The sequence below is a fragment of the Treponema primitia ZAS-2 genome, from assembly GCF_000214375.1.
Taxonomy (GTDB): Bacteria; Spirochaetota; Spirochaetia; order Treponematales; family Breznakiellaceae; genus Termitinema; species Termitinema primitia.
The window spans coordinates 2,479,231-2,536,901 of record NC_015578.1; the positions used below are offsets into that span (position 1 = coordinate 2,479,231).

Annotated in this window: 53 protein-coding genes (2 of these 53 only partly in view); 15 read left to right on the forward strand and 38 right to left on the reverse strand. The window is 54.7% G+C overall.

What is annotated here, in order from left to right; genetic code table 11:
* Together carA and carB are read left to right on the forward strand one after the other, a co-directional pair.
* On the forward strand, nt 1–778 hold the 3' portion of the coding sequence (carA, locus tag TREPR_RS10830) for a glutamine-hydrolyzing carbamoyl-phosphate synthase small subunit (protein WP_041611147.1). It extends 341 nt beyond the left edge of the window; only the last 778 of its 1,119 coding nucleotides appear in the window; its start codon lies beyond the left edge, outside the window; it ends in the stop codon at nt 776–778.
* On the forward strand, nt 775–4,044 hold the full coding sequence (gene carB / locus TREPR_RS10835; protein WP_015708354.1) for a carbamoyl-phosphate synthase (glutamine-hydrolyzing) large subunit: 3,270 nt from the start codon (nt 775–777) through the stop codon (nt 4,042–4,044). Before carA ends, carB begins: the two co-directional genes overlap by 4 nt.
* A gap of 74 nt (nt 4,045–4,118) precedes the next feature.
* Here carB and TREPR_RS10840 read toward each other — a convergent pair whose 3' ends face one another.
* From TREPR_RS10840 to TREPR_RS10990, 31 genes are all read right to left on the reverse strand, one after another.
* Nucleotides 4,119–4,886 carry a hypothetical protein gene (locus tag TREPR_RS10840; RefSeq protein WP_041611148.1) on the reverse strand — a complete coding sequence of 256 codons (768 nt, stop codon included), beginning with the start codon at nt 4,884–4,886 and terminating at the stop codon, nt 4,119–4,121.
* A gap of 72 nt (nt 4,887–4,958) precedes the next feature.
* On the reverse strand, nt 4,959–7,274 hold the full coding sequence (locus TREPR_RS10845) for a hydratase (RefSeq protein WP_015708355.1): 2,316 nt from the start codon (nt 7,272–7,274) through the stop codon (nt 4,959–4,961).
* Between the two features lie 88 nt (nt 7,275–7,362).
* Nucleotides 7,363–8,622: an ABC transporter permease gene (locus TREPR_RS10850; protein WP_015708356.1), complete on the reverse strand. Its 1,260-nt coding sequence runs from the start codon at nt 8,620–8,622 to the stop codon at nt 7,363–7,365.
* On the reverse strand, nt 8,619–9,362 hold the full coding sequence (locus TREPR_RS10855; RefSeq protein ID WP_015708357.1) for an ABC transporter ATP-binding protein: 744 nt from the start codon (nt 9,360–9,362) through the stop codon (nt 8,619–8,621). The genes TREPR_RS10850 and TREPR_RS10855 overlap by 4 nt, the downstream gene beginning before the upstream one ends.
* Nucleotides 9,355–10,704, reverse strand: a complete 1,350-nt coding sequence (locus tag TREPR_RS10860) for an ABC transporter permease (protein ID WP_015708358.1) — start codon at nt 10,702–10,704, stop codon at nt 9,355–9,357. Before TREPR_RS10860 ends, TREPR_RS10855 begins: the two co-directional genes overlap by 8 nt.
* Nucleotides 10,704–12,170 carry a hypothetical protein gene (locus TREPR_RS10865; RefSeq protein WP_015708359.1) on the reverse strand — a complete coding sequence of 489 codons (1,467 nt, stop codon included), beginning with the start codon at nt 12,168–12,170 and terminating at the stop codon, nt 10,704–10,706. The genes TREPR_RS10860 and TREPR_RS10865 overlap by 1 nt, the downstream gene beginning before the upstream one ends.
* Nucleotides 12,163–13,044 carry a signal recognition particle-docking protein FtsY gene (gene ftsY, locus TREPR_RS10870; RefSeq protein WP_015708360.1) on the reverse strand — a complete coding sequence of 294 codons (882 nt, stop codon included), beginning with the start codon at nt 13,042–13,044 and terminating at the stop codon, nt 12,163–12,165. The genes TREPR_RS10865 and ftsY overlap by 8 nt, the downstream gene beginning before the upstream one ends.
* Before the next feature lie 11 nt (nt 13,045–13,055).
* Nucleotides 13,056–14,522, reverse strand: coding sequence for a PEGA domain-containing protein (locus tag TREPR_RS10875; protein ID WP_041611632.1), 1,467 nt, complete (start codon nt 14,520–14,522; stop codon nt 13,056–13,058).
* 28 nt (nt 14,523–14,550) lie between these two features.
* Nucleotides 14,551–15,673 (reverse strand): peptide chain release factor 2 gene (prfB, locus tag TREPR_RS10880; RefSeq protein WP_425358168.1). Its coding sequence is split into 2 segments (ribosomal slippage): nt 14,551–15,609 and nt 15,611–15,673, totalling 1,122 coding nucleotides; the frame shifts between segments, so codons are not numbered across the junction.
* Nucleotides 15,674–15,754: 81 nt separating this feature from the next.
* Nucleotides 15,755–16,627: a DUF2156 domain-containing protein gene (locus tag TREPR_RS10885; protein ID WP_015708363.1), complete on the reverse strand. Its 873-nt coding sequence runs from the start codon at nt 16,625–16,627 to the stop codon at nt 15,755–15,757.
* Between the two features lie 34 nt (nt 16,628–16,661).
* A complete protein-coding gene (locus tag TREPR_RS10890) occupies nt 16,662–17,726 on the reverse strand; it encodes an LptF/LptG family permease (RefSeq protein WP_015708364.1) in 1,065 nt (354 codons plus the stop codon).
* On the reverse strand, nt 17,723–19,006 hold the full coding sequence (locus tag TREPR_RS10895; RefSeq protein WP_015708365.1) for an LptF/LptG family permease: 1,284 nt from the start codon (nt 19,004–19,006) through the stop codon (nt 17,723–17,725). Before TREPR_RS10895 ends, TREPR_RS10890 begins: the two co-directional genes overlap by 4 nt.
* Nucleotide 19,007: 1 nt before the next feature.
* The gene (gene dut / locus TREPR_RS10900) at nt 19,008–19,457 is read right to left on the reverse strand and encodes a dUTP diphosphatase (RefSeq protein ID WP_015708366.1); all 450 of its coding nucleotides are present in this window, start codon (nt 19,455–19,457) and stop codon (nt 19,008–19,010) included.
* Nucleotides 19,458–19,478: 21 nt separating this feature from the next.
* Complete coding sequence (gene pnp / locus TREPR_RS10905) at nt 19,479–21,668, reverse strand: polyribonucleotide nucleotidyltransferase (RefSeq protein WP_015708367.1); 2,190 nt, start codon at nt 21,666–21,668, stop codon at nt 19,479–19,481.
* 148 nt (nt 21,669–21,816) lie between these two features.
* On the reverse strand, nt 21,817–22,086 hold the full coding sequence (rpsO, locus tag TREPR_RS10910; RefSeq protein ID WP_015708368.1) for a 30S ribosomal protein S15: 270 nt from the start codon (nt 22,084–22,086) through the stop codon (nt 21,817–21,819).
* A gap of 24 nt (nt 22,087–22,110) precedes the next feature.
* Nucleotides 22,111–22,899, reverse strand: a complete 789-nt coding sequence (locus TREPR_RS10915; protein ID WP_015708369.1) for an FAD synthetase family protein — start codon at nt 22,897–22,899, stop codon at nt 22,111–22,113.
* Entirely contained in the window at nt 22,886–23,845 is a 960-nt protein-coding gene (gene truB / locus TREPR_RS10920) for a tRNA pseudouridine(55) synthase TruB (RefSeq protein WP_041611149.1), read from the reverse strand. Before truB ends, TREPR_RS10915 begins: the two co-directional genes overlap by 14 nt.
* The gene (rbfA, locus tag TREPR_RS10925) at nt 23,832–24,206 is read right to left on the reverse strand and encodes a 30S ribosome-binding factor RbfA (protein WP_015708371.1); all 375 of its coding nucleotides are present in this window, start codon (nt 24,204–24,206) and stop codon (nt 23,832–23,834) included. The genes truB and rbfA overlap by 14 nt, the downstream gene beginning before the upstream one ends.
* Before the next feature lie 5 nt (nt 24,207–24,211).
* A complete protein-coding gene (gene infB, locus TREPR_RS10930) occupies nt 24,212–27,031 on the reverse strand; it encodes a translation initiation factor IF-2 (RefSeq protein WP_041611150.1) in 2,820 nt (939 codons plus the stop codon).
* A 61-nt stretch (nt 27,032–27,092) separates the two neighbouring features.
* Nucleotides 27,093–28,640, reverse strand: coding sequence for a transcription termination factor NusA (nusA, locus tag TREPR_RS10935; RefSeq protein WP_015708373.1), 1,548 nt, complete (start codon nt 28,638–28,640; stop codon nt 27,093–27,095).
* Nucleotides 28,641–28,644: 4 nt separating this feature from the next.
* Nucleotides 28,645–29,154: a ribosome assembly cofactor RimP gene (locus TREPR_RS10940; protein WP_015708374.1), complete on the reverse strand. Its 510-nt coding sequence runs from the start codon at nt 29,152–29,154 to the stop codon at nt 28,645–28,647.
* A 230-nt stretch (nt 29,155–29,384) separates the two neighbouring features.
* Complete coding sequence (locus TREPR_RS10945) at nt 29,385–29,891, reverse strand: hypothetical protein (RefSeq protein ID WP_041611151.1); 507 nt, start codon at nt 29,889–29,891, stop codon at nt 29,385–29,387.
* A complete protein-coding gene (locus TREPR_RS10950) occupies nt 29,861–30,361 on the reverse strand; it encodes a hypothetical protein (protein ID WP_041611152.1) in 501 nt (166 codons plus the stop codon). The genes TREPR_RS10945 and TREPR_RS10950 overlap by 31 nt, the downstream gene beginning before the upstream one ends.
* 193 nt (nt 30,362–30,554) lie before the next feature.
* Entirely contained in the window at nt 30,555–32,447 is a 1,893-nt protein-coding gene (locus tag TREPR_RS10955) for an alpha-amylase/4-alpha-glucanotransferase domain-containing protein (protein WP_015708376.1), read from the reverse strand.
* Nucleotides 32,448–32,561: 114 nt separating this feature from the next.
* On the reverse strand, nt 32,562–33,191 hold the full coding sequence (locus TREPR_RS10960; protein WP_015708377.1) for a hypothetical protein: 630 nt from the start codon (nt 33,189–33,191) through the stop codon (nt 32,562–32,564).
* The gene (locus TREPR_RS10965; RefSeq protein WP_015708378.1) at nt 33,188–33,814 is read right to left on the reverse strand and encodes a hypothetical protein; all 627 of its coding nucleotides are present in this window, start codon (nt 33,812–33,814) and stop codon (nt 33,188–33,190) included. The genes TREPR_RS10960 and TREPR_RS10965 overlap by 4 nt, the downstream gene beginning before the upstream one ends.
* On the reverse strand, nt 33,804–34,304 hold the full coding sequence (locus tag TREPR_RS10970) for a hypothetical protein (RefSeq protein WP_015708379.1): 501 nt from the start codon (nt 34,302–34,304) through the stop codon (nt 33,804–33,806). Before TREPR_RS10970 ends, TREPR_RS10965 begins: the two co-directional genes overlap by 11 nt.
* On the reverse strand, nt 34,301–35,452 hold the full coding sequence (locus TREPR_RS10975; RefSeq protein WP_015708380.1) for an RnfABCDGE type electron transport complex subunit D: 1,152 nt from the start codon (nt 35,450–35,452) through the stop codon (nt 34,301–34,303). Before TREPR_RS10975 ends, TREPR_RS10970 begins: the two co-directional genes overlap by 4 nt.
* Nucleotides 35,452–36,948, reverse strand: a complete 1,497-nt coding sequence (locus TREPR_RS10980) for a 4Fe-4S dicluster domain-containing protein (RefSeq protein WP_015708381.1) — start codon at nt 36,946–36,948, stop codon at nt 35,452–35,454. Before TREPR_RS10980 ends, TREPR_RS10975 begins: the two co-directional genes overlap by 1 nt.
* Nucleotides 36,945–38,414, reverse strand: a complete 1,470-nt coding sequence (locus TREPR_RS10985) for a hypothetical protein (protein WP_015708382.1) — start codon at nt 38,412–38,414, stop codon at nt 36,945–36,947. Before TREPR_RS10985 ends, TREPR_RS10980 begins: the two co-directional genes overlap by 4 nt.
* A gap of 132 nt (nt 38,415–38,546) precedes the next feature.
* Complete coding sequence (locus tag TREPR_RS10990; protein ID WP_245534830.1) at nt 38,547–38,924, reverse strand: divergent PAP2 family protein; 378 nt, start codon at nt 38,922–38,924, stop codon at nt 38,547–38,549.
* On the opposite strand from TREPR_RS10990, the gene TREPR_RS18975 reads away from it, so the two are divergent.
* From TREPR_RS18975 to TREPR_RS18645, 6 genes are all read left to right on the forward strand, one after another.
* Nucleotides 38,812–39,045 (forward strand): hypothetical protein, encoded by a 234-nt coding sequence (locus tag TREPR_RS18975; RefSeq protein WP_245534845.1) that lies wholly within the window; start codon nt 38,812–38,814, stop codon nt 39,043–39,045. The two genes, TREPR_RS10990 and TREPR_RS18975, sit on opposite strands and share 113 nt — an antisense overlap.
* 382 nt (nt 39,046–39,427) lie before the next feature.
* A complete protein-coding gene (locus TREPR_RS10995; protein ID WP_148257296.1) occupies nt 39,428–40,426 on the forward strand; it encodes an RluA family pseudouridine synthase in 999 nt (332 codons plus the stop codon).
* Nucleotides 40,427–40,451: 25 nt separating this feature from the next.
* A complete protein-coding gene (locus TREPR_RS11000) occupies nt 40,452–42,422 on the forward strand; it encodes a bifunctional 2',3'-cyclic-nucleotide 2'-phosphodiesterase/3'-nucleotidase (RefSeq protein ID WP_015708385.1) in 1,971 nt (656 codons plus the stop codon).
* Nucleotides 42,423–42,543: 121 nt separating this feature from the next.
* Nucleotides 42,544–43,644: a M24 family metallopeptidase gene (locus tag TREPR_RS11005; RefSeq protein ID WP_015708386.1), complete on the forward strand. Its 1,101-nt coding sequence runs from the start codon at nt 42,544–42,546 to the stop codon at nt 43,642–43,644.
* An 87-nt stretch (nt 43,645–43,731) separates the two neighbouring features.
* Complete coding sequence (locus TREPR_RS11010) at nt 43,732–44,595, forward strand: hypothetical protein (RefSeq protein WP_015708387.1); 864 nt, start codon at nt 43,732–43,734, stop codon at nt 44,593–44,595.
* Between the two features lie 16 nt (nt 44,596–44,611).
* Nucleotides 44,612–46,372: a tetratricopeptide repeat protein gene (locus TREPR_RS18645; RefSeq protein WP_015708388.1), complete on the forward strand. Its 1,761-nt coding sequence runs from the start codon at nt 44,612–44,614 to the stop codon at nt 46,370–46,372.
* Nucleotides 46,373–46,398: 26 nt separating this feature from the next.
* Here TREPR_RS18645 and TREPR_RS11020 read toward each other — a convergent pair whose 3' ends face one another.
* From TREPR_RS11020 to TREPR_RS11030, 3 genes are read right to left on the reverse strand one after another with little or no spacing between them, the layout of a single operon-like run.
* Nucleotides 46,399–46,677 carry a DUF4491 family protein gene (locus tag TREPR_RS11020; protein ID WP_041611154.1) on the reverse strand — a complete coding sequence of 93 codons (279 nt, stop codon included), beginning with the start codon at nt 46,675–46,677 and terminating at the stop codon, nt 46,399–46,401.
* Between the two features lie 24 nt (nt 46,678–46,701).
* On the reverse strand, nt 46,702–47,925 hold the full coding sequence (pcnB, locus tag TREPR_RS11025) for a polynucleotide adenylyltransferase PcnB (protein ID WP_015708390.1): 1,224 nt from the start codon (nt 47,923–47,925) through the stop codon (nt 46,702–46,704).
* Between the two features lie 13 nt (nt 47,926–47,938).
* Nucleotides 47,939–48,904, reverse strand: coding sequence for an alpha/beta hydrolase (locus tag TREPR_RS11030; protein ID WP_015708391.1), 966 nt, complete (start codon nt 48,902–48,904; stop codon nt 47,939–47,941).
* A gap of 58 nt (nt 48,905–48,962) precedes the next feature.
* Between TREPR_RS11030 and TREPR_RS11035 the strand changes: the two genes are divergently transcribed.
* The 3 genes from TREPR_RS11035 (at nt 48,963) to TREPR_RS11045 (ending at nt 52,169) form a co-directional block, all read left to right on the forward strand.
* Nucleotides 48,963–50,216: a class I SAM-dependent RNA methyltransferase gene (locus TREPR_RS11035; protein ID WP_041611155.1), complete on the forward strand. Its 1,254-nt coding sequence runs from the start codon at nt 48,963–48,965 to the stop codon at nt 50,214–50,216.
* Entirely contained in the window at nt 50,213–51,583 is a 1,371-nt protein-coding gene (locus TREPR_RS11040) for a hypothetical protein (protein WP_015708393.1), read from the forward strand. The genes TREPR_RS11035 and TREPR_RS11040 overlap by 4 nt, the downstream gene beginning before the upstream one ends.
* Nucleotides 51,584–51,656: 73 nt before the next feature.
* Nucleotides 51,657–52,169, forward strand: coding sequence for a DinB family protein (locus TREPR_RS11045; RefSeq protein WP_015708394.1), 513 nt, complete (start codon nt 51,657–51,659; stop codon nt 52,167–52,169).
* Between the two features lie 22 nt (nt 52,170–52,191).
* On the opposite strand, the gene TREPR_RS11050 is transcribed toward TREPR_RS11045, so the two are convergent.
* The 4 genes from TREPR_RS11050 to TREPR_RS11065 are packed head-to-tail and all read right to left on the reverse strand — an operon-like array spanning nt 52,192 to nt 55,333.
* Nucleotides 52,192–53,268: an SPOR domain-containing protein gene (locus TREPR_RS11050; protein ID WP_041611636.1), complete on the reverse strand. Its 1,077-nt coding sequence runs from the start codon at nt 53,266–53,268 to the stop codon at nt 52,192–52,194.
* The gene (locus TREPR_RS11055) at nt 53,255–53,587 is read right to left on the reverse strand and encodes a hypothetical protein (RefSeq protein ID WP_015708396.1); all 333 of its coding nucleotides are present in this window, start codon (nt 53,585–53,587) and stop codon (nt 53,255–53,257) included. Before TREPR_RS11055 ends, TREPR_RS11050 begins: the two co-directional genes overlap by 14 nt.
* A 9-nt stretch (nt 53,588–53,596) precedes the next feature.
* Entirely contained in the window at nt 53,597–54,940 is a 1,344-nt protein-coding gene (miaB, locus tag TREPR_RS11060; protein WP_015708397.1) for a tRNA (N6-isopentenyl adenosine(37)-C2)-methylthiotransferase MiaB, read from the reverse strand.
* 21 nt (nt 54,941–54,961) lie between these two features.
* Complete coding sequence (locus tag TREPR_RS11065) at nt 54,962–55,333, reverse strand: hypothetical protein (protein ID WP_015708398.1); 372 nt, start codon at nt 55,331–55,333, stop codon at nt 54,962–54,964.
* A gap of 146 nt (nt 55,334–55,479) precedes the next feature.
* On the opposite strand from TREPR_RS11065, the gene TREPR_RS11070 reads away from it, so the two are divergent.
* From TREPR_RS11070 to TREPR_RS11085, 4 genes are all read left to right on the forward strand, one after another.
* On the forward strand, nt 55,480–55,923 hold the full coding sequence (locus TREPR_RS11070; RefSeq protein ID WP_041611156.1) for a hypothetical protein: 444 nt from the start codon (nt 55,480–55,482) through the stop codon (nt 55,921–55,923).
* Between the two features lie 9 nt (nt 55,924–55,932).
* Nucleotides 55,933–56,463, forward strand: a complete 531-nt coding sequence (locus TREPR_RS11075) for an RsmD family RNA methyltransferase (RefSeq protein ID WP_015708399.1) — start codon at nt 55,933–55,935, stop codon at nt 56,461–56,463.
* 63 nt (nt 56,464–56,526) lie between these two features.
* The gene (locus tag TREPR_RS11080; protein WP_015708400.1) at nt 56,527–56,874 is read left to right on the forward strand and encodes a hypothetical protein; all 348 of its coding nucleotides are present in this window, start codon (nt 56,527–56,529) and stop codon (nt 56,872–56,874) included.
* Nucleotides 56,867–57,671 carry the 5' portion of a tetratricopeptide repeat protein gene (locus tag TREPR_RS11085; protein WP_015708401.1) on the forward strand. It continues 353 nt past the right edge of the window, so only the first 805 of its 1,158 coding nucleotides appear in the window; its start codon is at nt 56,867–56,869; its stop codon lies beyond the right edge, outside the window. Before TREPR_RS11080 ends, TREPR_RS11085 begins: the two co-directional genes overlap by 8 nt.

Consider the following 57,671-nt stretch of genomic DNA (forward strand, 5'->3'; position numbering starts at 1 on the left):
GGTCTGGCTGGAAAAAAACAATGTGCCGGGCATTTACGGCATCGACACCCGCTCCCTCACCGAGCGGCTCCGGGAACACGGAGTCATGCAGGGGAAGATCCTGGTGGAAGGGACCCGGGACGTGACCATGGACTCCGGGATCATTGCCCACCCGGTAGCGGAAGTTTCCCCCCGGGAAATCAGGCGATACCGCCCAGCAGGAATCCCCCAAGGGGAAAAACTCCCCCGGATCGCCCTGGTAGACTGCGGGGCCAAGGCGAATATACTCCGCTGTTTCCTTGCCCGAAAAGTAGAACTTATCTGCCTGCCCTGGGACACAGATCTAAAAGACATCGAATACGACGGCCTCTTCCTCTCCAACGGACCCGGGGACCCCAAGGCGTGCAATAAAACTATCGCCACCCTCCGCCGGGCCTTTGACCAGAGCAAGCCCATCTTCGGCATCTGCCTGGGCAACCAGATCATGGCCCTAGCCGCCGGGGCCGACACCTACAAACTCCCCTACGGCCACCGGGGCCAGAACCAGCCCTGCATCGACACAGAAACTAACCGCTGTTACATCACCAGCCAGAACCACGGCTATGCGGTCCGTGGAGAAACCCTCCCCAAGGGCTGGGAACCCTGGTTCATCAACGCCAATGACAATACCATTGAAGGGATACGATCCACGGGACACCCCTTCTCAGCAGTACAGTTCCACCCCGAAGGCTGCCCTGGGCCCCGGGACACGGAGTACCTCATCGACCGCTTCCTGGAACAGGTGAAGGAAAGAATATGAACAAGTCAATAAAAGACACGATAAAAAAAGTCCTGGTCCTTGGTTCCGGGGGCTTGAAGATAGGCCAAGCCGGGGAGTTTGATTACTCCGGGTCCCAGGCCCTCAAGGCACTGCGGGAAGAGGGCATTAAAACTGTTCTTATCAACCCCAATATCGCTACCATCCAGACCAGCGAGGGCATGGCGGATTCCACCTACTTTCTGCCCGTAACTCCCGAGTATGTCAGGCAGGTGATCGAAAAGGAAAAGCCCAACGGCCTCCTCCTCTCCTTTGGGGGACAGACCGCCCTGAACTGCGGGGTTGAGCTGGACCGGGACGGGACCCTGTATAAGTACGGGGTCAAGGTGCTGGGCACGCCGGTTAAGGCTATCGAAGATACCGAGGACCGGGAGCTGTTCGTAAACCGGCTCAATGAGATCGGGGCGCTGACACCCCGCAGTATCGCTGCTACAAACACTGATGCTGCGGCAGCGGCGGCTGAAAAGATAGGCTACCCCGTGATGGTCCGTATCGCCTATGCCCTGGGAGGGGCCGGTTCGGGGATCTGCCGCAATGAAGGAGACATACGCCGCCGCTGCGACCGGGCCTTTGCCCATACAACCCAGGTGCTGGTGGAGGAATGGCTGGGGGGCTGGAAGGAAATTGAGTACGAAGTGGTGCGGGACAGGTTTGATAACTGTATCACCGTTTGTAATATGGAAAATTTTGACCCCCTGGGCATACATACCGGAGAGAGTATCGTTATTGCCCCTTCACAAACACTCACCGATTCTGAGTACCACAAACTCAGGCGTATTGCCATTGAGGTGATCCGCCACCTGGGCATCGTGGGGGAATGTAATGTCCAGTACGCCCTGGACCCGGAATCGGAAGACTACCGCATCATCGAAGTGAACGCCCGGCTTTCCCGAAGTTCCGCCCTGGCTTCCAAGGCCACAGGCTACCCCTTAGCTTTTGTGGCGGCAAAACTCGCCCTGGGCTATTCCCTGGTGGATATAGAAAACCGCATTACCAGGGTTACCAAATCCTGCTTTGAACCCGCCCTGGACTACTGCGTAGTAAAGGTACCCCGCTGGGACCTGAGCAAGTTTAAAAATGTAGACCTCCGCATCGGTTCTGAGATGAAGTCCGTAGGGGAGGTGATGTCCATAGGCCGCAGTTTTGAAGAAGCCCTGCAAAAGGCCCTGCGTATGACCGGCATCGGGGCGCCCGGGCTTTCCGCCGATGACGCCCTCTGCGGCGGGGGTCTCAGCAATATCCGGGACGCCCTGGTCAAGCCCACGGACCGGCGCATCTTCATCATTTACCGGGCCTTACTGGACGGCTGGACCGTGGAACGGATCCACAGGCTTACTAAAATTGACAAGTGGTTCCTCTACAAAATCGCCAATGCTTTGAATACGGAGAAGGAACTGCGGGAAGCAGGGAAACTGGATAAAGAAGCGGGCAGTAAAGGTGCGTCCCTGAACCGGAACCTCCTTGCCCGGGCCAAAGGCCTCGGGTTTTCAGATTTCAGGATCGGTGAATTTCTCGGGCTATCGGAAATGCAGATCCGGACCATACGGGAAGGATTTAGGATACGGCCCCAGATTAAACAGATCGACACCTTAGCTGCGGAATACCCCGCAAAAACCAACTACCTGTACATGAGCTACGGCAGTTCGGCTCCGGGAAGCGGGGCCAGTGATGATGTGGCGCCTTCAGGGCGGGGGGTGATGGTCCTGGGTTCAGGGGCTTACCGGATCGGGAGCAGCGTTGAATTTGACTGGTGCTGCGTCAACGCCGTGGAGACCGCACGAAAACTGGGGCGCTATTCCATCATGGTGAACTGCAATCCTGAAACTGTGTCCACAGATTACGATATGTGCGACCGGCTCTACTTTGAAGAACTTACCCTAGAACGGGTGCTGGATATCTATGAACGGGAACGGCCCGAGGGAGTAATACTCTCCATGGGCGGCCAGATACCCAACAACCTTGCTACCAAGCTCTACGATTCCGGGGTGCTGATCTACGGCACCACTCCTGCATCAATAGATATGGCGGAGGACCGGAACAAATTTTCCGCCCTCCTGGACAAACTGGGTATTGAGCAGCCCGAATGGAAGGAACTCACCGATCTCCCATCAGCTAAAGCCTTTGCCGCACAGGTAGGCTATCCGGTGCTTATCCGGCCCAGTTATGTGCTCTCCGGCGCCGCCATGAACGTGGCCTGGAGCGACGAAACCTTGGAAGAATTCCTGGGCCTTGCAGCGGATGTGTCGGCGGAACACCCGGTGGTGATCTCCAAGTTTATCGAAAATTCCAAGGAAATCGAAATCGACGCAGTGGCAAAACGGGGAGAGATACTCTACCACGCCATCACGGAACACGTGGAAAATGCAGGGATCCATTCCGGGGACGCCACAGTAGTACTGCCCGCACAACGGCTCTACCTCCAGACGGTCCGGAAGATCCGCAAGATCAGCTCCGAGATTGCCCGGGCCCTGGACATCACCGGGCCCTTCAACATCCAGTTCCTGGCCCAGCGCACCCGGGTACGGGTCATCGAATGCAACCTCCGGGCCAGCCGGAGTTTCCCCTTCTGTTCCAAAGTGAGCCGGGTAAACATGATCGATATGGCGGTCCGGGCCATGCTGGACGAGCCTTCAAACACCGACCCTGCTCGGAATACTCCCTCATCCGCCCTGGACCTGGACTGGGTGGGAGTCAAAGCCGCCCAGTTCAGTTTCTCCCGGCTCCACGGCGCAGACCCGGTGAGCGGGGTGGAGATGGCCTCCACCGGGGAAGTGGGCTGCATAGGCACAGAAATGAACGACGCCTTCCTCAAAGCCCTGCTTTCGGTAGGCTACCGTATCCCTAAAAAGCGGATACTCCTTTCCACGGGCCCCCTGGAGGACAAACTGGACTTCCTGGATTCCGCCAAAGCCCTGGTAGCCATGGGCTACGAACTCTACGCATCCCGGGGCACCGCCAAGTTCCTGGCCTCCAACGGGGTTCCCTCCCAGGCCCTGAACTGGCCCCTGGAATCCAAGGAGCCCAATATTGCGGGCTACATCAAGCGCCGGGAACTGGACATGATCATCAACATCCCCAAGAACAACCGGGAAACGGAACTGAAAAACGACTACATCATCCGCCGCATGGCAGTAGACTTCGACATCCCCCTGTTTGCCAACATAAAAATGGCCCGCCAATTCATCGACGCCATAGCCGACTTCCGCACCAAGGGGCTGGAAATCAAAGCATGGGAAGAGTATCGCTAGGATTTAGGGTATCACTAAAAACACTGAATTCCGTTAGGCATTCAGTGTTTCGCTAGAATTGCTATATTCCAGGCTCACACCTGAAGGGAATCAATATAGCGCTGGAGACTCTCTTTGATAAAATGGTGGATTGCCCGTTTGGTTTCCAGGCTCATATTACTGGTGTCAAAGAGGAATACCCATATTGCGTTATTGTTGGGACGGGAACCCAGGCAGGCCAAATCCGCCGTAACCTGTGCGGGCCCCAGTTTTAGCCGGGCCCCCTTCAGTTTGGTATCTTTGGTTATACCCTGGACGCCGTCAGCCGCCACTTTCAGGGCAAAGCCGTCAGAGCTGATATCCAGGAGTTTTCCCTGAACTTGCCCCGCTTCTCCCCGGTATCCCAGGGCGGCGCTCCCCTCTTCAACAATCGCCCGGAAGCTCTTCCGGCGGCCCTTGGCTTCGTTAACCCGAAGGGTTTCGTCCACTATATGAGTGCTATCCTGGAGGCCATGCTTCAGCTGCACATAGCCGCAGGGCACCCCGATTTCCATGAGGTACTTTTCCATCAGGGCCCGGTCGGTATTATAGGAAAAAATACCCAAAGAGACATTGATATCCTGATTACCTTGAATTTCCCGGATATAGGTATCCCATTCCCGTTCTTCCAACTTCTCATCAATATTGATGAACATGATGGATCCGGGGAACCGTTCTATAAGACGACGCGCCCGCAGGTGGTCTCTGAGGACATAAACCTCATATCCACTGATAACCAGTTCGTCAAGCATTTCTTCCTGCATGACGCTATGCGGGTAGAGAAAAAAGACCTTCCGGCCTTCTAAGGGTGCTTCTGTTTTCATTGCTTACAGTATATACCTTTCCTTAATAAATTCTATTATTTTTCATATAAAAATGCAAAATAATACAAAAAACTATTCAGGGTGTTTATAATAATTGATCAGACACCCATCCGCCAGTATATGCCGTTCCGTGTCCGTAAGTGAACCCAGGGATACCCGGATTTCAGATGCGCCGCCGCGGGCTCTGCCACCCGCGGGGGCAAGGTCTGGCTCGGTAGACAATACATAGGCCTTTATGGCATCCGCCTTACCTAGCAGGGCTTCCCGTATACTGGGCAAAAACACAAAATCTCCGGTTTTCAGGGCTGAAGGGTCCTGAACCAGGAAGGGCAGTATGCCCCAGTTGATCAGGTTGGACCGGTAGCGCTTGGTGGCGTATTCCCGGGCGAAGTTGGCCGAGGCCCCCAGTACCCGCTGGCAGGAGGCGGCCTGTTCCCGGGCTGAACCGTCCCCGGGTTTATTGGCGTAAATGGCACTGCCCAGAGCCGCCTGTTCCGGCTTGGCGTCCTCATACCCTAGAATGGATTTTATTCTTTCATAGATTAATACTAAATCCGGGGTAATGTTAGCCTTTTGACGGCCCTGCTCCAGGGCCTGAACCGCCTTTGCTTTGCCCACATATTCCGGGTCCCGCCTGCTCAGAGTAAATTCCGCCAGCCTCAGGGGGTTTGAGCGGTAAGAAGATGTTTCCCCCGAGGGGATAAGTTCGTCCGTGGTGGTCACCGGATCGTCTATATAGCTGACTATCCTGAGCAGCAGATCCTCTGTCAGTTCCGGCAAAGGGGGCCAGTCCTTGATATTCGGGCCTGTGATCAGGGCCTTCTCGGGCGCCGGTTTCCCGCTTCCATCGTAGACCCGCTTGGCGTAGATGCCCCGGTCAAAGAAGTAGCTGGGCTTGGGGTTGTACCCTTCGCCTTCGCCGGCGGCGGTAAGCCTGCCTCCGTTGGCGGCGGTGGCGGCTATGGAACGGGCGTCCATCAGGGCCACCGAGGCAATTTGCCCGTCGGAAGGCTTGGAGCCCTCACGGTTCGGGAAGTTGCGGGTGGTATGTCGTATGGAGAAGCCCCCGTTGGCCGGGGTGTCCCCGGCGCCGAAACAGGGGCCGCAGAAGGCTGAGCGGACTATGGCCCCGGCGGCGATCAATTTTCCTATGGCACCGTTCTTCACCAGTTCTGCAAAAACCGGCTGGCTGTCCGGGTATACGCTCAGGGAGAATTCCCGGTTGCCCACGGAAGCGCCTTCAAGGATATCCGCAGCGGCCATGATATTGTTGAAGGTGCCCCCGGAACAGCCGGCGATGATACCCTGGTCAACAAATATTTCGCCTCCCCGCAGTTTTTCCCGCAGCTTTACTGAGAGGCCCGGCACGCCGATAGCCTTATTCGCCTCTTCCTCGGTTTTGGCGAGTATATCTGCGGCGTTCTCCTTAAGTTCCCGGATGGTAAACACCTTTGAAGGATGGAAGGGCATGGCAATGGAAGGCTCAATTGTTGAAAGGTCTACCAGGATAACCCCGTCATAATAGGAGCCCTCTGAGGGAGACAGTTCCCGGTAGTCCTCTCCCCTTCCGTGTGTTTCCAGGTACTCCCGCACCTTGCCGTCGGTTTTCCAGATCGACGACCAGCAGGTAGTTTCAGTGCTCATCACGTCAATGCCGTTCCGGAAATCCACCGGCAAGTTTGCAATGCCGTCGCCGATAAATTCCATCACCTTGTTTTTTACGAAGCCCTTTTCAAATACTGCGGCAATAATTGCCAGGGAAACATCATGGGGCCCCACGCCGTTCCGGGGACTCCCGGTAAGGTATACCGCCACCACTTCCGGGCGGGCCATGTCGTAGGTCCTGCCCACCAGCTGCTTGGCAAGCTCGCCGCCCCCTTCGCCCACCGCCATGGTTCCCAGGGCGCCGTAGCGGGTGTGGCTGTCTGAGCCAAGGATCATCTTTCCGCAGCCTGCCATCATTTCCCGGTTATAGGAATGGATCACCGCCAGGTGGGGGGGCACATAGATACCGCCGTATTTTTCCGCTGCCGAAAGGGCAAACACATGGTCGTCCTCGTTGATGGTGCCCCCCACAGCGCAGAGGGTGTTGTGGCAGTTGGTAAGCACATAGGGAACAGGAAAACTGTCCATGCCGCTTGCCCGGGCAGTTTGTATGATCCCCACATAGGTAATATCATGGGAAGTCATGGAATCAAATTTGAGCTTAAAATTCTGCTCATCACCACTGTTGTGGGCCGACAGTATGGCCCAGGACATGGTCTTCTTCCGGCCATCATCAGGAGAAACTACTCTGCCAAGGCGCTTCAATTCTGCCACACCCTTTTCATCATCAGGGATCAGCTTTCCATTGATTAAAAACGCGCCACCCTTGAAAATTTCCACCATACCCTTTTACCTCCAAAAAACGTGGAGAAAATTGCTAGCAATTTTCTCCACGGAGGTTTAAAAATCCCATCGGGATTTTTAAACCTCCCTAATACTTTCGCAGCAATTCTATCGGGGGAATGGCCCCAGCCCGCCGGGCGGGAATCCAGGAAGCCAACATGGACGCCAGGATGGTGCCTATACCGATATTGAAAATCGAAGACCAGTCCATAACCAGGGGAATATTCTCCAGATAATAGCCCGGGTCCAGAATCTTCACTTCTCCGCCACGGAAAAGGGAGGAGAAAAAACCCAGTATCTTCTCAAGGCCATGTATGATGGGGTTGATGCAGGATCCTATTCCCAGTCCCAAAGCTATGCCTATAACAGCCCCGGTAAGGCCCGTCAGGAAGGCGCACCAGATAAAGATCCGGCGTATACCACCCGGACTGGTCCCAAAGGCCTTCAGCACCGCGATATCCCGCTGCCGTTCTATGGCCAGCATAGATGTGGCTGAAGACACGTTTACTGCCGCCACTATTACTATCAGGGCCATGATAAACAAGAGAAGCTGCCTGGTGGATTCATAGGAACTGTATTGAGAAAGCTGAAGTTCCTTCCAGGTATAAATTCCGTAGCCCATACCCAATTTATTGTAGAGTCCGTATGCCATAGCATCCGCCCCTTTATAAGGATCATCGATCTTAAGCATCAGGTAGGAGGAGGATAAGTCTGCTGAAAGTATACGCAGCCCCGACTCATAGTTCATGATACACCAGAGTGAATCAAGCTCCCGGTACCCGGAAGAAACAATACCCCTGATGGTGAATGGGAAAAGCCGGGGTATACTTCTGCCATCATCGGCTATACGCAGGGTCATGATTCGCAGAGTATCTCCCACTTCTGCCCCCAGGTTCTCTGCCAGGGCTTCCCCGAGCAGCACATCATTGGGTCCCTCGAGGCTTGCGCTTCCCGACAGGGTTTTCAGGAAACGCCGGCTCCCGGGATCTTCCCAAAAGGAACTGTCTGTGGCCCTGATGGTGGCACCGACCCTGCCTTTTTTACCTACCAGCACCCCCAGACCCTGGCGCTCCCGCCAGACCCCCCGAAGCCCCGGGGTATCAGGGGGAACAGGTATATTCTCAATACCCTGGTCCAGGAAGTCGAAAATCTGTATATGCCCGGTCCCCAATTCCAGGTAACGGTCGGTGATGCCCCGGATCATCCCGTCTGCCACCATAAGGGTAACAATGATGGGGATCAAGCCCAGGGCAATACCTCCGGCGGCGCCACGGAGATAGCGGCCCCCTTCTTTGGCCCGGCCCAGAAGGTAGCGCAGGGCAATGAAAAAGAGAGGACCCGCCTTCAATTCACAACTCCATCTTGAGGAAAATCGGCCGACTGGGGTCCGCTTAGTAATACTCCCGCCGCCAGGGTATAGTGGGTTTTCGCCCGGTCCGCCACCTGCATATCGTGGGTGACCACCAGGAGGGTCTTACCCCATTTCTCGGCCCCCGAGTAGAGCAGTTCCGCCACCAGGGCGCTGTTCCGGGAATCCAGGTTTCCTGTGGGCTCGTCAGCCAGAATCAGGTCCGGATCGTTCATCATGGACCGGGCCACGGCGACCCGCTGCCGCTCCCCACCGGAAAGCTGTGAGGGATAGTGCTCAAGCCTATCCAGGAGCTGCACATCCCCCAGGAGGAGCCTGGCCTTTTCCACAGCGTCCTTCTTTTTCATCCCCGCGATATAGGCAGGGAGCATCACATTTTCCAGAGCGGTAAAATCCTTCAATAAATAGTGAAACTGAAAGATAAATCCGATACGTTTACTGCGGTATGAGCTGAGGGCTGATTCGGAAAGCCCGGCGATATCTGTGTCCCCCACGGTAACAGACCCGGAATCGCTGCGGTCAAGTCCTCCCAAAATATTGAGAAGGGTACTCTTACCGCTGCCGCTTTCACCGGTAACCGCCGCCGAAGTTCCCCGTTTAATATCCAGGCTGATACCCCGGAGTATATGGAGCGTTTCTGCTCCGGATGTATAGTCCTTCACCAAATTCTTAACCGAAACAAGGACCCCAGCATCAGGGGGCGCATCATTATTATTCATACCGCAGTACCTCCGCAGGCCTTGTCCGGGAGACCCTGCCCGAGGCAAACCAGGCCGACAAAAGGGCGGACAGGAAGCCGAATAGAAAAATAATCAACACCTCATGGGGGATGGGCCGTGATGGTATCGCCTTAATATAAAAAATTGTTGGAGAAAAAATGGCAAACCCTTCCCCTGCAACTCCTCCCCCGCCCATGAAGGCCGAGGAAATAAGGTTCAGTATACTGATAAAGAAATTCACCGTACCCTCCAGAATGGTAAAAAATGTTTGAATGTTAAAGGATATGAGCAATCCCAGGATCATACCACCACCGGCGCCAAGCCCTCCGATGATGAAACCGTCCCAGACGAATACCAGGCGAACCGCCATATCCGAAGCTCCCATAGCCCGGAGCAGCCCAATCTCTTCCCGCCGTTCAAGAACACTGCGCCGCTGGGCCTGAAAAATATTCAGCCCTACCACAATAAAGATAAGCCCCACCAGAAGAAACATGAATAGTTTTTCTGTCCTCAGGGCTCCGAAGAAAGCCCGGTTATAATCCCTCCAGGAGGAAACCTTAAGCCCCTCCTCACCCTGTTCTTCCAACAGTATCCGCAGTTGTTCCACACCTGCGTGATCCTGCCAGCGGTTCTTCAGTTTAATGCCCAGGGACAGATCCGAGGTTCCACCGGAATCTGGGGTAACGCCGTTCAGGATTCCCGCACGGTTTATATTGATAAAGGCCCAGCCCAGATCGTATTCGTAAAAATCGGACCGAAAAATCCCGGTAACAAAAAACCGGGAATTTGCCGCACCCTCCCCTTCTGTACCGAAGAGATCCCCCGCCACGGATACCAGGCTGATCCAGTCCCCCACCCGGGCTTCAAGCCGCCGGGCAAGCTCCGCACCCAGAATTATATTACCCCCATCCTCCAGGTTAAAGGAACCGGCTTCAAGGGCCAGCTTCGATGCCATACCCGGATCCTGCTCCAAGGCATCCGGCCCCAGGCCCCGGGTTACCACCCCGCGCTGGCCAGGATGGTTCCCCCGGGCCAAGCCCTGAACATCCCGGAAAGGCACCGCTGATTTGATGGCTGGAAGCTCTATGATCTTTACCAGCAGTTCCTCTCCCCGCTCGCCTGAAGGGAATGATTCTATCCGCAGATGGTAGGAGGATATTTCCAAAATACTTTCGATAAATCCCAGTTGAAACCCGTTCATTACCGAGATGATCACCGTTAAAGCCAGTACCCCGGTGGCTATGCCAATTATACCCAGCACCGGTGCGGGGGAAGAACGGTTCCGGCGGCGGCCACGGAAATAACGGACCGCCACAAAGCCTATCCAGCGCTGAAAAGCCATTATTCACCCTCCCCGGCGGTCGATTCCGGCCTGACCTCTCCGGCTGAAGCCGGGGCCGGAAGCCTTGGGCGGGAAGAAGCCGGGCGGACCCGTTCTTCCAACACCTTACGGCCGTCTTCCCAGAGAGCCCGCAGTATTACTGTTCCATTCATATAAAGTTCCTCCACATCCCGTTCCCCCTCCCGGCGGACGGTTCGTTCCAGAACCCCATTCCTGAAATTCCGCTCAAAAACCCTGTCCCCTTCCTGGTTATAATCGTACTCTATAAGTCGCTCTTCAGCATCGGCGATCCAGAGCACCGATGCAAGCCTGTCTCCGGCCCAGGTATTCCGCACTTCCCCCAGCACTATATCGTTCCCATCCCGCCGGATCTCGCTAATAACCCTGCCCCGTTCATCGGTGGTATAGATGATCCTGTCTCCGGAACTGATAATCACGTCCTCAAAAAATTCAGAGCTGAAGGCCGATCCGGGCTGAACAAATTCATTTTCCCCGCCGACCCCGAGGATGAGCTGGGGAAATTTAAGGAGCACCGGCGCCCGCTCGTCCGCGAGGAATTCTCCGGCAGAATCCGGCTCCGGAAGTACCGGCGGAGTCCGGTGAAAACGCCGCTCCACCCCTCTCAGTGCATAGGAACGGGTATACCGATAATAATCGGTCCAAAGATCCTCAGTGCCGTCCCCGTCTCCCCCGCCGGATGCAACAGGTGGAGTTACCGACACGGGAACCGGAACAGCTTCTATGTCGGAATCAACCAACCCAAGAACTTGCTTCGCAAGGGAGGCAGAGCGGCCGGGGTATGGTTGTTCTTTAGAGGTATTAGACTCGGGTACAGACCCTCGCTGCGAATCAAGGGCCGGCCCCGATGCGGCTGACATCGGGACGGTTGATGCCGCATCGGAGCTTTCATCAGCCGGAAGATCTTCCACTTCAACTATTGGCGGGGTCGGGGTAAAAAGGGAGGTCACCGCCCGGATCAGGAAGCTATTGTTGTAAAAATAGCGGATGATAAATTCCGAGCCGTCCCGGTCTAACTGACGGGCTTCCGTGATAAGCCCTTGGGCGTCGAAGATCTCTATAAACCCCGATTTATCCTCATTCAGGACAGCAACCATCCTGGTTGCATTCTTTTCATCCCTGAATGACCATTGGCGGCGGGACAGCTCTCCCTCCTCATAGAGGGACCTGAGCTCCACCCGGAAGGGAGCCTCCACCTCTTCGTCCTCCGGATCCTGATACCGGTTAGTTGTATTGTAATACTGGAGCAACCTGAAGGGCACATCCATGAGGGAAGCGTTTTCTACCGAAAGGGCGTATTTACTCCGCAGGGCAAGCCGGGAAAAAGCAGGCTCCAATGCCATGCCCCCGGAGTTGGAAATATACCAGTCCTCTGCAAAGGCAAGAGAAGCGGCCATTCCAAAGGCCAAACAAAAAAAATGTTTTTTTAATATATCCGGTTTATTCAATGCCGATAAATTCCTTTGTATATTCCCGGGGATCAAAGGGCTTGATATCCCCGTAAGATTCCCCGTTACAGACAAAAATCACGGGCAGGGAGAGTTCCGCAGACAGGGAAAAGGCAGCGCCCCCCCGGGCACTGGAATCGAATTTGGTAAGGATAACCCCGTCCAGGGGCACCGCCTGGTGAAAGGTTTCCGCCTGGGCCAGGGCGTTTCTCCCGGTGGTGGCGTCCAGGACCAGATACCGTATATAGACAGAGCCGGGAGCCCTGGATTCCACTACCCGGTCGATCTTCTTCAGCTCCTCTACCAAAGCAGTTTTGGTGTGCATACGCCCTGCGGTATCGGCAATGATCAGATCCCCACCTCCTGCCCGGGCTGCCTCTATGGCATCGTAGACTACCGCCGCAGGATCACCCCCGTGCTTGTGGGCCACCACCCGCACCCCCAGGCGCTCTCCGTGTATCTTCAGCTGATCGATAGCCGCCGCCCGGAAGGTATCTGCTGCCGCCAGGATGGGTCTTTTGTTATACTGCCGCCTGTAAAGATCCGACAGTTTTGCTGCGGTGGTGGTTTTTCCCACTCCATTCACCCCCAGAAGGAGTATCACCGTGAGCGCCGAATCCGGGGGGACAAATGTCGGGGCGGGACAGAGGCCGGCTTCCAGCAGGACCGCAAGCCTTTGACGCACCCCATCATTTTCTGAGATTTTCTCTTTTTTGCACACTGAGCGGAGCTCATCCACAGTTTTAAAAGCCTGAGCAGCGCCAAAATCCCCTTCTACCAGAAGATCCGCCAAATCGTCAAAAAACTCATCCGAAACCTGAGTTCTCAGACCGAAAAAATTTTTTATCCGTTCAGCAAAACCAGAAGTGCCCATGGTTAACCATCCTATTTTTTCAGCAGTGCCGGAACACTTTTACTAGCCGTGCGGGTATACCGGAAAATACGGTAAAAGGATTCTGCCGTAATAAGACCTAATCCAATCCATGCACCGATGGAAACCGCGTTCAGAATCTGGTAGGTATTACCCACATCCGGGTCCTTCCCCACGATGTAGGCGTTTTCGTAGGTGGAGGACACCCCGGAAATCATAAATGCCACGGGCAGGGCGATCCAGAACCTGGTCCAGGCGCCATAATACCTGTCACGGGCCGTACCCAGAGGCTTCGGGTCTTTCCCTTGGGGAGTCGGGAGCGGCAGGGTTACCATGTCCCCGGTCTGCCCTGCCCGGAAAATCGCCGAACTGGTTCTTCCCCCGGGAGTTTCGGCATGAATATACTCGAATTGGTTTAAGGGCGCCGTAACGGTTAGGGGAGAAGTCCCCAGGTAGAGGGACCCCTGGTATATGGACGCCCTCTCATTTCCCGGTAAATCAATTTCAAAACTGGTTTCCTGCACTGGTTGGAGGCTGAACTGTAGTTCCGTAAGTTCCCCAGGCGCCAGATCCACCATGGCTTGCGCCCCGTTATACCCATCGGCAAAAACCGCCACATCCGTCGGCCCCGGGGGATACTCCATGACCCCCGTATCGCCCTGGCCGGCAAAGGATTCCTTGACTAGAATAATTGCCCCCTCAGGCTGGGCCTTTACGGCGATTGCCGCAGACCGCCCGCCGGAAATCACCGCTATCAGCCGGCCGGTTAACTCTTCCCTAATCTGGGCCATATCGTCGGTAGAAAAAATGAAACTATCCTCGTATTCAAAGGAACGGGTATACAGAGTATACATCCGGATACTAAGCAGTATCCTTCCGTGAAATTCTACTATTTCCCCGGTAATAAAAGCATCCGCCTTCTGGGTCACACAGAAACGGTACTCGCCGCCGGCCGAAGGAGGAGTAGGAAAAGTGCCCCCTGTATTTTCTGAAGTCAGTATAAAAGAGGGGGCCGGAGCAATTTCCAGCAGCGCCTCTTCCGCCTGGTGATACTCCTCCTCCAGGGTTACTATGGACTTATCAATGGTTTTAATTTCATTTTTATACCGCCACCGGGGGTATCCTTTATAGAGGAGCTGATCCCGTTCAGTCCGCTTGGCTGAAAGTTTTTTCCCCGCATCCCCCAGGGTTCGTACCCAAGCCACATCCTTGTAATAGGCAAATTCTTCGGACACCCTAATCCGGTGGTGCAGGTCCGCCAGGGATTCCGCCAAATTCCGGACCATAAGTTCCCCGAGAATTTTCTGGGCAGGGGGAAGGGCGGAAACATCCAATGCGGTGATACAAAGCGCCCATTCGGGATTAAGGGGATCAATTACAGCCTCTTCGACCTTACCCTTTGACCATGCGGAAACAGAAAGGACAAACAAAAACAGAAAAACTGCGAAAAATTTGGAATCCCTAACAAGGTTATTGATCATTTTTGTTTTTCTTTCACTCCAGATATCTTCACTTCTGTGCATTACTCCAGGCAAAACGCAAATATTCTTCAATAAACGGGTCTATATCCCCATCCATCACCGCCTGGATATTGCCCATCTCCGTCTTGGTCCGGTAATCCTTTACCATGGTATAGGGCTGGAACACATAGGACCGTATCTGGTTTCCCCAGGAAATATCCTTTTTCTCCTGGGCAAATTTTTCATTTTCTTTTTCTTTTTCCTGCCGGTAGTATTCGTAGAGCCGGGACTTGAGTATGCTCATGCCGATGGCCCGGTTCATGGTCTGGCTCCGCTCGCTCTGGCAGGCTACCACGATCCCCGTGGGCAGGTGGGTAAAGCGCACAGCGCTGTCGGTCTTGTTTACATGCTGCCCCCCGGCACCGCCGGAACGGTAGGTGTCCACCCGCAGGTCCTCGGGGCGTATGTCCACTTCAATGGAATCGTCGATCACCGGGAACAGGTACACCGAGGCGAAGGAGGTATGCCGCCGGGAATTGGCGTCAAAAGGGGAGATACGCACCAGCCGGTGCACCCCGGATTCGCCCTTGAGGTAGCCGTAGGCGTAGTCCCCGTCGATGCGGCAGGTGGCGGATTTGATCCCCCCCTCGGCATCCAGGCGGTCCAGTTCCTCCGCGGCAAAACCCCGGCGCTCAGCCCAGCGGAGGTACATACGGTAGAGCATCTGGGACCAGTCGCAGGCCTCGGTACCACCAGCGCCTGCATGGATGGTGAGGAAGCAGCCGTTTTTGTCCACCTCCCCGCCCATAAGTTCATAGATGTTTTGTTTTTCATAGCGAGCCCCCATTTCCTTAAGGGTGGACTCTATTCCTTTCCCTTCGGACTCGTCCTTTTCTTCCCCGGCCATCTGGTGGAGCAGTTCCAGCTCATCAATATCCGCCACCAGGGCCTTCCAGGGCTCATACCGGGCCTTGAGGGCCTTGAGTTCCCCCATAAGCTTCTCCGCCCGGCTACCGTCGTTCCAAAAATCCCCAGCCCCGCTCAGGGCCTCAATTTCCGCGATGCGCTGGGCAAAGGGTGTTCCCGAAGCGGGCTTTTCAAAGCCGCCTCCAGGTATCGTAGATTTTTGCCTTGAGCTCCGCGATGGGAGCCCCTAATTCTGATAATAACATAGGCTTAGAATAGGGGTTTTTGGGAAAATTGTCAAACCATTAAGCGTCCGGATATACCTACCACTACCCAAAACTAAGAGGCTATTTAACAGTATCCCCCACAAATTTCTTTACAAAACCTATGGGCCGGTAAGTCATTTTAGCCTGCCTGAGCCCTTCATCCCCCAGATCCTGTTCCCGATTAATAAATGTATAATAATGAGGCAGGGAAGCGGCAAAGGTATGATTTATATATTGATAGATCCCTTTATATTGATTAAGCCCTTTTTCAAAATGGACGGCAAACATCCTGCCCTTAGCAAGCCCTTCCCCCAAACAAAACCCGACAGCCCGGTCATTCACATAATATACCAGGCCCTTAAGTTTTAATTCTTTGAAAAGGTTGATAGCTTCAAAAGCTGCTTCATAATCTCCATCGGCGCCTTTCTCCACCCTCCACTGTTCCAAAACCGTTACTGCTTCCGGGATGAGGGCTTTAGTTAATACTTTTTCTGAATGACAGTAAGTATTCATAAATAAATTTACCAGGTTACGTTTTTTATGAAATTTCTTACCTGCTAATTCAGTAAGATCTGTTCTTAGATAAAGATAATCAAAATTATTAGGGTCTTCTGTTATTTTTATTCCCCATTTCATTAAATCATCCTGACAGGAATTCAAGACATCTTCAGAGATACCTTTCCAATAATCGTGGGTCTTAAAAAGATCCTGCAATATATCCTGCGGAGGGGCTGCACAGGGGGTACAAAAAAACTTTTTTCCTTCTTTTTCACCGGACAGGATAAATGTTTTTCCGGGTATTTGAGAAACCTGATACTTATAATTTTTCCTGAACAAATACAAATTGGCAAAGGTATATTCAGAAACCCCGTTTGGGGTTAGGGATAAATGGGGGTGCATATCGGATTTGTGATCAAGGGTCAGGGGGGTAAAACTCGGGTAATTTGGTATCATAATAAAGCCTCACAATAATTAAATTCTCTTCCGTCTATGTTTTTGCGCCCCGCAGCAGGAGAAGGCCGATGATGATAAAGACCAGTACAGGAAACCATGCTCCCACAATGGGCGGAATATACCCCAGCCGGGCCATCATCATAGTAATCATCTCGGTAACATAAAAAACCACCGCTGCTACCAGGCTCGCAAGGAGGCTCATAAGGAGTATGTTTTTCCTGAACCGGCCCCCCATGGAAATGGAAAGCACCATCACTACCAGAGAAACTGCGGAAAAAGAATAACGATGATAATACTCCGCCAGGGCGCCGATAAATGGAAGCCCGGCGGCCCGGAGGTCCTGTACCAGGAAGCCCGCGTCCCGGACACGGAGATCCTCCACCGCCACGGCATTGCGCCTGAAGGTATCCGGCTGCTCACGGAAATCATCCGACCCTTCAAGGGGGCGTACCCGGAGCAGCCCGTCTTCCCAGCGGTAGATTAGGGCATTGGAAAGAGCCCAGTGTTCCCCGGTCCAATTTGCCCGGGGGGCGCGTATCAGGGCTATAAAGGCGCCCTTTTCATCCTGCTCAATAATATTGAGGCCATTCAGAGTATTGGTATTAACATCATAGTAATCTACCGAATAGATCAGCTCCCCGTTACGGGCCTTAATGACAATGTCAGAATTATTCTCGGTCCGCTGCTGGTGCAGCAGGAGCCTACCCATATCATTTTTAACTTTAAAAGTTGGAACCACCAGGCGGTCCTCGAAAAAAAAGGCGAAGGCCGAAGCCAGAAGACCCACCGCCACCAGGGGAAGGGCAAAACGCCAGAAGGGTATTCCTGAAGAAAAAATTGAGGTGAGCTCGTTTCTGGCATAGAGATCCCCCAGGGTATAGGCGGAGGCAAAGAGCAGGGATATTGGCAGGGCATAGGAACAGCTTTTGGGAAGGTAGTACAGGCAAACCCGGAGTATCTCTTTTAAGGGAACCTCGTAGTTAAGGTAACGCCACAGGTTTGCGAAGAGATCTATCAGGGAGAGGAGCATCACGAACATGGTTATGGCTACGATAAACACGGGGAAAAACTGACGCAGGAGATACCGATCCAGGATCATCGTTTAATCCTTATAAGGCCCATGATCATCCCCACACTCATGGCGAGTATATTGGGAAGCCACATGGACCAGAAGGGTGAATAACCCAGGCGTATGCCCATGGTTTGCCCCCCCAGGAGCAGTGCCCAGTAGATGACGGAGATAAGCAGGCCGAAGATGAAGCCCACGGTTTGCCCGCTCTTCTTAGCCAGAAGCCCCAGGGATACTGCGAGGAAAACAAAGGACAGGGCGCCAAAGGGTATGGAAAATTTCTTATAAAATTCAAGCCGGTACACAAGGATGCTCCGATCACGCTTCAGTACTTCCGCAGCTTCGGCTTCCCGTAAAAAATTCAGGGTATAATTGGTCCGCCGATTCCATTCCGCATTATCCGGGCCCTTGCGCAGTGCCAATTCCAGGGACATGGCATGGTTCAGAGCCCGGTTATACCGCTGATCAAGCCTGACCCTGAGGGCCTCTTCCTTTACCTTTATTTCCCGCCACACATCAATGGAACTCATCTCCCGGGGGCCTATGGAAGAGACTGCCTGGATAAGGTCCTCCTGGGGAACCCAGTAGCGCAAGAACCCTGAGGAGCCATAATCATAATCCCGCCGGGCCAGCTCCTTGGAGGACTGGATGAAGGCCTCGTCCAGATCCAGGCTCAGGCCCTGCCTGCCCCCGTCTTTAAGCTCCGCGCTTCTTGCCATGATCACCCGCCGCTCACCATCACTGGTTTTGTCCAGAATGAGCACATCGCTGATGGCGTTACCCGTAACATCTCCGGTTACCACTACTGTGTCCTTAAAACGTTTGACCGAATTGGCCTCCAGTTCCAGGGCCGGGGTGGACACCAGGATGCGTCGATAGAGCCGGGAAAACTGTACCGTTCCTGCGGGGAGCAGTACATCATTGGCATAAAAGGACACCAGGGATATGAGTATCCCTACCAGCAGGGCGGGGAGAAATATATTCCGGTAGGATAATCCCGATGACAGGAGTACCAGGACCTCATTATCGGAACTCAGCCGCCCCACAGTCATCAGGGTTCCTACCAGGGAGGCAAAAGGGGCAGCCATAGCGATTATTGATGGAAGGGAGTAGAGGACCAACAGGGCCACCTGGTTAAAGGGCACCCGCTTGGTAAGAATTTCCTGGGCCATGAGCAGAAGCTGATTTACAAAAAAGATAAAAAAGAAAAAAAGAAAGGATACAAAAAATGAGAATAGTGTTTCTGAAACAATGTAAAAAAATATGGTTCGGGAAAGGGAACGTTCACTTTCAATAGCGCCTCTTATCATATTATATACCGGTAGATCCGAAGCCCCCCTCCCCCCGCTCTGTTTCTGTAAGAGAAAGGGCCTGAGTCATTTCAGCTCTTGTAACCGGAGCAAACACCAGCTGGGCTATCCGGTCTCCATTCTGAATCGTAAAGGGCTCCTGCCCCAGGTTGATCAGGATCACCTCCAGTTCTCCCCGGTAATCGGAGTCTATGGTTCCCGGGGCGTTCAGCACCGTAATGCCACTGCGAGCCGCCAGGCCCGACCGGGGCCGCACTTGGGCTTCAAAGCCCGGGGGGATTTCCAGGGCCAGCCCAGTGGGTATACGGGCCCGGCCCAATGGAGGTATCACCCGGGCCTCGGTAATCCTGGCCCGGAGATCCGCCCCTGCGGCGCCGGGAGTCTCGTACTCCGGAAGCCGGGCGCCGCTGTCTTTTTTCAACACCTTTACTACAGGGTTCAGTTTGTCCATGAGACCCCCGTACAATTCACCCTAGTAACGGCGGGGCCGTTCATCCCGGCGGCGGCTGTCCCCTCCACGGTTATCGCCTCCGCTGTGCCTGTCCCCGCTGTCATCACTGGTGCCGTTGGGATCAATGGCGTCGATATAGGAAAGGTTGAGCCGCCCCATCTTGTCGACTTCAAGCAGTTTCACCGGAATTTCCTGGCCTTCCTTTATAACATCCGTAACATTATTGATTCTCTCACGGGAAAGCTTGGAAATGTGGACCAGCCCTTCCTTGCCCGGGAGTATTTCTACGAAGGCGCCGAAGTCCATGATCCGCTTGACCGTGCCGTTGTAAACCCTGCCCGGTTCGGGGTCCATCACGATGCCCAGTACCGCTGCTTTGGCATCCTCGGAGTTCTTGCTATTCTTGCCGAAGATGGTGACCGTGCCGTCATCATCGGTGTTGATCTTCACGCTGAACTGTTCGCAGAGGGCCTTGACGTTTTTGCCGCCGGGACCTATGAGGGCGCCGATCTTGTCCACGTCGATACGAAGGGACACGATCTTAGGGGCGTACTCGCTGATCTGGGCCACCGGCTTGTTGATGGTCTGGTTCATGATGCCCAGGATGTGCAAGCGTCCCCGCTTGGCCTGATCCAGGGCTTTCCGCATCACCTCGGGGCTGACCCCGGCGATTTTGATGTCCATCTGGAAACCGGTGATCCCTTCTTCGGTGCCGGCTACTTTAAAGTCCATGTCCCCCAGGTGATCCTCATCCCCTAGGATGTCAGAAAGCACCGCATAACGGTCCCCGGGGCCGCCCTTGCCTTCGGTGATAAGCCCCATGGCGATGCCCGCTACAGGTTTCTTCATGGGAACCCCGGCCTGGAGCATGGAAAGGGTGCCCCCGCAGACCGAAGCCATGGAGGAGGAGCCGTTGGACTCCATTATTTCCGAAACTATCCGGATGGTGTAGGGGAATTCTGTCTTTGGAGGAACCATGGCTTCCAGGGAACGGCGGGCCAGGTTGCCATGACCGATTTCCCGGCGGCCTGTGCCCATACGGCCGGTTTCACCTACTGAATAGGGAGGGAAGTTGTAATGGAGAAGGAAATTTGAGCGCTTGTCCCCTTCGATATCGTCGAAGATCTGCTCGTCAAAAGCGGTGCCCAATGTGGTGACCACCAGGGCCTGGGTCTCTCCCCGGGTAAAGAGGGCGGAACCGTGGGTGCGGGGCAGTATGTTTACCTCGCAGCTAATGTCCCGAATATCCTCGGTACCCCGGCCGTCCACCCGGACTCCCTTGTCAAGGATAGAATTCCTGAGTATCTCGTATTGCAAATCTTCAAAAAGAGCATCAAAGAGTTTCTTCTGGTTTTCGTCCTCAAGCTGGGCCTTGTACTGGGCGGCAAAATCTGCCTTAACCGCAGAGATGGCGTCATGGCGGTCCTGCTTGCTCTTGAGGAAGCAGGCGGTTTCCAGCCGGGGATAGGCGGCGGAACGGATGGCGTCTTTATTTTCCAGGGTAAAGGCAATCTCCGTGAGGGGAAGTTTTGACTTCCCCGCCAGTTCCCGGAGTTTGTCCTGCAAATTACAGAGATCCGTTATCGCCTGCTGGGCCTTTTCCAGGGCGGCGATTATCAGGTCCTCGTCCACTTCCTTGCCGCCCCCTTCAACCATGGTGATGCCTTCTTTGGTGCCGGCTACCACGATCTCAAGCTTTGACTTTTCGATTTCTTCGTAGGTGGGGTTGACGATGAGCTGGCCATCCACGGAACAGACCCGCACCCCCGCAATGGGGCCACCGAAGGGTATGTCAGAAATATGCACCGCCGCGGAGGAGGCGATAATCGCCAGCATATCCGGGGGGTTAACCATGTCCGCAGAAATAGTGGTGGGCACCACCTGGATTTCCCGGCCAAAGCGCTTGTCAAAGAGGGGCCGCATGGGCCGGTCAATGAGCCGGGACACCAGAATTTCCTTGTCCTTAGGGCGGCTTTCCCGTTTGATGAAACCCCCGGGGATTTTCCCGGCGGCGTAGTATTTCTCGTTATAATCCACCGTGAGGGGCACATAGTCCAGGCCCTCCACAGCATCATGAGATGAACACACCGTGGCGATTACCACGGAACCGGCGTACTGGGCAAACACGGCCCCGCCGGCCTGTTTCGCGATTTTACCGGTTTCAAGGATCAGTTCCTTGCCGGCAATTTGATAGCTTACTCTTTGTATCATAGACTCCTGTCCAATTTTAAGGGGAACCTTTGTTCCCCCAATTACGGGTACACCAAAACTAGCCCGGCGAAAAAGCCGGGAAATGGACCCGATTGAAAAAAAACCCGGGCCGGCCTGTTACTAGTCCGGCCGGTTCCGGGCAATACGATTACTTGCGGAGACCTAACTCTTTGATCAGGCCCCGGTATTTTTCCAGATTGGTCCGCTGAAAATATTTCAGCATACGCCGGCGCTGGCCGACCAGGATCAACAAGCCCCGCTGACTGGACTTATCCTTCTTGAATTGCTTACAATGCTCGGTGAGCTGGTTGATCCGCTCGGTGAGCAGGGCAATTTGTACTTCCGATGTGCCGGTGTCTTTTTCGTTTTTACCGAACTTGTTTACGATGGAAGTTACATTTTCTTTGTTTAAAGCCATATGTTTATACACTCCTATTGGGAACTATGCAAATTCAATGCGTACCGCATTGAAGGGCGCAGGAACAAAAAGTCCTTCCGGGACCATGGAAACTTCCGTCTCCATTCCTACTGGGGAATTTTTCTCAAAAAGCAAAACCGGGTACCGGCCCTGGGGCGGCGTTATTTGTTGCCGGGAAGCAGGATGAAAATAAACTCCGCCGGGTCCGGGGGTAACGGATAAACCGGAAAGGTCAATTTCAACCCTTCGACCGAGAAGCGCCGCCGCCTCAACGAGGCTGCCGGCGGCTATCGCGGCGCGGATACGGCTGGAACTGATGCGCTCCCCCCCGGCCAAAATAGGTTCCACCACATCCGTGGTGATCCCCCCGGCCCGGGTCATCGCTTTGATGGAAGGCGCATCCGTATCATGCCGGTATCCGCAACGAAAATTGCTGCCAATTACCAAATAACGCAGATTTCCCCGATCTTTTAGCAGATCGATAAATTCCTTGCCACTTAGTTTACTGAATTTTTCAGAAAAGTCAATCATGACCGTAAGGCCTATGCCCATTTGCTCCAAAATACGGAGCTTTTGGTCCTCCCCCAGGATATCCCCCTCGTCGGTTTCAGGGCGCAGTACAAATTTGGGACTCCGCTTGAAAGTTACCGCCACCGGGAACAGGGCGGACTGGAGCACCCGTTCCAGGAGCAGCCGGTGGCCCAGGTGTACGCCGTCAAAGACCCCGATGGTCATGGCGCTTCCGCCGGGCATGGAAAAGCCGGGGGCATCCAGGCCATTTTCGGCAAACTCCGCCCAGTCAAGCACCTGCATTGACGTATCCATAGGACCAGCGGTTTTCGACGCCGGGCTTTTTTTCAATAAGCGCAACAAAAGCGCCGCTGCCACTTGCAGGGAACTCTCTGACTAAAGTCGGTGTTGCACGGGAAACTTCGTTGCAAGAAGTGCAAAAAACAGCCACCGCAGTTTCCGGGCCGGAAACCGGGTTTCCCCCCAGGAGCGCGTCCAGGGGTTTCCCATGGGCCATGTTCCGGGCAACGGCTTCGTCCACGGTGATACAGGGGATACCCAGGGCCTGAAAAGTTTCAGGACTGACTGGATGCAGGGCACCGGCCAGATCCGGGGAATCCGGGGAAACTGCGTCGGCCAGGGCAAAGCCCCCCACGGCGGTCCGCTCCAGGGAAACCAGGTGGGCCCGGGAACCTGCGGCCAGGGCCAGGTCCCGGGCCAGGGAACGGATATAGGTCCCCTTGGAACAGTGGACATAGATATGGGCCAGGGGAGGCTCGTAGGAGCGGAGTTCCAGAGCGTGGATAGTCACAGGGCGCTGTTTCATTTCCGGGACCGCACCGGATCGGGCCAGTTCGTGGGCACGTTTCCCTTCTATATGAATAGCCGAATAGGCCGGGGGCGCCTGGAGTATGTCCCCCCGGAACTGGTCCAGGACCGCTTCAAGCTCAGCCTGCGAAGGGACCGGGCCCTCAGCCACAACGGCGCCTTCGGGGTCCAGGGTATCGGTTTCAAGGCCGAACTTGATGAACGCCTCATAGCGTTTATCACAACGGTCAAACCAGGGGGTGAGCTTCAGGGCCCGACCCGAGAGGACCACCAGGAGCCCGGAGGCAAATTTGTCCAGGGTCCCGGTATGGCCCACTTTTCCTGTGCCGAGGGCTTTTTTTATAATTCTGAGGGAGTCAAAAGAGGTCAGGCCAGGCTTTTTGCACAACAATAGTAACCCGTTAGTATTACTGTCCGTCATTCGGTGTTTCACTGTTAGTATTCACCAGGCTGTCAATTTTCTGTACTAGTTCAAAACCTTCCCGTATCCCCTGGTCCTCGTGGAAACGGAGCCGGGGTGTATGGCGTATGTGCATCATAGCTGCCAGCTGGGACTGGATAAACCCGGCGGCGCTCTGCAAGCCCTCAACCCCGGTTGCCAGGCCCGCGGACTTATAACTGGAAACGTAGCAATCGGCGTAGGAAAGGTCCCGGGACACCGCAACCCTGGTAATGGAGAGAAAGGTATCCACCCTGGGGTCTTTAACCTTTCCCTCCACAATGAGACTTCCTATTTTTTCCTGGATAAGCCGCCCTACCCGCTCTGTTCTATATTCTGCCATCTCTTTTAATTACTGGAAAGCTTTCGCGCCACTTCCACTATTTCAAAGACCTCAAACTGGTCCCCGACCTGGATGGCGTCAAAGCCCTCAAGGCCAATACCGCATTCGTAGCCTGCGGCAACTTCCCGGGCGTCATCCTTGAAGCGCCTGAGGGAGGCGAGCTTGCCGGTAAAAATAACGATTTCGTCCCGGATAACATTGGCGCTGGCGCTCCGCTTGACTGTGCCGGTGAGGACATAGCAGCCGGCGATGGTGCCGATCTTGGGGACCTTGAAGGTTTCCCGAACTTCCACCGAGGCGATGATCTCTTCCTTGGTATCCGGCTTGAGCATCCCCTCCATGGCCAGCTGGATTTCTTCCACCGCCTTGTAGATGATGTTGTAGCGCCTGATATCCACCTTTTCCTGATCCGCCAGCATCTTTGCCTTGGGCACGGGCCGCACATTGAAGCCGATGATGATGGCGTTTGAGGCGATGGCCAGGTCCACGTCCCCTTCGTTGATGGCCCCCGGGAGGGCCTGGATGACATTGAGCCGCACTTCCTTGTTGGACAGTTTTTCTAAGCTTGCCCTGAGAGCCTCAGCGGAACCCTGGACATCGCTCTTGATAATGATCTTCAGTTCCTGGATAGCCCCGGCATTAATGGTGTCCGAAAGGTTGTCCAGGGTGATCTTCCTGACGTTTTTAGCGTCCTCAAAGCGTTTCAGTTCGTGGCGCTTGGAGGAAATGCCCCGGGCCACTTTTTCGTCTTCCACCACCTGGAGGGGGTCTCCGGCGTCGGGAACGCCCTCAAAGCCCAGGACTTCCACGGGCATGGCGGGGGTGGCCTCATCGACCTTCTTGCCCTTATCGTCAAAGAGGGCGCGGACCTTGCCGGGCCAGACCCCGGCCACAAAGGAATCGCCGATCCTGAGGGTGCCTTTTTCGATCATCACCGTGGCTACAACACCCCGGCCATGGTCGATCCGGGATTCCAGGACCTTTCCTTCGGCGCTGTGATTGTAATTTGCCTTGAGATCCAGTATTTCTGCTTGCAGTAAAATTGCGTCGATCAGTTTGTCGATGCCCTCTTTCCGCAGGGCTGAAAGTTCCACAAACATGGTCTGACCGCCCCAGTCTTCGGGCATGAGCCCCAGATCCGAGAGCTGGCTCTTTACCCGGTCCGGGTTGGCCTCGGGCTTGTCCATCTTGTTGACCGCCACGATGATGGGAACCTTGGCGTCCTTGGCGTGGTTGATGGCCTCAATGGTCTGAGGCATAACCCCGTCATCGGCGGCCACCACTAATACTACGATGTCCGTTACCTGGGCGCCGCGGGCCCGCATGTGGGTAAAGGCCTCATGGCCCGGGGTGTCCAGAAAGGCGATGCGCCCCTTTGGGGTATCCACCGTATAGGCCCCGATATGCTGGGTAATGCCGCCGAACTCACCGGAAACCACATCGGCGCTGCGTATGGCATCCAGAAGTTTTGTCTTTCCGTGATCCACGTGGCCCATCACGGTAACTACCGGGGACCGTGGGCTCATGGAAGCTTCATCGTCAGCTTCAGTGGTGATTAACGTTTCGTCATAGAGGCTGACTATCTTCACGTCCGCCCCAAATTCCGCCGCCAATATGGTTGCGGTTTCCGCATCTATCTGCTGGTTGATGGAAACCATCATGCCCATGCTCATCAATTTGTGGATCAGATCAGAAGCCTTGAGGTTCATCTTTTTGGCAAGCTCGGAAACCGATATCACTTCCATAATATCAATGGATTTGGGTACCGGGTTGGCTATCTGGGCGATCTTCTTTTTGGTCTGGAGGAGTTTTTCCTCCATTTCCTGTTCCTTCCGCTGGTAAACGGTTCTCTTGACCTTAAAGGACTTCTTGATCGGCCCTTTACCTTCGCCCAGGGGAGAAGGGGAGCTTGTGCTGCCGCCGGGCCGGGGCCTGCCGGGGCCGCCGGGCCCTCCAGGCCGGGGACCGCCGGGACCGCGATTGGGGCCAAAACCGCCGGGTCTGCCGCCGCCGCCCATGCCAGGGCGGGGAGGACCGTTAAAGGGACGGGGGGGACCATTGTAGGGAGGACGGGGGCCTCCGCCGCTGTTGTTATAAGGACGGGGACCCTGGCCTCCGGGACTATCAGGAGGACGGCTGTTACCCACAGGTCTGCCGCCGACCCTGCCGGCTGCTCCGGTGGGTCTTTGGGGGAAGGGGGAACCACCGGGCCTGCCCTGGGGGCCTTCGCTCCGGTAGGTTCGGGGGGGGGGCGGGCCTACGGGCCGGCCGCCGACCCTGCCGGCAGCAGCCACCGGCCGCTGGGTAATGGGCAGGGAACTGACCCGGTTTTCTCCGGGTTTTACCCCTGCCGGAGCTTTGGTTTCTCCTGCCGCTGGGGGCGCAGGAGTTTCTTGAACCGGAGTTTCCACTTGCGCGGGAAACTTCGTTGCACTTTGAGGCTTTGCATGCGGTGACGCCGCCCCAGATACAGGCGCAGGCGGGGCTGAAGCCGGTACTTCCGACGGAGCTTCCTTTAGCACGGCAGCAGCCTTTGCAACAGGGGATGAAACTGTAACAGCCCCCTCCCCTTCGGGGCTTACATTTCGGGAAGCGACCACGATCTTTGGCTGAGGTTTCTTCGCAGGTCCCGGAGCAGGGGCAGCAGGAGGGGCGGGTTTTTTCTTGACCACCACCACCTTACGGCGAGCGCTCTCTTTGAGCGCCTGGTCGCTATGTTCCTGAACAGGACTCTTAGCCTTCCCCTCCGAAGACTCAGGCTCACTTTTTTGATGCTTAATGAGCTCTACCTTTGGTTTTTGTGTAGCGTCTAATTCCTCAGCCATGATCCACCTTTGTTCCGTTATTCCATTCGTGGGGTACAATACCCCGCTACTGCGGGGTTCTTCATTCTTCCTCAAATTCAAAACTCAGTCCGATACCGCAATTCGGACAATTGGTCATATCCACAGTTATCTTAGCCCCGCATTCAGGGCACTCATACTCTTCCGCCTCAGCCTCAGCTTCAGCTTCAGCTTCGTCCCCAGCGCTCGCATCTTCTGGGGCTTCCCCTTCCGAAGCTTCCGGCCCGGCATCCTCAACAGCTATTTCGCCGACTTCTTCGTCCTCAGGGGCTTCCTCGTCGTAGGCTTCCTCTTCCACCACTTCTACAAACTCTTCTATGAGCTGCCTGAGTGAGGCAATCTGTTCAGCCGAAATCCCCTTAAGCTGGGCCATTTCCTCTTCCGCCAGGGCAAGAAAATCTTCGATAAAGTCAATATTGTTTTCCAGCAGGAGAGCTGCAACCTGGGCGTCCACTCCGGGAAGTTCGGAAATCCGGGAGAGTTCCTCCCCGTACCCTTCGGCGTCCCCAAAGAGTTCCGATACTGCCCGCCGGGATTCGGAGGCGATGTCCATTTCCCCAAACTGGGCGTCGGTCTTAACATCGATGTTCCAGTCCACCAGGCGGTTTGCCAGGCGCACATTGAGCCCCTGCTTGCCTATGGCCAGGGAAAGCTGGGAATCGTTAACCACCGCCAGGGCCTGATGCTTTCCTTCGTCCAGGACGATCACGTCCCGCACTTCCGCCGGGGACAGGGCGTTTTTGATAAAGCGCCGGGGATCCGGATCGTATTTGAGGATGTCGATTTTTTCGCCCTCAAGCTCCCGGATCACCGCCTGGATACGCACACCCTTGAGGCCCACGCAGGCCCCCACAGGGTCCACATCATCCCGGTTGGAATACACCGCAAGTTTGGTACGGTACCCGGGTTCCCGGACTATTTTGTGGATCTCCACGGTTTTATCGTATACCTCGGGCACTTCAAGTTCAAAAATAGCCCGGACAAAATCTGTGTGGGTCCGGGAAAGCACCACCTGAAGCCCTGCAGGAGTTTTGTTCACCTCGGTGATCAGGGCTTTGATACGATCATTAACGTGGTATACCTCCCGGGGGGACTGGTATTTCTTGGGGAGTATCCCTTCGACTTTACCCAGGTCCACATAAATGGTCCCGTTCCGTTCCCGCTGATAGTACCCGATGATGATCTCCCCCACCTTGTCCTTGTATTCCGAATACAGGGTATCTTTCTGGATTTCCCGTATGGACTGGTGGGCGGTCTGCTTGGCGCTCTGCACCGAAATACGGTCAAAATCCCTGGGGTCCACTTCAATGAGGAGTTCATCCCCCACATCCGCTTCCGGGTTAAGTTCCCGGGCTTCCTCCAGGTCTATCTCCGAAACCGGATCGTAGACCCCGTCAACGATTTTTTTCTGCGCATAGATTGATACTTCCGTATTCGTATCATCGAACCGGACAATGGCGTTATCCGCATTGCCAAAACGCCGCTTATAGGCCGCCAAAAGGGTACTTTCTATGGTCCGGAGGACAAGTTCCTCGGACATACCCCGGTCCTGAATAAGCTGGTGGATTGCCTCTGACATATCTGTTGCCACGAGCCTAAACCTCCCGCAAATAATCTAGTGTATAGTCTAACTTCGCCTTGGCGATAAGTTCGTAAACGATTTCTGTCATACCATCCTTTCCTTTTAAAACAACACCCTTTTCATCCGCAGATTCGAGGATTCCCCCGGTCCAGTCGGATATATCCGTGCGGTAACATTTAATCCCACGGCCCAGGTAATAGACAAATTCCGATCCGTCCTTGATCACCCGGTCTATGCCCGGGGAACCAACTTCTACATACATATCCTGGCCTGGAAAAACCAATTCCAGGCGGGGAAGCAATGCACGATGCGCCCGGGAACAATCATCCACCCCGACATTTCCGCCCCCGGCTTTGCACACCACCAGCCGGACCTGGACACTGCTTTTGTGCCTGGAAAGGGCCAGTTCCACAATGGCCAACCCTAAACCACGGACAACCGGCTCCAGGGTCTCAAACAAGGAAATTTGGTCCCCGGAACCAAGCTGGTCCCCGGTATTTGCCTGTCTGGGGGTATACCGCATACATCAACCTTTTTGAAATCCGAAAAATCTGAAAAAAAAGGGCCGTTCGGAACGGCCCTTTTTAGATGAATTTTCCGAATGTCCTAGTTACTGTATCTTTTGTGGACAATATTGTCAACTGGGCAAGGCATAAAAATCCGCAAAATCACGGAAAATATGCTAAAAAGCGGGCTTTTTGGGAGAATCGGGCGGAGGCGGAGGCAGAGGACAGGGAGGAAGAAACGTATCCCCTACCCTATACTTACCACCTCTTCCAGGGAAAGCCCCATAGCCGCGGCAATTTGTTCATCCGGAAGCCCCAGGGCTTTAAAATTTCGTATCGACTGGCGCATCACTTCCCGGTTGCGTTTTTCCGATTCCCGGTTGCGTTTTTCCGATTCCCGGTTACGCTTTTCTGCTTCCTCGGCACGCTGTTCCGCTTCCTCGGCATGAATTCTCAGTTCCTCAAGATACTTATGCTCCCTGAGCATTTCGTCAAAATCTATCATGAATTTTACCTCCTCATATTCTTCATAACCCTTGTACAACTCGGTAAACAAACGGCCCATAAGCTTTCCGGCCTCGGCCGCATCTCCCGGCACAATATCTCCCGCTTGCTGCGCCCGGTCTATGGCCTCCACTATCTCAGCGTGTAACGCGGGCAATTCCCGGAACAGTTCTTTCCGCCGCTCCAGCGTACGGGCCGTAGCTATCTGTTTCCGCAGCTTCAGGGCGTGCATGGGCAGCAGGATGACCATGTGCAGTACTGTACATGAGCATCCCGGTCCGGAAACTTGAATACCGATACCTCAAAATCATAATACGCCTCTTTTGTAAATTGCAAGCGAATTTTTATCAGGTCCGGGGTTCGACGGCTGGTCTCCCAGTAGATTACCCGGACCTGAGGAAAGGTCAGGGTGAGCAGAGTCTCCCTGGCGGAATATTCCGCCCCTTCCAGGGCATACCGGAAGATCCGGGTAGCAATGTGCATGTCGTCGCCTATCTGTGTTTCGATAAGGTAGCTGTCCTTACCGATAGTGACGATCAGGTCCGAGACGGTTTTGCTTAATCCGGCGCCGACCTTTTCGGTTTCCAGGTAACTCACCGGGCTGTCCAGGGGGTGGTTGGTTCCGAAAAGACCGTTGATTACATTGATAACCGCCCTATTTGAGAGATGCATAAGAAACTTGAACGATCGATCAAAGATATCGTGTGTGGTTCTATCCATCGATAGCCTCCTTAACACAGGGTTTAGGGGTAAATACGAGGGATTTGCTTTAATGGGACGGGAAAAAATATGAAAGAAGGAAGAGAAAGCGCAAAAACCGGGGGGTAGCGGAAGACCACAGGTCTGGAGCGTAGGGGGGCCGGACAAAAAAACGCCGTTTCTGGAAAATAGGCCTGGAAACAGCCCCCCCCTCCTAATGAGAAATTGTAAGTTTAAACTCGGTCTCCCAGCGCTCCTCGCTTTTCAGGCTCAGGGCCAGGGCGGGCATGAGGCAGGTGGATTGGTACTGGTCTGTCACGGTATCACGGATTTTTAACTTCGTGCGGATGGGTAAAATCCAGGCGTTAAAATCCCGGTCTGCGGTAAGGCCCAGGGTAAGTTCATTTTTGATGTCACGGAATTCAATGCCCCGGACATTGCTAATCTCTGCGCCCCCTCGTATAGCCGGCTCCGGGTCCTGGGCATGGGAGCGGTATACCTTGAGAAGTTCCTCCCCGTCTCCGGAAAAAGACAGATCAAGCTGGGGTATGAACTTAAAGGACGACTGAGCTTCACCCCGGTTGATTAGAGCGTAGCGTACCATTAGGGTATCCTGTTTCAGCACATAACTCTTTTCAATTTCAATCCAGGAAAGATACGGGGTGGTCCCGGCTTGTTTGTTGACCGGGAGGCGGAAGGCGGCTTTTCCGTGGGATCGATCCATCTCCACAAGCTCGTAGCTGTCCTTACCGCAGAACCGGGAAGCGGCAAAACGTCCCTCCAGGGCATCCTTGAAGGAAAAGTCCGGGGGTACCAGGCGGTCCACAAAGGCAGTCCTCCGGTAACCGTCCTCAATTCCTGGTTCCATCTGGAGTGTATCAAGGCGGCGGGAAAAGGTGTCCAGGTAATTCCAGGTTTTGGGAAGGTAATCAAGTTCAAAAATGCTGGCCCCGGAGCTTTTTACATAGCAGTTAATGTTTCTGTCCTGGAAGAGATATTCAGGCCGGCCGTCAAGATCAAAATCAAAGGCCAGCAGGGAAGGGACAAACTTTCCCCCGGTCCGGCATATCTTTTCTGCGGCCAAGATGGACTTGTAAGCAGCTTTTCTGAAGGAGGAACGGCGAATGCCGCCGTGGGTATCGGCATCACAGAACAGGGAATAGCCCTGGGCTTTCCAAAGTTCTTCCCGGGCGCTCTGCTTCCGGGATTTATCCCCCCGCAGTTGATTGATCTGAGAATGGGTGAATATCATCTTCACGTAAATCCCATTGGCTTCGGGGAAGGCGATTAAAAACTTCCTTTCCTGATCCCCTGGGAAATAGGCCTTTTTAAGCTTTCCCTGGGTTTTATATACCTTTCCCGGGGTGGTGAATTCCAGGTTTTTTGAAGCCTCAGCCAGGGCTTCAAAAAACCGCCCGTAGGTAGTTTCAGGGGTTTCCCCGGGATCCTCAGGGTGCAGCTGATTCGGAAAAACCGTAACCAGGGCGCCGGGGCTCAGATTCCGGATCAGGCGCTCCAGGACTGCCTTGGGGTTCTCCCGGGTAAATTCCCAGCTCAAGGCGGCGGCCAGGGGGAACACGGTGCTGATCTTCCCCTGGTTTTCACTAATAACTGGGGCGCTTAGGCCTGCTTGGTCCGGGCTTTCAGGTACGCCGAAATGATCCTCGTCTAAAAAAGTATAGCCCATGCCACAGGTATTCAGGACCCCCACCAGCTGTTGTTCCCAGGCAGCTCCGGGGATCCAGCAGCCCTGGGGCCGTTTACCGAATTTTTTACGGAGGTAGGCGGTTAGCATTTCTATCTGCCCTATCTTATCTGATTGGGGCAGTAGGGGCATCATGGGTTCATAGAATCCCCCGCCCAGAATTTCCACCTGTTTCCGGGAAATCATATCCCCCAGGAGCATGGTTAATTCAGGATGGGAATTTTCAAGCCAGGTGAGCAGGGACCCCGAATAGTGCAGCGCCGCAGGGATCTTAGGGTATTGATTAAGGGTCTGAATGAACGGCTTCAACCGGGTGGCGTACAGGTATTCTCCCTCATCATCGCCTGAGCCAATGGGAATATGATTATGCGAACCTAAAATAAAACCCGGTTTCTCGTTCATTTTTTTATTATTTTCCTATTGCAGCCTATTCTATACTATTTTCTCTTACCTGAGAAGCGACGCCCAAGGAAAATTGAAAAAAATCCACCCTGGGGCAGTAGCCCGCCTAAACCCCTAGAAAACCCCCAAAACCCGGAGGAAAATAGCCGAAATAGAGGAAAAGATCAGGGAAAGGAGCCCCATGGATATGAGGATCAGGGGAGAACCCCGCAGGACCCGGGGAACCGCTTCCAGGGAAGACCGTTTCCGTATCTCCCGGAGGATCAGCACCGACACCAGGCAGCCCAGGGTAAAGCCCAGGTCCAGTACCACCGCCTCCACGAAGCTTAGGGCCAAACGCAGGGTAAGCAGCAACGCCCCCAGGGCCAAGCCGTTACCCGAGGAAAGGGAGCTGAAAAATTTCAGATCCGGAAAACCGCCGGCTCCCCCGGATTTTTTCTGTTTCCAGCGCCTTCCCCCGGGGGAAAAGAGATAATCAAAAAGCAGTTCAAGCCCTGTTAAGGCCGCTGCGACTGCGGGGAAAAGCAGAAAGGACTCGAGAAACCCGAAGGCAGGAGCGCTCAGGATAAACGTAAAAAAAAGCCACAGGATTAGTACGGTTAAAAAAAGGATGATCCATTGCCGGGGGGAAAAAGTTTTCCCGTCATTGCGATCCGCAATAATGTCGGAAAGCCCAAGCCCTGTCTGGAGCATCAAGTTCAGGGAAAGGCCGGAAAAAATTGCCAGGGCGCCCAGGGCGATCATTGATCATCCTCCCACTGTTTCTTGAAACGCCTGAAGAGGGCAAGGCCGTAACCCAGGAGCAGGAGCCCCCCGGAGGAACCGACGATTATCGAAATAGGGAAGTACAGATCATCCCCCAGGCGGAATAGTTCTACTATGCCTTGGGATCCTCCGGGAAGAGAAAGGGAACCGAAACCCAGGGGTTCCCTGATCAAGGCCATGGCGATGAACAACCCCCCCAGGACCAGGGCTTCTATCAGGGACTTGGTGATAGCTTCTTCGGGTTCAATGTCCGCTATACGCCGGCATACCCCTGACCCGATGAAGGACAGGGGAACCAGGATGATTATAAAAAGTGTTTCCATTGCCAAATAGGGGCTGATAAAATAAAAAAGCATGAGGTATATGCTGCTCAAAAAACTGGACAGAAACACCCAGACTATATCCCGCCCCTTTAAAGGCAGTATGGGTTTCGCGAAGGCCGCTACAAGCGCGGCGATCCCATACACCCAGATCAGGGCCCCTGCGGCGGTGATGGCAAAAGCCAGCCGCGCCGAGGCTATGATCATCAAGGCGGCGCTGGCAAGGGTGGAAAGAGGGGCGTTACTCCCCCAAAAGGGATGGGATTCCCGTTTAGCGCTCATTTTCATCCCCCCGGCTGTTTCGTATGATGGCCTCACCAGCCTCAATACGCCGTATATGGGTTTGCAGCTCCCCCGGGGGCAGCCGTTCCAGCAAACGGGCCGAATGGGCGCCAAGGGGAATTGGGGGGCCCAGTTCCCCTTGGGGGGAAATCAACACCACAAAGGGGGCCAGGATGCCCCCGGACATAAACGAAAAAACTGCCGCACTGCCCTTGCCATCCTCCAGGGTATACCAGCTGCCAATTTGGGAAAGTTTCCCCGCCTTCCACCGCTTAAGCTTTCCTCCAAAGGCAAGGGGGCCTTCCAGTTCCCGGGATTCTCCGGCAGCCAAAATAGAACGGTTAATATTTCTGATAACGAACCTGGTCCGTACCGGTTGGGTGAGGAACCAGGTCAAGCCGCCTATGAGAAACAATCCGGCTAGCCAGCCCAGGAAGATACCCGCCTCTTTCAACTTGCCCGTGATTTCCGGAGATCCAAAAAGCGTCATAGCCGGTCCTCCCCTGGGGGAATTTCACCGGAACTTCTCCTGCTGAAACCAAGGTCGGAAGTACCATCATGAAGGTAGAGCCTCCGGGTCTCAAAGTACCGTAATAGGGGAATAAGGGCATTGATCAGGAGAGTTGCGAAAAAGGCGCCGTAGGGTTCAACCCCCCGGTAACGGAACACAAAACTGAAAAAACCCGCCAGCACCGAGGCCGCCAGAACGCCGATATGGGACTTTGGCCCCGTGGAGGGATCCGCTGCCAGCAGAAATGCTGCGACCAAGGTTCCCCCGGTGAAAAAACCGAAAAGTATATCCCCGTTACCCCGGAGATCCCCAAAGGGCAGGCCGCCAAAAAGCCGGATGAGCAAACCAAATATTCCCAGAAAGGAAAGGGGAACCCAGGCATGGCTTACCTGGCTGGCGCTAATAATAATCGTCCCAAGGAGGAGGGCCAGCACCCCCCGGTCGGCGATAATGCCCGGACCGGAATACACCAGTAGATCGATATACCCCCCGGGAAGCTCCGCCCCAGTGATCGAAAAAATAGTTTTATTAAGGAAGGGCGTAAGAATACTATCCAGTGTACCGGGAGCGAAAATCTCTGCTCCTGCATTAATAATTTCCAGAGGCGAACCATGGGCGGCGCCTGCATTCAGACTGTTCGTAAGAACACCCAGGGAGGAACCTTCCAATGCGGCATTGAACGCCCCGGGCCAGCCGAAACGGACAAAGAGCCAACCCCCCAGGGCGGGATTAACCCAATTGGTCCCCAGCCCGCCAAAACTGTGCTTAACCACCAGCATGGCGAAGAGGGCGCCCAGGAAGGCAAGGAAGGGGTGTATATGATTGGGCAAGAGCAGCGTCAAGATCAGTGCTGAAGCCACGGCGCTGCCATCCTGAAAAACGGCCCCGGGAATTGTCCGGCCTGAAACATGGCTTATCAGCAGTTCTGCCATCAGAGCGCCGAGTACCGCAAAAAGGGCAATGAACATCGAAGAAAACCCATCGGTCAGGGATGATTGCAAGATGGTGAACCCCGCACAAATACTAACCAGCCACATCCGGGCGGAGGTGGAACGGGCCAGGTTTATCTGGGGTTTCTGAAAAGGCTGGGGGAATAAACTCCGGAACCAGGGCGTGATTTTAGACATCAGTGGCCCCTCCGGGAGCTGTTTTCCGTTACTTGCAACGTAGTCTCCCGCGCTACTTGCAACGTAGTTTCCCGCGCTACTTGCAACGAAGTTTCCCGCGCAAATTGCAACGAAGTTTCCCGCGCAGCATTGGTGATCACCGTACTCAGGGGCAGCCGTGAAGGGCAAACCAGTTCACAACAGCCGCAGCCGTGACATTTACCCGCCGACGACTCCAGTAGTTTTACCGGATCAGAAGAAGGAAAACGGACAGATATTTCATCCTGATCATCTTTCATCTCCAGGGAAACCCCGACGGCCTTAAAAAGTTCCTCCGGGTCCAAGCCCACAGGGCACACGGCCCGGCATTCCCCGCAGCTGATACAGCTCCCTGAGCGGCTTCCCCCTGTCTGGCCTTCCAGCAGGGCAAATATGGCGTAGCTGGTTTTGATAACCGGCTCATCCAGGTCCGTCACGGTGCGGCCCAACAGGGGGGAGCCTGAGGCTATCCGTTTCGGTTTGTCAATAAAGCCGCCGCATTCGTCAAAGAGTTCCCCCATACGGGTGCCGATTCGTACCTTCATCACCTGGGGATGGACCACTGCGGATCCGCCTACTGCAATATACCGGTCCAGAATGGGTTTTTTCAGTTTGACCGCATCGTAAATCGCCGCCAGGGTAGCCGGCCCCAGGGGCAGGATGGAACCCAGTTCAAAATTTTCTTTCTTGGCATACATGCGGAGAACCATTTCTAGTTCCCGCCGGTTTCGTTGGGGATACCGGGAACCCACCAGGGCAACCGATGCGGGGATATCATAGGAAGCCGCTTCCGCAAGGAACAATTCCCCCAGTTCCCGTTCCTTCCGGGAAATCGCATAAATGATGCGATCCGCCTTTCCCGCCTTGCCCGCAATGACGCTGCCCTCCACCACTACCTTGAGCCGTTCCTTGCAGAGCACATAATCTGCCGCAAGCCAAGGATCATCAAATACGCAGTTGACCACCAGGGCATGGGGCTCCTCCAGGGCGCAAAAAACTGACAGGAGTTCCGACACCGAAAGGCCGGACCCTTCCATCTCCACCACCCCATATTCTGCAATAAGCCCCTGGAGTTCCCGGGGGGACAGGCCTTCCCAGGGATACTCCTCCTCCCGGCGGCCCAGTTTATCAAAGGCCCCTTCCAGGCGTATTACCAGGGCGTCATTGGGGTACCCTTCGAGCATATCCCAGGAAACGGTACGCACCACCCTACCCGGCACGGTGGCGTGGACATTTGCCAAACCCGCTCCCCCCTGGCCGATAAGCATCCCCTCTTTAACCAAATCCCCGCTTTTCACCACCGGTACAGCCCGGCCTCCGGAAGAAACTACACCGGAAGTTCCGGTTTGCTGAACCAGGGGTATGATGGACAGGGCCGGCAGAAAGGCGGTTACACTGGCATCCCGGGAAGGGGCAAAGGGATCCTCATAATGAATCCCCCCCCGGGGGAATGAATAGACTCGTTGTTTTCCTATCATGCGGCGATCCGTTTATCCATATATTTTGAAAGTTTACCCCTTGTACTATGCCCCCGCCGGTCCCAAAAAATCAGGGGAATGCAGAGGCCCAGGCCAATCAGGGCTGAAAACAGATCCCCATGACCGGATCCTCCTGGGACACCCCCGGCAGGAGAAACCATTCCACCATCAGTATAGGAGTAATGGTCAAGAAAATCTATCAGTCCCTCCAGGGGGAAGGGGGGAATCGCGTCCACCGAAGAAGCCACAGTTTCGCCGAAAACAAGAGTTTCGGGAAGACCGGCGATGAGCCCGTCCGTCCCAAGGGAATAGCGCCCATACCCGGAGCCCTGGCCCGGAGCTGTATTATACAGGGGGAGGAAGGAGAATTGGCTTTGAAACTCCCCATGCTTCCGGTAAATCTCGGCATTGATATTCCGCCGAGTATCCCAATCCCTTCCCCGCCCCAGGCTTGTACCAGCCGACGAGGCATTGAAAAGGGGCCCCAAAAACAGCAAGGCCAGGGAAGCCAGGGCAAAGGGGAACAGTATTCGGGAATATAATGGCGGTTTAAGGGCAATATCCGTAATCTGAACCGGAAGAAACCGTATGTGTCCCTGGTTTGCCCCGCGATTCGATTCGCTCCAGAGGGAAAGCCCCAGGAGGAACAGGAAAAAAACTGTTTCAAGAAGAAAAATGAGAGGCCCAAGCCCCCCTAAAATGGCAATAGCCCCGCAGGCCCCCAGGAATACCGCACCAAGTACCCAGAAATCCCTAAAGTAATTGAATAATTTCCTGAGGGAGGCCGGGCTGGAACCCCCCTGCGCGGGAAACTCCGTTGCAAGTGGCGCGGGGAACTTGCCGACTGAAGTCGGGCCGACTTCAGTCGGCGTTGCAAGTGCCGCCTTTTCATAACGCCGGGAGATAAAATATTCCCGAACCGGTTCCCCCAGCAGCCGTGAAAGTGCGGCCTGGGCTGCAATGAGGGCAAACCCAGGAACCCCCATCCCCGCCAGGACTGCCCAGAGGGGGAGGAAAAGGGCGGTAATCAGGGGAGCCGCCGAAAAGAACAGGGTAATGGCCGCAGCAACCAGGAAAAGAAGGGCCGGTAACAATAGGGAGCGGGGGGCTGTAAGGACTTCAAGGGAAAAGGGGATGTTTTTTAAAGCCGCCCCGACCCGGTCCTCCATACCCAGTCTGAGGGGGATAAAGAGCCGCCGTTTCCCCCGGGAAACAAAAAAGGAACGAAGCTTTTCCGCATACCCGTCATCCCGGGGATCAAAGGGCTCCACCCGGTCCCTATAAGCTTCCAGGGGCACCTTCTCCATTTCCCCAAAATCGTCCAGCAGCACCCACTGGGTGGATTCCCCGATGGAATCCCTTACCCCCTGGCCTTCCAGCAGATCCCGGATAAGGCTGTCCGGGTAGGAAGCGTCCAGACTAAGCAGGGCATAGGCCTTTCCTGACCCCCCGATGCTTCGCGGCACTTCCCGCGTTCCGGTTAAAGCCGGCGCTGTCTGGGGCACGCCATAGTTTATGAGAAAGAACAAACCCCCAAGAATCAGAGAGACTGCCATTGAAAGTACAAGCGATTTTAGAAAAGACATGAACCGAAAAACCTACAGAAAAGCGTATGCCGCAGCAATAAATATACCCAAAAGCGCCCCAACAACCACTTCCAGAGGGGCGTGCCCCTGTACCTCTTTGACCGCATGGTACTCAATGCCCAGTCGGTCCTCCATACTATGCCCCAAATTGTTGAGGGATTTAGCCTGCATACCCGATGAACGGCGAACCCCCATGGCATCCCTCATAACGATGAGGGACATAAAAAAGGACACCGCAAACAGGTTGGAACGTACTCCTTCTATAATAGCTATTGATGTGGTCATTGCGGATACCATAGACGCATGGCTTGAGGGCATACCCCCGGTGCGCCAGATTATGGTTTCCAACAGTTCCCTGCCGTTTCTTTTTTTTGTCTTAAGCAACAACACCACAGCCTTGACCATCTGGGCTAAGAACCAACTGGTAACGGCGGATAAAAAAATGGGACTTTCGACAAAAAACTCAATCGAGTCGGTCCGTACTGACATTGCCAAAGACATTATTGATTAACAATTCCCTAGGAAAGGGAATTTGTCAATATGGTAATGCAGTAATGCCAGAGTCTATTTAACGAATAGTGGCTCATTCTCCGGGAGGGACGGGGATGCAAGCACCAACATGTTGAGTCCGCCTCCGTCAGCCCCGCTTTGCGGGTCTGCTACCTCCCTCGCGCAAGCGAGTTTTTGGGAATTCCATAGACGCCCCCAGGAACATCCCCGCCCCTCCCGGAGGCTTGGGTCAATATAGAAAACAGGTATTGCGTTTTGTTTGTTTAGGGGCTTGCCTCTATCCCTGTATACCTAACATAAAGGGCTGCTATTTCAACGGTAAGGAATACCTGGGAATTGCTGATGGCTCTGGTTTTTATGTTCCTGGGGGGGTATATTTTCTTATGCTTCCTTTTCTGACCCTGACAGCTGCTGCTGACGATGATGATCGCCGGCTGGACCGTATTTTGCGTAAGGCCCTGCCGGATATGCCCCTCTCGGCGGTCCACCGGCTTTTACGCAAGGGGCGGGTTCTGGTAAACGGCACCCCAGGGAAGGCCGCTGACCGGATACGGGCCGGCTCGGTGATACAGATACGGGACGAAAAAGCAAACGCCAACCCTCAGGCACCGGGCAGGGAGACGAAAAGCGGGGAATCATTGCCGGACCTGGACATACTCTGGGAAGGGCCGGAGTTCCTGGCCCTGAATAAGCCCGCAGGCTTGGCAGCCCACGGCCCGGAAAGCCTGGAAACCCGGGTACAGGTTTACCTGGCGGATAAACTCCCCCCATCCCTTTCCTTTAAACCCGGGCCCCTCCACCGGCTGGACAAGCCCACCAGCGGGATCATCCTTTTCTCAAAAAGCCTGGAAGGCGCCCGGTATTTCAGTGGTTTGTTTCAGGAACGGAACATACGGAAGCAATACCTTGCCCTATTGGAGGGGGTTCTGGAAAGGGACGAAACCTGGGAGGATGTCCTGATCAGAGACCGGGAAAGCCGGAAAAGCTTCACCGCCCCAGAAGCCGCCGGGAACGCCGGCCCCGAAACAGGGCGTATTGCCCGGACCCGGTCCTTTCCCCTGGCTGCAAAGGGTGGTTATACCCTGGTTATACTGGAATTGGACACCGGCAGGACCCACCAGATCCGCGCCCAGGCCGCTGCCCGGGGCCACCCCCTGGCTGGGGACCGCAAATACGGCGGTAGGCCAGAGCAAGTCGGGCTTCTGCTCCACGCCTGGAAGCTGGAATTGCCGGAAGAGGCTGAGCCCCTGGCTGGGCAGAAAGCCTTACCGGAAATGCCCCATCATCTGGAGGCGCCGCTGCCGGAAAATTTCAGACGGCGCATACGGGAGCTGTTCGGAGAAGGGGTGCTTGACAGTATAGGCTGCAATACTAAAAAATGAGCGCAAAAGAACGAGGAGAAGCTATATGAACGTAAAAAACAAGGCAAGGCGGACGGTAAGTTCCCTGCTGGCGGTACTGCTGGTATTTTTGGCAGGCTGCGCAAGTACTGGAGGCGGAGGCGGCAGTTCCACGGTGGATATTGCCATTTTTGCAAGTTCGGATATCCATAATTACTATTTGGATTATGACTACTTTACCGATTTGCCCACGGAACAAAACGGGCTGGTCCGGCTTGCGTCGGCCATGATTGAGGAGCGGAAAACCAATCCCAATGTGCTCTATTTTGATAACGGCGACTTTATCCAGGGGAACCCCTTTGGGGAATACCTGTCAAAGAACCCACCCCAAAAGGGGGCCATCAGCCCCATCATGACCCTGCTCAACGCGCTGAAAACCGACGCTATGACCACGGGGAACCATGAATTTAACTTCGGCCTGCCCTACCTGGATACGGTTATCAAGGGGGCCAAGTTCCCCGTGGTATGCGCCAATGTGGTAAAGGCCGGTACCGAGGAGCCCTATTTCCGCCCCTATGCCATCCTGAACCGGACTTTCCTGGATACGGCGGGTAAACGCCAGCGTATCAAGATAGGGGTCCTGGGACTCACTCCCCCCCAGATTATAACCTGGGACGGTTCCCTGCTCCAGGGCAAGGTAGAAACCCGGGACGGCTATGAAACGGCGAAACGGTATATACCGGAAATCAAGGCAGCCGGGGCGGATATCATCGTAGTTTTGGCCCATTCGGGGCTGGTGGACTTTCCCCATAAGGGGGGCGAAGAAAACTTCGGCTACTATATCAGTGAAATTCCCGGGGTGGATGTGCTTATCACCGGCCACGTGCACCAGAAATTCCCCAGTTCAGCCTATACCAGCCTTGCGGGGGCGGATATTGAAAAGGGGACGGTTAACGGTATCCCCACGGTCATGCCCGGCAGTTTTGCCGACACCCTGGGGCTTGTCAACCTGCGCCTTACCCGGCAGGACGGTACCTGGAAGCGGGAAGACGGGGGTTCCCGGCTGCTGCCCCTCTACGATGCGGCGGCTAAAAAGAGCAATTACCCTGCGGACAGCGGTTTAAGCAGCCTTTTGGCGAAGGAACATGAGGCGGTCCTGGCCTACATACGGTCCCCGGTGGGTTCCGAAGAGGGAGGCGCCACCGCCGGCGGCAGCCTTACCGCCCCCTTAAACAGTTTCTTCTCCGTGGTGCGGGATGATTATACGGTACAGATCATCAATGAGGCCCAAATCTACTATGCCCGTGAGGTGTTGGCGGGAACTGAATACGCTGCCCTGCCCATCCTTTCCGCAGCGGCTCCCTTCAAGGCCGGCGGCAGGCAGGGGCCCAAGTACTATACCAATATACCCGCCGGCCCCCTGGCGATTAAAAACATTGCCGACCTCTACGTGTATTCAAATACCGTGGTCATCCTGAAACTAAACGGCGCGGAGGTCAAGGAATGGCTGGAAATGAGCGCAGGCCAGTTCAATCAGGTCAATCCCCGTTCTCAGGAAGCCCAATACCTTATCAATGACGACTTCCCCACCTACCTCTTCGATGTTATCGACGGCGTCAGCTACAAAATCGATATCACCCAGCCGGCCCGGTACAACCCCAACGGCAGTATGCGGGATCAGGCTTCAGAACGGATCAAAGATCTCCGTTTCCAGGATAAACCCATCGACCCAGCCCAGGAATTTGCGGTGGTTTCCAATAACTATCGGTCCTACGGGGGCGGCAACTTCCCCAACGTCGGCCCTGCAAAGATCATCCTCGCTTCACCGGATGAAAGCCGCCAGGTTATCCTGAAATATATGGAGCTTAAACAGGAAATAGTCCCCCAATGGGACGACAACTGGTCCCTGGCCCTGCCCTCGGGCTCAGGTCCCCTGCTTTTCCTCAGTTCCCCCCAGGCCCAGGATTTCCTGCTTCCGGGTATTAGCTACGAAGGAACTAACGAAGCGGGTTACGGGATTTACCGGATACAGCCCTAAGCGCTACCCGGATTTCCCGGAAATGCCGCAAGTCGGAGCTGACAGAGCTCCGACTTGCGGCACCCATCCGTCTTGACAGGAAACTTAAATCCCCCTGATGATTAAAGGTAGGGAGACTAAAATGAGTACACTTGATATATACCGGAAACGATGGGAAGGGGTAAGGAAAACAATGCAGGAGCAAGGGATTAGTTCCTTGCTCCTAGGTCCGGGTTCTGATTTATATTACCTTACTGGCTTTTTCGGGCATATCTCTGAACGGCTGACCTGTTTTATCCTGACCCATGATGATGCTTTTTTTCTCTACCCTGGTTTTGAAAAGAACCGTATCAATCCGGAACTGGCGGATCTGGCGGAATGCCGGGCCCATACCGATGGGGATGATCCCCATGGAATCCTTGTTTCTTTTATAAAGGAAAAAGCCGGAACCGCCGCAATAGATAACCGTATGTGGGCGGAAACCCTCATCAAGATACAGGAACGGCTCCCCTCATATCGCTGGGATCTTGCATCCCGGATTATCTCCCCCATGCGAATGTGCAAAGATGAGGAAGAGTACCGCTGCCTCAAGGAGGCCCAACTCAAGGCCGGCAGGGCATTGGGGGAACTCTACAAATGGGGCCTTGAGGGGCGTACCGAAAAGGAAGCGGCGGTAAAACTTACCGAATTCTGCACCCGGGAGGGGCTTAAAAAGGCATCCTGGGGTCCAATAGTGGCTTCAGGCCCCAGCGGAGAAAGCCCCCACCATTCTACCGGGGACCGGATCATCAAGAAAGGAGATCCGGTGATTATCGACTTCGGGGGGGTATACCTGGGCTACCAGGCGGATATGACCCGGACCCCGGTAATCGGCAAGGCTGACGGGAAATTTAAAGAAGTGTATGAAACCGTGCTTAGGGCAAACCAAGCCGCTTTTCAAGCAGCCAAGCCCGAAGCGCCCTGTGAAACGGTGGATGCTGCCGCCCGGGGAGTGATAGACCAGGCGGGGTATGGGGAATTTTTTACCCACCGTTTGGGGCATGGCCTGGGGTTGGATATTCACGAAGACCCCTATATGGTACGGGGCAATACCCTACCCATAAAAGCGGGGATGAGCTTTTCCGATGAACCGGGGATATACCTGCCGGGAAAATTCGGCGTTAGGATAGAGGATATCCTTTTTATAGGGCAGAACGGGGCGGAACGGCTGACAGAATTCCCCCTTACTTTTATGGAATTATAATGAGCCAAGAGGGGACCGGGATAAACCTGAAAGCTTAAATCCCCGCGGCCCTTGTAAGAACGCGCTCCTGCCCCCTATAATAAGCTCATGATCCTTGATTTTCTGTTCCTGCCCCTACGGAGAATCCGCATCTTCGCCCTCATTGGAGAAAGCGGGACCGGAAAGAGTTTCCGGGCCAAGCTTGTGGCAGAAAAATACGGGATCGAGTATATCATCGACGACGGGCTCCTGATCCGGGATAACCGTATCCTGGCAGGTCATTCAGCCAAAAAGGAAAAGACCTTTATGGCCGCAGTAAAGGTGGCCCTTTTTGACGAGAAGGGGCAGCGGGACGAGGTGGCCAGGAAGCTCCAGACTGAAAAAACCAAGAAGATACTTATTCTGGGAACCTCTGAAAAAATGGTAAATAAGATCGCCACCCGGCTCCAATTGCCCGCTATCAGCAAGATCATCAAGATTGAGGATATCGCCACCCAGGAAGAAATTGAACGGGCCATACGGACCCGAAAGATCGAAGGAAAACATGTAATTCCCGTGCCCTCCATTGAGGTAAAGCGGAACTACCCCAATATTTTTTACGATGCCATCAGGATATTCAAACACCGGAAGGGCGGCGCCCCGGGTACGGGGGTGCATGAAAAATCGGTGGTACGGCCTGAGTATTCAAAACGGGGAAAAGTGATCATCTCCGAGACGGCCCTGAGCCAGATGGTAATCCACTGCGTGGATGAGTATAATCAGAACATCAGAATTAAAAAAATAGTAGTGAAAGATGACGAAGCAGGATACCGGCTGGTAATTACCATTGATGTGCCCTATGGGACCCAGTTAGGGGGAAATATTCATGAGCTGCAGCAATATATTATTGATAACATTGAGCGGTATACGGGGATTTTGATTGAAGAGGTTAACATCATTATTGATAAATTTATCCAGAGCGGCGGGGCTTAGAGAATGGGAGGATTTGATGAAAAAAAGTATTGCTGCGGCATTGGTGCTTTTTGGACTAACAGGGATACTGTCGGCCCAGGATTTTGATTATGCTTGGGACGACCTTGACTATGACTGGGACACGGAAATAGAGGAACCCCCGGATTTTGTAGACCCCTACGCCCCCGCCACTCAGGTGCCAACTCAGGCAGCTCCGGCCCCTTCCCCGGCCCCCATGCAAACTGCGCCCGCCCCGGCAGCAGCGCCTCCCGCACCGGTTGCGCCATCCCCGCCCCCCAGACAAGCGGCGCCCTCCCCTGCTGCACCGGCTCCGATAGCGGCGCCAACCCAGGCCCAGGATTTTGATTATGCCTGGGACGACTCTGAATATGACTGGAACATGGTAATAGAGGAGCCCCCGGATTTTGTTGACCCCTACGCCCCCGCCACGCCAACCCCGGTTGCTCCCGCCACACCGGCGCCTGCTCCCACCCCTCAGGCGCCCGCTCAGCTTGCTCCCGCTCCGGTTACGCCCCCCGCAACGCCGCCGTTTGATCCGGCCCCCGCTCCCAGACAGGCCTCCCCTACCCAGTCTGCCCCATCGCCGGTTTTTGCGGAACCCGCGGATAGGCCGACCCCTGTACCGGCGTATATTCCGGCGGAACCGGACCAGCCTACACTCCGGGGAAAGTTTTATACCCTGGTGTATGACGGGGATGAGAAAGACGCAGCATTACTATTAGATGAATTTGAACAGCGTTTCAATATCTATACCCAGCTCTTCCATTTTGACCCGGCCGCCATAACCGGCCCCCTGTTGATCAGGGCCATTGGGGATAATGCAGCCTACGAAGACTATGTAAACACCAAGCTGCATATGGTACCGGAAGGGGCGGTATATATCCACTACAACCAGGAAACCAAGCGGGAACTGGTGATTAACCGAGCGGCGTTCAATGGAGCCTCGGACTCCGGGGATACCTTGCAGACCTTTCTTGCCCACCAGGCCTTTATCCAGTACCTCAGGGCCTTTATCCCCCGCCCGCCCGCCTGGATGCGGGAAGGGTTCGGGATTTTTTTCAGCACCCTGAAATTCGATCCCGCAACAAAGCTGTTAAAGTTTGATGAAAACCTTTCCTGGCTGGACATGGTAAAAAGCTTAGGCGACCAGGCTCCGGAACCGAAGACCCTGCTCCTGGCGGATACCGGAGAATATCCCCCTGAAATAACAGGCCCCTTCCAGGCCGCCTCCTGGGCCTTGGCTTCCTTCCTGGTGAATAACAGTGATGAAAACTATTTCCGCACCCTGGCCGAAGTCTTCATGGTCCTTTCCCCCACAGCCGGGGCCGGTGAGAATGCCCAGGCGGTGGAAAAGCGGCTGACCCTCTGGACCGGCTACGACACCTTTGCTGCGGACTACCGGAATTATCTTGCTTCCCGCAAAACCCTGACAGAACTGTTAGTCGCCGGGCAGAAAGCCTATTCCTCCGGAGACCGTAAAGCTGCGGAGCTAAATTTTACTGAAGCCCGGGCAATAAAGGAGGACCAAGGCGTTCCCTGCTACTACCTGGGACTTTTGGCCTATAATGACAGGGACTTCGCAAAGGCCGGAGAGCTGTTCAATGCCGCCCTGGAATACGGCGTTGACCCGGCCTTGGTCCGCTACGCCCTGGGGCTCAACGCAATATCCGCAGGCCGCAATGCCGAAGGCATAGGCTGGCTGGAACAGGCGGCGGAAGCAGCGCCGGACCGGTACAGAGAAAAGACAGGGAAACTAATCGGACAGCTGCGGCCTTAGGTCAACTTGCCGCCTTCTTCTCTGTTTTACTCAGGTTTCTTGGGGAACCATCCCCGTTCAACCCTTTTGCGCTGGTGGAATAATTCGTTAATACTCCAGAAACAGCAAAAGGCAATGATCCCCAAGATAGAACTGATTAGTATATTTTTAACGAGCAATGAAATTGTACATAATATAATTCCGGCTATAAGAAAGGCCGGCCAAATTTTTACCCCAAAATGGTATTCGCCATATATAATAAGAGGATGAAACAGGCCGATTATCATAAACGAGACGAAGCCAACAATTATCCCATATAACGACACGTAAATTTCCTCACATTGCAGGCTTTATTCCCCGCTGTTCCCCGAATCCGGCTTGGGCGCAGTATTACTGCGGGACCGGTGTCTGCGGCGGCGTTTCCTCATCGGTTCGGCAGACGGGGAAAGGGCCGCCGCTGGGACGAGGGGGCCGGGAAAATCCGCTTCGACAACGGCTTCCCGCTCAGCCATCCGGGGCTTACCCCGTTCAAAGAGGCGTTTTTTCTTGATGGTCTGACCGTGCTCATTGAAGATGAGCCTGACTGCCTGGTCCAGTTCAATCCGGGGGGGGTTCATGGGGAGCACAAACTGCCGGGCGGCCAAAAAGGCGATCTTGTAGTTTTCCGTGAGCCCCGCATCCCAGTCCACAAAGTCGGTCAGGTAATCCCGAATCAGGGCAGCCATGGCTTCCCCGGGTTTGGCCTCACCATCCTGGTTCAGATCAGAAAGGCCCTTCAGATACCGGGAGCGAAATAGTTCATTTTCCTTCATCAACCGGGAAAGGTTGGGCTGAAGGTACTCGTAGAGGCCGAAGGATTCCAGGCTTTCGGTAATCACCGCAGCGCTGGGGGAATGGAGTATCTTGAAAATCTCCTCGGTAAGCCGCGAGGGGGATATGGGGGCCAGGAGATGGGCCTGTTTTTTTATCGTCCAGCGCAGGGTCAGGGGGAGTTTGAAACCCGTAGTGGCGGCGTACTTTACCGCCCGGATCATCCGCACTGGATCGTCCTTAAAAATAAAGGACAGGGGAATAATGGGGCGTATACGTTTTTCCCGTATGTCCTTCATACCCCCCACATAGTCCACCACAACCTGTTTCCCGGGATCGTAAAAAAGGGCGTTCAGAGAAAAATCCCGGCGCAGCACATCCTCTTCAATGGTACCATAGGTATTGCTGGTAGGACCGTCCTTGAGGGAACGGAAGGTGCAGACCTCGAAAATTTTAGGGCCAAAGTACACATGGACCAGCCGGAAACGGCGGCCTATGACCCGGGCGTTGCGGAATATCTTTTTGATCCTGCTGGGGGTGGCATCACTGACGATATCAAAATCCTTGGGTTTCTTGCCCAGCATCAGGTCCCGGACCGCCCCGCCGACTATATACGTTTCAAAGCCGTTAGCCCGCAAACGGGAGGTAATATTTACCGCATCGCTGTCCACATCGGAAAAGTTAATACCATGTTCATTCTGGGTGTAAACAATAGCTTTCTTAACCGGTTTGCCGTCCTGTTCCGCCCCATATCGGATGCGCAAAGGTCCCTCCTTATCAATATTCCTTGCAATGCCGGGTAAGCCAGTCAAGCACACTGGACATCACTTCCTCCCGGTTGGTCTCGTTTAATAGTTCATGCCGGGCATCGGGGTAAACCACGAATTCCAGATCCTTAATTCCCATAGCCCTATAGCCGTTCACCAGGGCGGTAGGGCTTTCCCCCATATCCCCCACCGGGTCGGCGCTGCCGCAAAACACATAGATAGGCAAATTCCGGGGTATCCCTTCCATGGCCTCCCGCCGGTGTGTCCTGTTCAGCCCATCCGTCAGATCCCGGTAAAACCCGGAAGAGCAGAGGTTGCCGCAAAGGGGATCCGCAGCAAAGGCGTCCACCTGTGATTCATCCCGGGAAAGCCAGTCAAAAGGGGTGCGGTTGGGTTTAAAGGGATTATTGTAGGGGCCGTCCCCTAGGGCGAAGGCCAGCTTTGAACCCCTGCGGCTGCCCTTGAAAGCGGCGATAAGCCCCATCACAGAAGCACCAAATGCATATTTCAAGCCCCCGGGGCCTCTGGTTCCTGAAAGCAGACACCCCGCAAGCCGGTCCCCATGGGCTTCAATGTAGCTCTGGGTAAGGAAGGAACCCCAGGAATGGCCCAGGATGAACAGTGGAAGCTCCGGCCGGGCCTGCTTGATAGTATCCACCAGGATATCAAGGTCAGCTACCACCCGGCGGAACCCCTGTTTATCCGCGCAATGCCCCAGGAGGCCGCCCTTACCGGGATCGTTCACTGTACGGTCCGCAGTCAGGCCGTGCCCCCGGGCATCTGCCGCCCAGGACTCAAACCCGGCTTCAGCCAGGCGCAATGCCAGGGGCTCATACCGGCGAGAATGCTCCGCCATACCATGCACAATAAGCACGGTCGCCCGGGGAGAACGGGAGGACATCCAACGCCTGGTAAAAAGCCGTGTACCGTCATCGGTATTTGTCCAACTGGTATTTTTTAAGATCTCTTGAGCCATATAAGTTATGTATTCCCTATACTATTATATCTTACAATATTGATATAATATCCCATAAATGGCAATGGGTGAAATCTTTACTTCTCTGGTCGAACATATAAGCTCAGGCGGAGCGGGTGTCCTGAATTTCCAGGGAAAACGGGTTTTTATGGATTTTACCGCCCCCGGGGACCTGGCTGTAGGGCGGATTATAGAAGACAAGCGCAGTTGGGCCCGGGCGGAACTCCTGGAACTGTCCGAGGCTTCACCGCTCAGGGCCAGCCCGGCCTGCCCCCTCTACGGAACCTGCGGGGGCTGCTCCCTCCAGCACCTGAACTATAAGACCCAGGTCGCGGAAAAGGCGCTCATACTTCAGGACGCCTTCAAGCACATCGGGGGTATTACCCTACCACCTGCTTTCGACTTTATCCCCTCCCCGCCCTGGAACTACCGGAACCGGATGCAATTGCATTGTATTCTCCAAAATCGCCCTCAGGCAAAAAATCACCGGGCCGGGACACATTCCGGACTACTTGCAACGCAGTTCCCCGCGCCTCTTGCAACGCAGTTCCCCGCGCAAAACCGGTTGGGCTTTATGGGCCGGAAAAGCGGCGATATCATCCCGGTTGACCGCTGCCCGGTGGCCGATCCGGGGATAGCTTCGGCCTTGCAGGAAGGCGCCATCCTTCCGCCCCCGGCAAAGGACCGGTTTACCGTCTTTTCATTTGAAACCACCCTTTTGAGCGAAGGAACTATCCGGGGAAAGGCCCAAAGCCGGGGCACGGTAACCCTGCTGGGAAAGGAACTGCGCATGGACGCCGGGGTGTTTTTCCAGAGCAACTGCGGCATGTTGGAACGGCTCATTGGGGATCTGGCCCAAATCGCCGGTACAACAGACCGGACCCTTCCCATGGCGGACCTGTACTGCGGGGTGGGTACCTTCGCAGCCTTCCTGGGGGAACAATTCCCCCGTATCGATCTGGTGGAGGAAAACCCCGAGGCCATAGTCCTGGCCCGGGAAAATATTCGCGGCCAGGATGGGCGGCTATTCGCCCAAACTGGTGATCTCTGGGCAAAGGGCTGTACCATGGACAGCAGCTACGGCTTCATGGTGGCGGACCCGCCCCGGCAGGGCCTGTCCCCGGCACTGCGCCGGGCCCTGGCCGAAAAAGGCCCACCGGTACTGGCCTACGTTTCCTGCGATCCCGGAACCCTGGCCCGGGACTGCGGGGAATTATTAGCCGGGGGGTACCGGCTGGAAATGCTGCGGGGCTACGATTTCTACCCCCAGACTGCGCACATTGAAAGCCTGGCGGTGTTTAGGAAGGGATGATACTTAAAAAATTTCCGGTTTCAAGCGTTTTCCTCTGGCTGCTAATTATGGCCGGCTGCGCAACCACCATCCCGGTGGAGGTAACCCGGCTTCCCACCCTGGATACTGGCGGCATTGAGCGGCTTGCGGTGGAACCCTTTGACCCCGGCGAAACCGGGGCGGCTCAAATTGCCCGGGACTTAACCAACCTGATAAATGAGGCGGTTCTTGCTACAAAAGTATTTACCCTGGTTTCCTGGGAAGAATTTAGTAGGGTCCGAAATTCCGCGGGAAGCTACGCTGGAAGTTCCGCGGGAAGCTACGCTGGAAGTTCCGCGGGAAGCTACGCTGGAAGTTCTGGGGGCAGTATCGCTAACTTTGCGGATGCGGTCATTTCAGGGGAACTCACCAGGTATGAAGCAGCGGTGAATACCCGGCAGGATGAACGGGTAAATGCCCGCGGGCTGAGCTATAAGGTAACCCAGTACAAGCAGGAACTAACCCTGAGCTATGTTTTCAGGCTGACCCGGACCCGGGATGGGTCCGTTATCGGCCAGATTAGCCGGGAAGGTTCCGATGAGGGTGTTTGGGAAGATTCAAGGAATAAGGTTCCCCATGAACGGGATGTGGCAAGGTCGATTATCGCGGATCTAACAAAAACCCTGGGCAAGGATATTGCCCCCTGGAAGGAAAAAGAAAACAGGACCCTGGAAAAGGATAAGGCCCGGGACCCCCGGATGAAGGAAGCCAATTCCCAGGCTAAGGCCCGCCATTACCGTTCCGCCTTTACTATCTATAAAGAAGTTTACCAAGACTCAGGCAACTTTGCCGCCGGATTTAACGCGGCGATCCTTGCAGAAGCCCTGGGGAATCACGGGGAAGCCCTTGAGCTGATGGGCCGGCTTGTGAAAGAGACAGGAAACCCCAGGGCGGGAACGGAACTGGAGCGGATGAAAAGGACCCTGGCTGAAGCCCGGGAGGCGGAGGAAAAGTTTAACTCCCCCTTGGTGGGAGGACCGACAACCAACGCTATCAGAAAGGTATTGGAGGCTTTGCAAACCCAGCTTCCCTGGAACAGCACTATTGCTGTTCTGAACACCGATTCCGCCGACCAGCAGCTCAGCGACTATATCGTTGAAGAGCTGAGCGCCGGATTAGCCAGGACCGTGGGGTTAACCATGGCGGATCGCGGGAAGCTCAGTCTGCGCCGGGCGGAACATCCCGGGGAACTCAGCGATGAAGCGGCTATCTCCATCGGCAGGATGCTTGGCTGCCGGATAGTGATCACCTGCGCGCTAGTCGGGTCCGGCAACCAGCGCCGCCTACTGGTCAAAACCTTCGTGGTTGAAACCGGGGCCCTGACATACCAGGCTTCGGAAGAAATTTAGATCCCCCCGCCCCATGTACCGGTATAGCGCCCGCCCCCCATCATGGGCTATACTAAGCCCCGAGGAGACCACAATGAAACAGACTTTTCTAATGTACGCGAAGTACCTTCAGGACAAGGACAAGAAAATTGCTGCCCTGCTGGACGGGCTTTCCAATGATGAGCGGGAAAAGGACCGGGGAAGCTACTACAAGAGCCTTTCCGGGCTTTTCCGGCACGTAACCGGAGCTCAGGGCTTCTTCCTGGGGACCCTGCAATCATCCCTACCCGGGAACTCCAAGGCGAAATTGGTTCCCTTGCCTGATGCCAAGGCTCTTCCCGAGGGGATTCTAACCGAAGCTCAGTGGAAGGAGCTTAAGGCGTTCAGCGAAAAGGCCGACCAGGCGCTGGTTGATTTTCTCAGCGCCCTAAGCGATGAGGATCTGAAAATCCATGCCAAGTGGTTCAGCGGCGACATGGTTCCCCTGTCCTTCATGCTGAGCCAGCTCCTGGTACATGCGGTGCATCACCAGGGGGCGATATCCCAGATACTGGATGAGATGAAGATCGACAACGACTTCTCCGGCATAGGCGTAAAATTTTTGTAAGAGAGACTTCAAGGCCGGGGGCTTAGAACACCGGAAAGGATTCGAAGCCCGCGTCTTTAAGTCGTAAAATGGTCTGGTTAGGATTTTCCCCCGGGGAAATGGTCACCGCCCAGTAGGTGATGCCGTTTACCAGTTTTTGTGTGACCCCCCCGGTAAATCCCCTGGCAGCAAGCCGGGACACCATGGCTTGGGCGTTTTCCTCCCTGCTGAAAAGGCCGGTTTGCAGGGCCTTAACACCGCTGGAATTTCCGGCCCGGTTAGGGGCAGCCGGGGCGCTATAAGCCTGAGAGGGTTGGGCAAGCGGAGCGGAACGCACCGGGACGGATGCGCTGATCACGGCGTTTTCCCGGCCCGGAAAGAAAAACCACAGGGGCCGGGGGTAAACAGAAACAGCAATACTGTTGGGACCCGCAGGTCCGCTATTCGCAGTATTACTGCCTGAGGCAAGGGCCTCTTCACTTTCCAGGATCCGTGCCTCAGGGCTGTTGGGAAATTCCGAAAGTATCTGAGCCTTGTAACCCGGTGCGGAGAAAATGCGCCAGAAAGTATAGTAAATAGCCGGCCTGAAATCCATAAATTCCGGGTTTCCCAGAAGGGCGTACAGGGTGATGGGGTTTCCGGTGCGGAACACATCGATCTGAGCAGCGATATACCGGGCATCACGGAGTAAAACCTGATCGCCAGCGACATTATCGCTGGCGACCAGGTCGCTGGCCGAACCAAGGATCCCCTGCAGGGCGTCTTCGGCGGCCTCATACTCCCCCAGGGTGAGGAAGCAGAGGGCGGATTCCAGGGAACTGGCATGGTCCCGGTTTTCCGGATCTGCCCGGACAGCTTCAAGCCAGGCCCGGGCAGAGGCATCGATATTTCCCGAAAGCCTCTGGAGCCGGGCCAGCTCTATATAGGCCTCCCGCCTTTCAGCGCCACTCCGGGCAGAATCGGCCAGTTTCCATTCAATAGTCCGAATCTCCTGTTCCAGGGAAAGCTTCACCGGAATATCCGCACTTTGCCCGTGGAGCCCCCCCGCAAGGACAAAGAAGAGGGGCATAAACAGGAAGGACCGGGAACGGAACGCCCGGGAAATATCAATCAATGCCATAAGGTCCGCCATTGGGAAAATCCCCCGGAGCGCCCTTGCCCCGCTTTTTTGGCGGGGGCATACCGGGAATATCAAAAACCGGAAACTCACCGGCCTTTGCCTCCTTATTCTTTTTAGCCCGTCTCAGCTCCATAGAAACTGCGAAGGGAATAGAACAAAGCAGACCGAAAACAAAGGAAGCAAAAATGGGAAGATACACCGGAACCGCCGGCAGGGTAGAAAACCCGAAGGAAATATCGCAGCGGTTATCCAGGTTCAAACCGATAAAAACAAGAAAAATCACCAGGATCAGGACCAGACCAATCAATCTCCAAGGCATAGTTAACTCCTATTTAGCGCGGAAGGTATTCCCCCGCAATGACGAAAGGGTCAACTCGGTAAAACTTCCGATAGTCCGCGGGTCGCCGGGGACCACAACCATTTCGTCCCGTTCAGTACGGGCTATTAATTCATCGGCATTTTTTCGGGAAATTCCTTCAATTAATACCTGCTCACGGGAACCGACCCGGGCTTTCAGCAGTTCCTGGGTGTGTTTCTTTTGAAGGGCCATGACCCGGCTTAGGCGCTTTCGTTTGAGTTCCTCCCCGATACGGTCCGGCAAGGCGTATGCTGCGGTTCCTTCCCGGGGATTGTAGTGGTAGGTATAGGCATAGAGGAATTTGACCCGCTCCATCAGGTCCAGGGTAAGCTCCAGGTCTTCCTCGGTTTCTCCGGGGAAGCCCACCAGGATATCCGTGGACAGGGTAATGTCCGGCATGGCCTCCCGGATTTCGGCAACCAGTTCCAGGTAGCGTTCCCGAGTATAGCGGCGGTTCATGGCGGAAAGAATGGCATTGGAGCCATGCTGGACACAGAGGTGGAGGTGCCGGCAAAACACGGGGTTTTCCGCCATCACCTGTATGGCTCGGGAGGAAAGGTCCTTGGGGTGGCTAGACAGGAAGCGGACCCAGCGTATGGGTGTGCCTGCGGTTTCCCGGGCAACCAGTTCCAGGAGGCCGGGAAAATCCAGGGCATCCTCAAAGCGGTAGGAGTTGACATTCTGCCCAAGAAGGGTGATCTCCCGGACCCCTCGTTCTGCCAGCAAATGAATTTCTTCGGCAATGGAAGCAGGGCTGCGGGAAATTTCCCGGCCCCGGACATAGGGGACGATGCAGTAGGAACAGTAATTGTTGCAGCCATGCATGATGGGAACAAAACTGCGAAAATTTTGTTCCGGCCCTTCCTCTTCCAGATGAAAGGGCGAAAAGGAAAAGGCAGGCTTTTCCTCAAGCAGATCAAGTTCCGTGAGCAGAGGCTTTTCCCCGGGAAGCGCCCTTTCCAGGATTTCCAGGATAAAGGGAAAAACCGAACGGCCCCCGGTACCCATCACATAATCCACCGCCCCCTGTTCCTTCAGGGCCTCCCCCAGTCGCTGGGCCATACAGCCCGCTAGGATCAAAGTGAAGGGGTTTCCGCCAATAGAACGCTTTTTCTTTAAAGCATGATAATGGGCCAGCCGGCCTAAAACCCGCTGTTCCGCGGTCTGCCGCACCGAGCAGGTGTTGAGGAGCACCAGGTCGGCCCCCTCCCCGTTTTCCGCTGCGGACCAACCCCGCTCCCGGAGCACCAGGATCAGGGCTGCGGACTCGGCAGTATTCATCTGACATCCGTAGGTTTCAAAAAAGTAGGTCACAGGCCGCCCTTGATAACGGTCTTAAGACCGGCGTTTCAGTCCCTTAAAAAATTTGATACCGCTCCAGGCGCCCACCACCAGCATCCCCAGGGCGCTTATACTCAGCAATGTCCCCGCCAGGGGGCGGATGATGCCGATCCGGGACAGGATAGAAAGCCCCCCGGCCACCGTCGCCAGAAGGCCGAACTTTCGGTCATCCTTATCCTTGGAGATAATGCCCCCGATACCGAGTATCCCCACCACAAGCCCGGCAATAATTCCCAGAACCGGAGGCAGGGCCCGCATGATCATAAGAACCGCCCCCCCTACGATTCCGCCCACAGCGGTCATGCCCTGCTTTGCCAGGGTATTGGTGGACGGATAGTTTTCATTACCGGGTAACAAATCATTCATGGCTTTCCCCTTACCATTCAATATACATATACCCGGAAAAATCTTCAAGGAATACCCTATTAAATCCGGTAATTCCCTGAGCCACTTTTGTTAACCTGAGAATTATTCATAATCCGCCATAATATGCCGATAGTTTATTAATAAGTATGGGTAAACGCATTAACTTTGAAGATAATATATTCATCCTCAATACCCGGATACGGATGATTCGGGATTTGCTTATCCTGGACACGGATCCGGATATTTTTCTGGATAAAACCCTGACGGATGTAGACTTTATCGACGCCGCCCTGGCTTTGCTTTTACGGAACCTCATCGACAATACCCGGCTCATTGAACGGAATGAGCAATTCTATAACCTCTACGAAACTGAACAGCAGTTTCTCTCCACCCTCTGGGACCTTGCCAACGGGCCGGGTACCATATCGGTTTCCTCCTACCCAGTGCTCCAGGATAAGATCGCCATACTGAGGGAACATTCCCTGGAACGGCGGAAAACCGTAGAAGACCATATCAGCACCGGCGAAACCCCCTCTTCTGAGCCGGTGGTCAGCTCCGATGAACTCAATGAACTGCTCAGGGATTTTTAGCAGAAAGCCATGAGGATCACCGGTGGCTTTCTGGTTGGCAGGCAGGTGGAAGTCCCCCCGGGGGTGATACGGCCCGCCATGGACCGGATGCGGGAATCGGTTTTTGCCGTCCTGGGAGACCTGACCGGGCAGTCATTTCTGGACATTTTTTCCGGCTCAGGGATTATCGCCCTGGAAGCGGTTTCCCGGGGGGCAAACCCGGTGGAGGTGGTGGAGATGGACAGCCAAAAGCGGAAAACCCTGATTCAGAATGTCTCCATGGCCCCGACCCGGGTGCAATGCCACTTTATGGCAGCGGAGCTCTATGTGAAGCGGGCTAAAAAACAATTCGATATTATTTTCTGCGATCCCCCCTTCCCGTATAAATTTAAGTGGGAACTGGCGGCTTCCATAGCGGCTTCCCCTCTGATGGGGCCGGGTTCCCGGCTGCTTATCCACCGTCCCCGGGAAGATGCTTACGATTCCCCCCCTCAGGGGCTTACATTTGAAAGTTCCCGGGTCTACGGCCGATCGGTTGTGGATTTTTTCATGAAATTTTAGTTGTATTTTTTGGAAATGTGGTAAATAATATTACTATATTAGTATATTTTGATCAGGGTTAAGATGGATTATAAAAAAGTATTCGGTCGTTTTGAGGGGCAAAACGGGTTTATAAAAACCATCGCAAGACCCTCTATGGACGGCAGCCAGAAGGCTGCACTGAATCGCAAAGGTAATGTTCTGTATAACTCCGGTGATATTGAAGGGGCCAGACGGATCTTTCTCACCACCGGGTATTCCGACGGCTTATCCAGGGTCGGGGACTATTATAAGTCCCAGGGCAGGGATCTGGATGCCCTGCGCATGTACTGGATGGCCCCGGACAAACACAAGGCAGAACCGATTGTCCAGCGATTGTCCGTTGTAATACAGCAGCTAATACACGAAGAAGAGGTTCGTTCTGATGAGTGATGAAGTAAAACAGATTCCGGCGGAGCTTCTTAGTGAAGCCAGGCCGGAGCTTTCCGTTTCAGAAGCTTTCAACCAGGAAGTTTCGGAAATATCCGAGCTGTCCAAGAAGGGCTACCAATTTTTAAAAGAGAACAGGATTGCCGATGCCATAGACAGTTTTGGCAAGATCCTGATGGTTGATGAGAACAACAACTATGCCCTGGTAGGCATGGGGGACGCTACCCGCAAACGGGGCTCCTTCCATGATGCGGTGGAGTACTATCGGCGCTGCCTGGCCCATCACCCGGGAAAAAATTATGCCCTATTCGGCCTGGCTGATTGCTATAAGGCCCTGAACCAGTACCATAAGGCCATAGAAATCTGGGAACAGTACCTGCTTCACGACGATAAAAACATCACCGTCCTTACCCGGGTGGCCGACGCTTACCGCAAGGTACGGGATTTCAAACATTCTAAGGAAGTTTACCTCCGGGTTCTGGATATGGAAGAGCATAATCCCTACGCCATCATCGGCCTGGGACATCTGCACTACGATTTTAAGGAATACCGGGACGCCCTGTTCTACTGGGAAAAGATGGTAGAGTACAACAAGGAAGGGGTGGATATCCGGGTGCTGACCTCCATAGGGAACTGCCACCGGAAGCTCAAGACCTTTGAAAGCGGTATCCCCTACTTTGAGAAGGCCATGCATCGGGACCCCGGTAATTTTTACGCCCTCTTCGGCCTGGCGGACTGCTACCGGGGCTTAAACCAGCAATACCGTTCCCTGGATTACTGGAACCGCATCCTGGAGCAGG

Excerpts from the sequence above, each read along its gene's own strand:
- TREPR_RS11030 (WP_015708391.1), bottom strand. The coding sequence starts at position 48,904 with ATGGCTCAAGAGATCTTAAAAAATACCAGTTGGACAAATACCGATGAC.
- TREPR_RS10885 (WP_015708363.1), bottom strand. The coding sequence starts at position 16,627 with ATGATACCAAATTACCCGAGTTTTACCCCCCTGACCCTTGATCACAAA.
- TREPR_RS11005 (WP_015708386.1), top strand. The coding sequence starts at position 42,544 with ATGAGTACACTTGATATATACCGGAAACGATGGGAAGGGGTAAGGAAA.
- TREPR_RS10875 (WP_041611632.1), bottom strand. The coding sequence starts at position 14,522 with ATGATCAATAACCTTGTTAGGGATTCCAAATTTTTCGCAGTTTTTCTG.
- TREPR_RS11040 (WP_015708393.1), top strand. The coding sequence starts at position 50,213 with ATGATACTTAAAAAATTTCCGGTTTCAAGCGTTTTCCTCTGGCTGCTA.
- TREPR_RS10895 (WP_015708365.1), bottom strand. The coding sequence starts at position 19,006 with ATGATAAGAGGCGCTATTGAAAGTGAACGTTCCCTTTCCCGAACCATA.
- TREPR_RS11050 (WP_041611636.1), bottom strand. The coding sequence starts at position 53,268 with ATGGCATTGATTGATATTTCCCGGGCGTTCCGTTCCCGGTCCTTCCTG.
- TREPR_RS11055 (WP_015708396.1), bottom strand. The coding sequence starts at position 53,587 with ATGCCTTGGAGATTGATTGGTCTGGTCCTGATCCTGGTGATTTTTCTT.
- TREPR_RS10955 (WP_015708376.1), bottom strand. The coding sequence starts at position 32,447 with ATGAACGAGAAACCGGGTTTTATTTTAGGTTCGCATAATCATATTCCC.
- carB (WP_015708354.1), top strand. The coding sequence starts at position 775 with ATGAACAAGTCAATAAAAGACACGATAAAAAAAGTCCTGGTCCTTGGT.
- rpsO (WP_015708368.1), bottom strand. The coding sequence starts at position 22,086 with ATGGCTTTAAACAAAGAAAATGTAACTTCCATCGTAAACAAGTTCGGT.
- TREPR_RS10980 (WP_015708381.1), bottom strand. The coding sequence starts at position 36,948 with ATGATAGGAAAACAACGAGTCTATTCATTCCCCCGGGGGGGGATTCAT.
- ftsY (WP_015708360.1), bottom strand. The coding sequence starts at position 13,044 with ATGGGCACTTCTGGTTTTGCTGAACGGATAAAAAATTTTTTCGGTCTG.
- TREPR_RS10995 (WP_148257296.1), top strand. The coding sequence starts at position 39,428 with ATGCTTCCTTTTCTGACCCTGACAGCTGCTGCTGACGATGATGATCGC.
- TREPR_RS10945 (WP_041611151.1), bottom strand. The coding sequence starts at position 29,891 with ATGGTCATCCTGCTGCCCATGCACGCCCTGAAGCTGCGGAAACAGATA.
- TREPR_RS10855 (WP_015708357.1), bottom strand. The coding sequence starts at position 9,362 with ATGAATAATAATGATGCGCCCCCTGATGCTGGGGTCCTTGTTTCGGTT.
- TREPR_RS11080 (WP_015708400.1), top strand. The coding sequence starts at position 56,527 with ATGGATTATAAAAAAGTATTCGGTCGTTTTGAGGGGCAAAACGGGTTT.
- dut (WP_015708366.1), bottom strand. The coding sequence starts at position 19,457 with ATGGACAAACTGAACCCTGTAGTAAAGGTGTTGAAAAAAGACAGCGGC.
- TREPR_RS11000 (WP_015708385.1), top strand. The coding sequence starts at position 40,452 with ATGAACGTAAAAAACAAGGCAAGGCGGACGGTAAGTTCCCTGCTGGCG.
- TREPR_RS11065 (WP_015708398.1), bottom strand. The coding sequence starts at position 55,333 with ATGAATGATTTGTTACCCGGTAATGAAAACTATCCGTCCACCAATACC.
- pnp (WP_015708367.1), bottom strand. The coding sequence starts at position 21,668 with ATGATACAAAGAGTAAGCTATCAAATTGCCGGCAAGGAACTGATCCTT.
- TREPR_RS10845 (WP_015708355.1), bottom strand. The coding sequence starts at position 7,274 with ATGGTGGAAATTTTCAAGGGTGGCGCGTTTTTAATCAATGGAAAGCTG.
- truB (WP_041611149.1), bottom strand. The coding sequence starts at position 23,845 with ATGACGGACAGTAATACTAACGGGTTACTATTGTTGTGCAAAAAGCCT.
- TREPR_RS10950 (WP_041611152.1), bottom strand. The coding sequence starts at position 30,361 with ATGGATAGAACCACACACGATATCTTTGATCGATCGTTCAAGTTTCTT.
- TREPR_RS10965 (WP_015708378.1), bottom strand. The coding sequence starts at position 33,814 with ATGAGCGCTAAACGGGAATCCCATCCCTTTTGGGGGAGTAACGCCCCT.
- TREPR_RS10915 (WP_015708369.1), bottom strand. The coding sequence starts at position 22,899 with ATGCAGGTGCTTGACTGGGCGGAGTTTGCCGAAAATGGCCTGGATGCC.
- infB (WP_041611150.1), bottom strand. The coding sequence starts at position 27,031 with ATGGCTGAGGAATTAGACGCTACACAAAAACCAAAGGTAGAGCTCATT.
- rbfA (WP_015708371.1), bottom strand. The coding sequence starts at position 24,206 with ATGGCAGAATATAGAACAGAGCGGGTAGGGCGGCTTATCCAGGAAAAA.
- TREPR_RS10890 (WP_015708364.1), bottom strand. The coding sequence starts at position 17,726 with ATGATCCTGGATCGGTATCTCCTGCGTCAGTTTTTCCCCGTGTTTATC.
- TREPR_RS11075 (WP_015708399.1), top strand. The coding sequence starts at position 55,933 with ATGAGGATCACCGGTGGCTTTCTGGTTGGCAGGCAGGTGGAAGTCCCC.
- TREPR_RS18645 (WP_015708388.1), top strand. The coding sequence starts at position 44,612 with ATGAAAAAAAGTATTGCTGCGGCATTGGTGCTTTTTGGACTAACAGGG.
- TREPR_RS10840 (WP_041611148.1), bottom strand. The coding sequence starts at position 4,886 with ATGAAAACAGAAGCACCCTTAGAAGGCCGGAAGGTCTTTTTTCTCTAC.
- TREPR_RS10975 (WP_015708380.1), bottom strand. The coding sequence starts at position 35,452 with ATGTCTAAAATCACGCCCTGGTTCCGGAGTTTATTCCCCCAGCCTTTT.
- TREPR_RS11070 (WP_041611156.1), top strand. The coding sequence starts at position 55,480 with ATGGGTAAACGCATTAACTTTGAAGATAATATATTCATCCTCAATACC.
- TREPR_RS10960 (WP_015708377.1), bottom strand. The coding sequence starts at position 33,191 with ATGATCGCCCTGGGCGCCCTGGCAATTTTTTCCGGCCTTTCCCTGAAC.
- TREPR_RS10940 (WP_015708374.1), bottom strand. The coding sequence starts at position 29,154 with ATGCGGTATACCCCCAGACAGGCAAATACCGGGGACCAGCTTGGTTCC.
- TREPR_RS10860 (WP_015708358.1), bottom strand. The coding sequence starts at position 10,704 with ATGGCTTTTCAGCGCTGGATAGGCTTTGTGGCGGTCCGTTATTTCCGT.
- TREPR_RS11010 (WP_015708387.1), top strand. The coding sequence starts at position 43,732 with ATGATCCTTGATTTTCTGTTCCTGCCCCTACGGAGAATCCGCATCTTC.
- TREPR_RS11035 (WP_041611155.1), top strand. The coding sequence starts at position 48,963 with ATGGCAATGGGTGAAATCTTTACTTCTCTGGTCGAACATATAAGCTCA.
- TREPR_RS11045 (WP_015708394.1), top strand. The coding sequence starts at position 51,657 with ATGAAACAGACTTTTCTAATGTACGCGAAGTACCTTCAGGACAAGGAC.
- TREPR_RS10970 (WP_015708379.1), bottom strand. The coding sequence starts at position 34,304 with ATGACGCTTTTTGGATCTCCGGAAATCACGGGCAAGTTGAAAGAGGCG.